At 67.6% G+C, this 43,983-nt stretch carries 31 protein-coding genes; 17 read left to right on the top strand and 14 right to left on the bottom strand.

What is annotated here, in order from left to right; translation table 11 throughout:
* Positions 1-175: 175 nt before the first annotated feature.
* On the top strand, positions 176-1,411 hold the full coding sequence (locus LzC2_RS05920) for a PQQ-dependent sugar dehydrogenase (protein WP_171184757.1): 1,236 nt from the start codon (positions 176-178) through the stop codon (positions 1,409-1,411).
* Between the two features lie 41 nt (positions 1,412-1,452).
* Here the strand turns inward: LzC2_RS05920 and LzC2_RS05915 are convergent, their stop codons facing one another.
* The 3 genes from LzC2_RS05915 to LzC2_RS05905 form a co-directional block, all read right to left on the bottom strand.
* Positions 1,453-3,846 (bottom strand): DUF1592 domain-containing protein, encoded by a 2,394-nt coding sequence (locus LzC2_RS05915; protein ID WP_206678578.1) that lies wholly within the window; start codon positions 3,844-3,846, stop codon positions 1,453-1,455.
* Entirely contained in the window at positions 3,843-5,063 is a 1,221-nt protein-coding gene (locus LzC2_RS05910; protein WP_171184769.1) for a DUF1552 domain-containing protein, read from the bottom strand. Before LzC2_RS05910 ends, LzC2_RS05915 begins: the two co-directional genes overlap by 4 nt.
* Before the next feature lie 198 nt (positions 5,064-5,261).
* Complete coding sequence (locus LzC2_RS05905) at positions 5,262-6,440, bottom strand: AI-2E family transporter (RefSeq protein WP_171184755.1); 1,179 nt, start codon at positions 6,438-6,440, stop codon at positions 5,262-5,264.
* A gap of 169 nt (positions 6,441-6,609) precedes the next feature.
* Between LzC2_RS05905 and LzC2_RS05900 the strand changes: the two genes are divergently transcribed.
* The 4 genes from LzC2_RS05900 (at position 6,610) to LzC2_RS05885 (ending at position 13,065) form a co-directional block, all read left to right on the top strand.
* Complete coding sequence (locus tag LzC2_RS05900; RefSeq protein ID WP_194362336.1) at positions 6,610-7,425, top strand: SDR family oxidoreductase; 816 nt, start codon at positions 6,610-6,612, stop codon at positions 7,423-7,425.
* 114 nt (positions 7,426-7,539) lie between these two features.
* Positions 7,540-8,070 (top strand): hypothetical protein, encoded by a 531-nt coding sequence (locus LzC2_RS05895; protein ID WP_171184753.1) that lies wholly within the window; start codon positions 7,540-7,542, stop codon positions 8,068-8,070.
* A gap of 314 nt (positions 8,071-8,384) precedes the next feature.
* Positions 8,385-9,986, top strand: coding sequence for a TrkH family potassium uptake protein (locus tag LzC2_RS05890; RefSeq protein WP_171184751.1), 1,602 nt, complete (start codon positions 8,385-8,387; stop codon positions 9,984-9,986).
* A 139-nt stretch (positions 9,987-10,125) separates the two neighbouring features.
* Entirely contained in the window at positions 10,126-13,065 is a 2,940-nt protein-coding gene (locus LzC2_RS05885; RefSeq protein ID WP_171184749.1) for a DUF1559 domain-containing protein, read from the top strand.
* A 237-nt stretch (positions 13,066-13,302) separates the two neighbouring features.
* Here the strand turns inward: LzC2_RS05885 and thrC are convergent, their stop codons facing one another.
* The 3 genes from thrC to LzC2_RS05870 all read right to left on the bottom strand — a co-directional run bounded on the left by thrC (position 13,303) and on the right by LzC2_RS05870 (position 16,539).
* On the bottom strand, positions 13,303-14,664 hold the full coding sequence (gene thrC, locus LzC2_RS05880; RefSeq protein WP_246254795.1) for a threonine synthase: 1,362 nt from the start codon (positions 14,662-14,664) through the stop codon (positions 13,303-13,305).
* Between the two features lie 130 nt (positions 14,665-14,794).
* Positions 14,795-16,009: a succinylglutamate desuccinylase/aspartoacylase family protein gene (locus LzC2_RS05875; protein ID WP_206678577.1), complete on the bottom strand. Its 1,215-nt coding sequence runs from the start codon at positions 16,007-16,009 to the stop codon at positions 14,795-14,797.
* 11 nt (positions 16,010-16,020) lie between these two features.
* Positions 16,021-16,539: an ATP-dependent zinc protease family protein gene (locus LzC2_RS05870; protein WP_171184747.1), complete on the bottom strand. Its 519-nt coding sequence runs from the start codon at positions 16,537-16,539 to the stop codon at positions 16,021-16,023.
* A gap of 224 nt (positions 16,540-16,763) precedes the next feature.
* Here LzC2_RS05870 and LzC2_RS05865 point away from each other — a divergent pair, with 224 nt between their 5' ends.
* The 9 genes from LzC2_RS05865 (at position 16,764) to LzC2_RS05825 (ending at position 29,522) form a co-directional block, all read left to right on the top strand.
* Positions 16,764-17,426: a glutathione peroxidase gene (locus LzC2_RS05865; RefSeq protein WP_349771125.1), complete on the top strand. Its 663-nt coding sequence runs from the start codon at positions 16,764-16,766 to the stop codon at positions 17,424-17,426.
* Entirely contained in the window at positions 17,423-17,794 is a 372-nt protein-coding gene (locus LzC2_RS05860; RefSeq protein ID WP_171184745.1) for a tRNA-binding protein, read from the top strand. Before LzC2_RS05865 ends, LzC2_RS05860 begins: the two co-directional genes overlap by 4 nt.
* 354 nt (positions 17,795-18,148) lie before the next feature.
* On the top strand, positions 18,149-19,471 hold the full coding sequence (locus LzC2_RS05855) for a DUF1501 domain-containing protein (RefSeq protein ID WP_171184742.1): 1,323 nt from the start codon (positions 18,149-18,151) through the stop codon (positions 19,469-19,471).
* A gap of 100 nt (positions 19,472-19,571) precedes the next feature.
* Positions 19,572-22,319: a PPC domain-containing protein gene (locus LzC2_RS05850; RefSeq protein ID WP_171184740.1), complete on the top strand. Its 2,748-nt coding sequence runs from the start codon at positions 19,572-19,574 to the stop codon at positions 22,317-22,319.
* Positions 22,319-24,871, top strand: coding sequence for a DUF1549 and DUF1553 domain-containing protein (locus LzC2_RS05845; RefSeq protein WP_171184738.1), 2,553 nt, complete (start codon positions 22,319-22,321; stop codon positions 24,869-24,871). Before LzC2_RS05850 ends, LzC2_RS05845 begins: the two co-directional genes overlap by 1 nt.
* A gap of 109 nt (positions 24,872-24,980) precedes the next feature.
* On the top strand, positions 24,981-27,371 hold the full coding sequence (locus LzC2_RS05840) for a c-type cytochrome domain-containing protein (protein ID WP_171184736.1): 2,391 nt from the start codon (positions 24,981-24,983) through the stop codon (positions 27,369-27,371).
* A gap of 170 nt (positions 27,372-27,541) precedes the next feature.
* Complete coding sequence (locus LzC2_RS05835; RefSeq protein ID WP_171184734.1) at positions 27,542-28,099, top strand: fasciclin domain-containing protein; 558 nt, start codon at positions 27,542-27,544, stop codon at positions 28,097-28,099.
* Between the two features lie 158 nt (positions 28,100-28,257).
* Complete coding sequence (locus LzC2_RS05830) at positions 28,258-28,590, top strand: HEAT repeat domain-containing protein (protein ID WP_171184732.1); 333 nt, start codon at positions 28,258-28,260, stop codon at positions 28,588-28,590.
* An 80-nt stretch (positions 28,591-28,670) separates the two neighbouring features.
* Positions 28,671-29,522 carry an aldo/keto reductase gene (locus tag LzC2_RS05825; RefSeq protein ID WP_171184730.1) on the top strand — a complete coding sequence of 284 codons (852 nt, stop codon included), beginning with the start codon at positions 28,671-28,673 and terminating at the stop codon, positions 29,520-29,522.
* 33 nt (positions 29,523-29,555) lie between these two features.
* Here the strand turns inward: LzC2_RS05825 and LzC2_RS05820 are convergent, their stop codons facing one another.
* Positions 29,556-30,725 (bottom strand): leucine-rich repeat domain-containing protein, encoded by a 1,170-nt coding sequence (locus LzC2_RS05820; RefSeq protein ID WP_171184728.1) that lies wholly within the window; start codon positions 30,723-30,725, stop codon positions 29,556-29,558.
* A 190-nt stretch (positions 30,726-30,915) separates the two neighbouring features.
* On the opposite strand from LzC2_RS05820, the gene LzC2_RS05815 reads away from it, so the two are divergent.
* Positions 30,916-31,560, top strand: a complete 645-nt coding sequence (locus tag LzC2_RS05815; protein ID WP_171184726.1) for a hypothetical protein — start codon at positions 30,916-30,918, stop codon at positions 31,558-31,560.
* A 28-nt stretch (positions 31,561-31,588) separates the two neighbouring features.
* Here the strand turns inward: LzC2_RS05815 and LzC2_RS05810 are convergent, their stop codons facing one another.
* The 3 genes from LzC2_RS05810 to LzC2_RS05800 all read right to left on the bottom strand — a co-directional run bounded on the left by LzC2_RS05810 (position 31,589) and on the right by LzC2_RS05800 (position 34,456).
* A complete protein-coding gene (locus LzC2_RS05810) occupies positions 31,589-32,761 on the bottom strand; it encodes a leucine-rich repeat domain-containing protein (protein WP_171184724.1) in 1,173 nt (390 codons plus the stop codon).
* Between the two features lie 26 nt (positions 32,762-32,787).
* A complete protein-coding gene (locus LzC2_RS22775) occupies positions 32,788-33,924 on the bottom strand; it encodes a VWA domain-containing protein (protein ID WP_171184722.1) in 1,137 nt (378 codons plus the stop codon).
* Positions 33,925-34,075: 151 nt separating this feature from the next.
* Positions 34,076-34,456 (bottom strand): hypothetical protein, encoded by a 381-nt coding sequence (locus tag LzC2_RS05800; protein ID WP_171184721.1) that lies wholly within the window; start codon positions 34,454-34,456, stop codon positions 34,076-34,078.
* 127 nt (positions 34,457-34,583) lie between these two features.
* Here LzC2_RS05800 and LzC2_RS05795 point away from each other — a divergent pair, with 127 nt between their 5' ends.
* The gene (locus LzC2_RS05795) at positions 34,584-35,981 is read left to right on the top strand and encodes an outer membrane protein assembly factor BamB family protein (RefSeq protein ID WP_171184719.1); all 1,398 of its coding nucleotides are present in this window, start codon (positions 34,584-34,586) and stop codon (positions 35,979-35,981) included.
* A gap of 96 nt (positions 35,982-36,077) precedes the next feature.
* Here LzC2_RS05795 and LzC2_RS05790 read toward each other — a convergent pair whose 3' ends face one another.
* The gene (locus LzC2_RS05790) at positions 36,078-39,767 is read right to left on the bottom strand and encodes a hypothetical protein (RefSeq protein ID WP_171184717.1); all 3,690 of its coding nucleotides are present in this window, start codon (positions 39,765-39,767) and stop codon (positions 36,078-36,080) included.
* Positions 39,768-39,814: 47 nt separating this feature from the next.
* Positions 39,815-40,831, bottom strand: a complete 1,017-nt coding sequence (locus LzC2_RS05785; RefSeq protein ID WP_315854549.1) for a KpsF/GutQ family sugar-phosphate isomerase — start codon at positions 40,829-40,831, stop codon at positions 39,815-39,817.
* A 107-nt stretch (positions 40,832-40,938) separates the two neighbouring features.
* On the opposite strand from LzC2_RS05785, the gene LzC2_RS05780 reads away from it, so the two are divergent.
* Entirely contained in the window at positions 40,939-41,613 is a 675-nt protein-coding gene (locus LzC2_RS05780; RefSeq protein WP_171184715.1) for a Uma2 family endonuclease, read from the top strand.
* A 35-nt stretch (positions 41,614-41,648) separates the two neighbouring features.
* Here LzC2_RS05780 and cysS read toward each other — a convergent pair whose 3' ends face one another.
* Together cysS and LzC2_RS05770 are read right to left on the bottom strand one after the other, a co-directional pair.
* Entirely contained in the window at positions 41,649-43,160 is a 1,512-nt protein-coding gene (gene cysS / locus LzC2_RS05775) for a cysteine--tRNA ligase (RefSeq protein ID WP_171184713.1), read from the bottom strand.
* Between the two features lie 50 nt (positions 43,161-43,210).
* Positions 43,211-43,963, bottom strand: coding sequence for a hypothetical protein (locus LzC2_RS05770; RefSeq protein WP_174977604.1), 753 nt, complete (start codon positions 43,961-43,963; stop codon positions 43,211-43,213).
* Positions 43,964-43,983: the final 20 nt, after the last annotated feature.

The raw sequence follows: 43,983 nt of genomic DNA, 5'->3' as shown, positions 1-43,983 counted from the left end.
CGGCGTGGGCGGGGCGGTCGTCACGGCAGCGGGTCAGCGAGGAACAGAGCGGCGACCATGGGCGAACCCTTACAACCGGCAACGGACTGCCGCAGCCTAAACGGCCGGTCGGCGTGCGGCTATGATCGATTCGTTCGTCTCCCGCGTCCGTCGTCGCCCGCCTGAGGATTTCTGCATGTTCGCTCCGTTGATGCTCGCTGCGGCGCTCGCCGCCGGTCCCGATCCCGCCGCGGCGGAACAGGGCGCTCTGCCCGCCCCGCCGACGAACGTCGACGAGACCCCGCTGCCGGTCAAAGCGGTGCGGGCGTTCGAGTTCCTCACCTTCGATCGCCCCATCCTGCTGACCCACCCCGGCGACGGCTCCGACCGGGTGATCGTGGTCACGCAGAAGGGGCCGATCGTCCAGTTCCCCAACGACCCCGACGTGGAGGAGGTCACGCCGTTCGCCGATCTGTCCGACCGCGTCACCTACAAGGACAAGCAGAACGAGGAAGGTCTGCTGGGCCTGGCGTTCCATCCGCAGTTCAAATCCAACGGCCGCGTCTTCGTGTATTACACGACCAACGACGCCCCGCACACCTCCGTCATCAGCGAGTTCAAAGCCGTCGGCGAGGGCCTTGAGCAGCGGCTCGATCTGGACAGCGAGAAGGAGATTTACCGGCTCCAGCAGCCGTACTGGAACCACAACGCGGGCACGATCCTGTTCGGCCCGGACGGCAAGTTCTACGTCGCCTTCGGCGACGGCGGCAGCGGCGGCGACCCGAAGGACAACGGCCAAGACCTCGGCAACGTCTTCGGGGCGATGCTGCGGCTGGACGTCGACGGCAAGCCGGACGACGGCAAAGCGTATCGGGTTCCCGCCGACAACCCGTACGTCGGCGTCGAGGGCGCTCAGCCGGAGATCTACGCCCACGGCTTCCGCAACCCCTGGCGCTTCAGCTTCGATACGGGAACCGAACGGAACCCGGGAACCGGCGAGCTGTGGCTCGCGGACGTCGGTCAGGACAAGTGGGAAGAGATCGACCTCGTCGAGCGCGGCAAGAACTACGGCTGGTCCTTCTACGAAGGCTTCCACGTCTTCGAACCGAAGCAGGATCAGCTGGCGAAAGCCGGCGAGATCGAGGGGCTGGCCTTCCCGATTTGGGAATACGATCACACGGTCGGCAAATCGATCACCGGCGGCGTCGTCTATCGGGGCGAGAAAGTCCCGCAGCTGCAGGGCAAATACCTCTACGGCGATTACGTCACCGGCCTGCTGTGGGCGCTGGAGAAGGGCGAGGACGGCCGCGTGATCAGCAACCGGCCGCTGACCGGCTATAAGCACCCGATGATGAGCTTCGGCGAAGGTCCGGACGGCGAAGCGTATTTCATGACCACCTTCGGTCAGCTGTGGACGTTCGCGGCGGAGTGAGCGGCACGAACGTGCGCCGCTCTCTCCAAGAGAGCGGCGCACTACCGGTTCGTCATCAGGTCGCTGACCGCGATCGCCGTCACGAGGTCCCGCAAGCGGTAGTCGTTCCGCTCCGCGTCGTCCACGATCGCCTCGACGGTCGCGAAGTCGCCCGCGGTCAGCGTCCGCCCCTTGGCGTACTCGGCGATGCGGACCGTCAGGTTTCGGGCGAACGGCCGGGTACGTTCCAGCAGAATGCGTTTGAGCCCTGCCACGTCCTCGAAGTCCCGGCCGAGATACGTTCCGTTCGTCGAGACCGCCTGCGTTTTTGAATACCGCGTGCGGAATCGGCCGATCGGGTCGTAGCTTTCCAGCGCGAACCCCAGCGGGTCGATCTGCCGGTGGCACTCCATGCAGGCGGCGTCGTTGCGGTGCCGTTCGAGCAGGTCGCGGACGGTGAGAGCGCCGTTGAGGTCCGGCGTGATCGCGGGCACTTCCTCGGGCGGCGGGGGCGGGTGGTTTCCGAGCAGGTCGCCCAGCGCCCACACGCCGCGCGTCACCGGCGACGTTTCGACCCCGTTCGAGGTCAGCGAGAGCACGCTGGCATGCCCCAGCAGGCCGCCGCGCGGCACGCCCGGCGGGAAGGTCGCCCGGACGAACCCCTTGTCGTCGGGATCGTTGCCGGCGCCCGGAAAGGGCACGTCGTAGAGTTCGGCCAGGCCGCGGTTGATAAAGGAATAGTCCGAATCGAGGAACTCGCGGACGCTGCGGTTCTCGTCGAACACATGGCGGAAATAGCGGCGGGTCTCCTCCCGCATGGCCGGTTCGAGCCGTTGTCGATAATACACGCGGTAGACCGGGTCCTTGGCGTCCGGCGGCATCTCGCCCAGCGTATCCAGCGACAGCCACTGATCGACGAAGCTGTCGCAGAACCGGGCGTGTCGATCGTCCGCGAGCATCCGCTCGATCTGCGCCCGCAGGACCGCCGGGTCGCGCAACGTGCCGGCCCGCGCCGCCGCGAACAATTCGGCGTCCGGCATCGTGCTCCAGAGGAAATAGGAGAGCCGGTTCGCCAGCGCCATGTCGTCCAGCGGTCCGGACGGCAGATCGAGATAGAGGAAGTCGAGGGAGGCCGTCATCGCCGCAAACGTCTTGATGACGGCTTCGCGCCAATCGTCGCCCGCGGCGCGGCGCCGATTCAGATAGGCGAAGTACGGTCGCAGCTCCTCTGAGGTCACGTCCCGACGAAAGGTCCGAGCGGCAAATCGTTGGACGGCCGCCCGCCGTTCATCGGCGACCGACAGGTCCGGGATCTCCTCGGAGTCGTACGTCGTTTGCAAGGAGACCGGCGGCCACTGGTCGTAAAACGGCCCTTCGATCGTGAACTCGGTGAGTCGCACGCCGGGAAATCGATACGGCGGCTTCATCGCCGATTTCGGAACCGTTCCGCGGCGGATGCCCGCGCGGATCTGCGTGATCGGCTTTCCCGGTCCGTTGACGAACGAGAAATACGGTATGTGGTCCTTATCGATCCACACGTCGAACTGCACCGTGCGTTTCGCGTCGTCCTGCAAATCGAACGTCTTTAATAACCGTCCGCCGCCCGAGACGCTGGCCGGATCGTCCGGGGCGACGCCGAAGCCCAACACGAACGGCTTGTCCGGGGGCAGGAACTCGATCGAGTAGGCGTCCCGGTCGACGCCCGCGGCGGTGGCCGTGATGCGGTAGACGCCGGGGACGCGAATCGTCCGGTTCCCGCTGCCGTCGTAGATGCGGCCCTTTCCGCCCAGGCGGAGGGTCCTCGAGCCCCTGCCGCCGGTGACGTAGCGGCTGCCGCCGACGCCCCGCATCCGTCCGACGTTCACCTCGATCCGCCGCGATTCGGGCTGCGCCGCCTCCGAAATGAACAGGGCGTGCCGCAGGCTTTTCTCCGAGGCGTCCAGATATTCCAGCAGCAGTTCGTTGGAGATGACCAGCGACTGCGCGGCGGTGTCGAACCCTTCGTCGATCTCTTCCTCATAAATCGACGCGCCGGGGTCGTACACGCCGGCGTGTAGGCCGAGGAGGTCCCGAATCGTGTTCGTATATTCCCGTTTATTGAGCCGCCGCAGCCCCGGCGTCGAGTCGGTCGCGTCGCGGTTCGCCAGTCGAAGCGTGTGCTCCATCAGCGTGCGCCGCTCCGCGTCGCTCGGGCGGGGCTCGCCTGCGGGGGGCATCTGCTCGCCGGCGATCTGGTCGTAAATTAGTTCATAATCCCAGCCGTCCAACTCGGCGAGGCGGTCCAACCGCACGTCGCTCTTCTGCGTCTCCGGCCCGTGACATCGCACGCAGTACGCGTGCAACAGCGGTCGCAGGGCGTCCGTCTCCTCGTCCGCCCCGGCCGGGACGGGCGTCGTCAGGCAGGCCGCGAGCAGAGCGATCTTCAAAAGCAGCGGGGACTTGTGCGAAGCGATCACAGAGCGAAGCTCCCCGTGGCGTTGTTGAAGCGGTCGATCTCGACGCCGAAGTTCTGCAACACCGTAGTGAACAGATTGTTCAGCGGGGTCTGTCGGCCGTTCGGCTGCGTGCAGTCGAGGTGGGCGCCGTGTTGGAAGCCGCCGCCGGCGAGCAGCAGCGGCAGGTCGCGGTTCGAATGGCGGGAGGCGTCGCCCAGACCGCTGCCGAAGAACACCGTCGTCTCGTCCAGCAGGGTTCCGTTCCCGGAGGGGGCGTTCTTCAGCTTCGTCAGGAACCGAGCCGTCTGCTCGAGATAAAAGGCGTCGATCTTGCGGAGCTGTCGGAGCCGGTCCGGCAGATTGCCGTGGTGGGTGAGGCCGTGATAGCCGCCCGTGACGCCGTCCAGTTCGATGACATGGTTGTGCATCCCGAAGCCGGCGGTGAAGGCCCGGCTGGAGTCGGAGCGAATCGCCAGATACAGCAGGTCGAACATCAACGGGGAGAGCGTCGGGTAATCCATCGACCCGTGCGGGTTCGCGGAGGCGTTGAAATCGACTTCCGGCTTCGGCACGTCCTGCCAGCGTCGCATGCCTTGGATACGACCCTCCGCCTCGCGGATCGCGGTGAGGTATTCGTCCAGCTTCGCCCGGTCCGGAGCGTTCAGGCGGCCGTCGACGCGCTTCGCCTGCCCCCGCACGAGGTCCAGCACGCTGCCGCGCTCCTCCAGTTCCAGTTGGCGAGCCTTCCTCGCCGCGGCGGAGTCGTTCACGAACAGCTTGCGGAACAGATCCAGCGGATCGGACTCCTCCCGCACCTTGATCCCCGAGGCCGTCCACGAGGCTCCCTGACCGCCGCCCAACGAGATATGAAGCGACGGAAACCGCGTTTCATAACCGACGTGCGACGCCACGACCTGATCGATCGAAACGTTCTCCCCCGGCCCGGCCCGCTTGGCGTCCACCCCGCTCAGCAGGGAGTTCATCGACCCGTGCTTGGTGAAGATATTCGGGTGATCCATATGCGAGAAGACGGTGAAGTCCTCCCGCAAATCCGCCAACGATCGCAACGTCGGCGACAGTTCATAGTTGCGGCCGAACGTCTTCGGGAAGAACGCCTCCGGGTTGATGCCCAGCGCGCTGCTGAGGCAGACCAATCGCTTCGGCTCGGCGCCGTCGGGCGCGGCGGAGGCGGACTTCGTCCCCGCGATCGACTCCAACGCAGGCAGGGCGATCGCCACCCCGGCCGCCTTCAAAAACCGGCGCCTCGGGGGCGAAGGCGGACCGGAAGCGAATGCGGTAGGCACGGCGGATCGACCGAGATTTTAAGGGAGAAGCAAACTGGAGGCTATCCCTCGGAAGCCCCTCGGGCAATGAGGCGTTGCGAACCGCAGGCCCAGCCGAAGGCGACGACCTTCGGACCGACATGCGATCGGCGTTCACGCCGCCTGCATCGCTTCCTCGTGGGCGTCCTCGCAGGGGGGATCGACTTCGTCGTGACCCAGGGCCGTGTTGATCCAATAACGGGTGATGAAGATCATCGCGACCAGTACCAGCGGCGTGGCGAACAACACGCCGAGGGCGCCGAACAAAATGCCGAACACCAACTGGGCCGTAATGACCAACGCCGGCGGCACGCCGGTGCCTTCGCGGATCACGTTGGGGGTGATGACGTAGCTTTCCAACAACTGCACGCCGACGTAGGCGATCAGCACCCACAACGGCGTATATTGACCGACTTCAAACGCCAACAGGAGCGGCGGGACCACGGCCAGCACGGCGCCGATATTGGGAATGAACACCAGCAGAGCCGTCAGCACGCCCAGGGTCGCGGGCATGGGGATGCCCAAGGCCCACAGCGTCAGCCCGGTGAGTACGCCCGTGATGACCATCGCCGTGGCGCGGGCTTTCGTCCATTGCCATAAACCGTCGCCGCAATGCTCCAGCACGTCGGTGAGTTTCGTCCGTTGTCGATCTGGAAACAGACTGACGAGACCGTCTCGATAAACCGCGGGGCTGATCGCCAGAAACAGCCCCGTGAAGAAAATAAACAGGGCGTACACCGTAAAGGTCAGCGGGGCGGTCAAGGCCCGCTGCTGGGCGCTCTGTCCGTCCTTCCCCCCGCCCATCAATCCGCCGACGATTTTCAGCGGGTCCGGCACGGCCCGCACAACGCCGCCCATCCCGTTTTCGGTCAATCGTTTCTCCACGCTCCCGCGGGCGGTGGAGAGGTTCTGCGAAAGCGTGTCGATCCGCCCGCTGACGCGCCACCCCGCAACCGCCAGGGAGCCGAACAGCCCCACCACCAGTAGGGTCACGACAAGCGCCAGTCCGATCCCCGGGGACGCACCGATCGCATTCGCCAGTTTGGCGGCCCCGTGCCTCAGGGACGCGCCGAACCAAACGGCCGCGAAAACCAACAGTGCCGCTTCCGGGGCGTAGCAGAGCACTAAAAACGCCGCGACGACCATCGAAGAGATCGCCGCCACCTTCCAGACGTGTCGCACGAACGGGCTGGGCGACTCGCCGGGCGGGACGGTGTCGTCCAGCGCCTCGTTTTCCACTGGGACCGGCTCGGAATTGCCGGAGGCGTCAACGGTTCGGGAAGCGGGCGGCATGGCGCGGGAACGACTGATGAGCGATGGTAACTTCAGACGATTATTCTGATGAACGCCGTCGCGCCGCGTCACGGGGCCGACCCTGCCCGATCAACCCGGCTTCGCCCGGGTTTCGGCTGCGAAGTCCCGGCGAAACTGTTCGCCCCCCCTCACGGATCACGGACTCCGCATGTCGAACGACGCTCCCCCCGCCGCCCCGCTCGTGTCGTTGGCAAACCGGGCGGCGCTCGTGACCGGCGCCGGCAGCGGGCTGGGCCGGGCGAGCGCCGAACGCCTCGCCGCCGCGGGGGCGTTCGTCGGCCTGCTGGATCTGAAACGCGAGGACGTTGCGGAAGTCGCCGCGGCGATCCGCGGTGCCGGCGGTCGCTGCGAGTGCTTAGAGGCGGACGTGTCCGACAAGGTCTCACTCCGCCCGGTGATCGAGCGATTCGCCAATCAGGCCGGGCGCCTGGACGTGGTCTACGCCAACGCCGGCATCAACGGCGTGTGGGCGCCGATCGCGGATCTCGAACCGGAGGAGTGGGATCACACCTTCGCGGTGAACCTCAAAGGCACGTTCCTCACCGTCAAGTACGCCCTGCCGTGGCTCAAGGAGCGGGGCGGCAGCGTGATCGTCTGTGCCAGCGTGAACGGCACACGCGTGTTCAGCAACACCGGATCGACCGCCTATAGCTGCAGCAAAGCCGGGCAGGTGGCGTTCGTGAAGATGACCGCGTTGGAACTGGCCAGCCATCGCATTCGGGTGAACGCGATCATCCCCGGGGCGATCATGACTCCGATCTTCGATAAGACGGTGGAGCGGAACGTCGATTCGGAAAAGCCCCATGTGGAATACCTCGACGGCCGCATCCCCCTGACCGACGGCGCCCCCGGCGATCCCCGCGACGTGGCCAACGCGGTGCTGTATCTGGCCAGCGACCTGTCGAGCCATGTGACCGGCGCCGAGATCGTCGTCGACGGCGGGGAAAGCTTGATGCAGGGCTGACGGACGACCGGCGCTCCGCATTTGGGGCGGCAGCCGGGATTGACAGCGCTCGGAGGTGAAACCTATCCCCGGAATGCAGACCTTCCCCCAATCGCACCGGCAAGGACGCCCGCGATGTTGCAGCCCGTTCACGCTTTACCGCTGTTCGCCCCGACGGCGGTCCCCGCCAACCGGGTGATGCGCGCGGTGTTGACCGCCTCCCGCCTGGCCCCGGGCGACCGGGCGCTGTTGCACGGCCCCTATGCCGGCACGTGGGAGTCCATCTTGGAATACCTCGGCGTTCAGGTGGAAGTCGTTTCCTCCCCCGCCGAAGCCCGACCGGCGTCCGTGCGCCCCGGCGCCGCGGCGTTTGAAGCGGCGATCTACGTCGGTCCCGCGGAAGGCTCCGACCGGCTGCGGGCCGTCTCCGCCGCCGACTTGGTGCGTCCGGGACGACACAGCCTCGCCGTGGTGCACGGCGACGACCTCTCGGCGCTTCCCCCCGCCGACGGCCTCTGCGTGCCGGACCGTCGCTCCGCATTGCTGGACGCCCTGCGTCCGGCCGGCCCCGGCGGATGGGTGCTGCACACCGCTCCCGGAACCGCCTGCTGGCGGGGCGTGAGGGGCGCCGTGGGAAGTTCGGCGGGAACCGCCCAAGCCGCTTGAGCCGGTCGAACGGCTCCGCCGACGCCTCCGCAAGGGCGTCGGCGTTTCGTCATCCTGCTCAGACGTTATCGTCAACTGGAGACAAGCCCGGTGCGCGAGCATCGGCCGTCGACGCAGCCGGAACGAGACGTCGGATTGAAGGCTCACGTCGGACGACTCACGACCGACGCTCACGCGGCTTGCGCGTCGGCTCGGTCGGGGAACCGCTTCATCGCGCGGCATGAACCGGGCGGCGGGGTTGTGAACGTCGGCCCGCGGGGAGACATTCCCGTCCTCCCCCAGTCGACTCCGCATTCGCTCCGCCCCGTCCCGCGATGAATTGGCCGCTGCTCTGTCGGCTGCTGGGGATGTTGGCGATGCTGGTGGGCGGCAGTATGTCGCTGTCCCTGCCGTGGGCCTTCCCCTTTTTCGGGCAGGTGCAGGAGATCGAAACCCGCGGGGCGCTGGCGTTGGCGGCCTCGATCGCGGTCTCGGTCCTGTTCGGCGGCGGTTTATGGTGGTACGGCCGCAAGACCGGCGGCGACACGATTCTGCGGAAAGAGGCCTTGGCGGTCGTCGGGCTGGGCTGGATCCTCGCCGGCGTTCTCGGCGCCATGCCCTTGTATTTCAGCGGCTCCTACCGGGAGTACTACCCCGAAGATCCGGAGTTCAACGTCCGGGTGACGCTGGTCGATGCGGTGTTTGAAAGCGTCAGCGGCTTCAGCACGACCGGGGCCAGCGTGTTGGACGAACTGGAAGACCCCCGCGCGGTCCCGCGTTGCGTGATGTTCTGGCGGAGCTTCACCCACTGGCTGGGCGGGATGGGCATCATCGTGCTGTTCGTGGCGATCCTCGGCCAATTGGGCGCCGGGGGGAAAGCCTTGATGCGCCGGGAGGTCCCCGGTCCGATCAGCGAAGCGGTCCGCCCCCGCGTGCAGGAGCACGCCCTGACGATGTGGCTGATTTACGTCACGCTGTCGGCGGTCGCGACGCTGGTGTATTCCCTCGAAGGGATGAGCTTATACGACGCGCTCTGCCACAGCTTCGGGACGCTCGCGACCGGAGGGTTCTCCACCTACAACGACAGCGTCGGCCACTTCGGATCGTTGATCCAATGGACCGTCATCCTGTTCATGCTGCTGGCCGGGGTGAACTTCAGCCTCTATTACCTCGTGCTGCGGGGCACGCCGCGATTGGGCGAGGGCAAGGTCTGGGGCCGATTGAAACTGGTGTTCGGCGACCCGGAGTTCCGCGTGTATCTCGCCATCCTGGCGATCGCGACGGGCCTGCTGTTCACCTATCTGCTCACCCGAAAACAATACGACTCCGCCTTCGAGGAGTTCCGGCACGCGGCGTTTATGTCCGTCGCCATCACCACCACGACCGGCTTCGGCACGGAGGATTACACGGAGTGGGGCGAGTCCGCCAAGGGGCTGATCTTCCTGCTGATGTTCTGCGGCGGCTGCTCCGGCAGCACCGCGGGCGGGATTAAAGTCATCCGCTTTATGTTGCTGGCGAAGGTGGTCCGCTTGGAGGTCGAAAAGGCGTTCCGGCCCAACGTCGTCCGCCCGATGAAGCTGTTCGGCCTGCCCGTCGATCGGGATTTGCGACACGACGTGGTCGTCTATTTCGCGCTGGTGCTGACGCTGTTCGTCGGCGGCTGGTATGCGCTCTGTTTATTAGAGCCGGGCGACCAATGGGCCGCCCACGACGACGTGCCCGGCGCTCAGGCGGAGAAGTTGATCGACTGCGCCAGCGCCGTCGCGAGTTGCCTCAATAATATCGGACCGGGACTCGGCAAGCTCGGCCCGGCGGAGAACTACAGCGACTTCGCCCCGCAGAGCAAACTGCTGCTGACCGTGTTAATGCTGCTCGGCCGGCTGGAACTGTTCGCCATCCTCGTCCTGCTGGCCCCGGGCTTCTGGCGGGTGAACTAAACGCCCCCCGCTTCGCCGTCGCCGCCAGGCGGCGCGCTCTGCGGAGGAATGCGGACTGATCAGGTTCTCCCGATTCGGTTGTCGGCGCGGGGGCGGGCGCGACAGGATCGGCGACCCGTTCCCCGACCGGTCCCGCACGATGTCCGCCCAAGCCCCCTCTCCCCCGTCTCGCGATCCGTCCGAAGGCGCTCTCCGCCGAGCCGGCATCGCCGCGGCGCTCGCCCTGCTGGTCGTCGCCGGTCTGTGGGCGACGCGTCCCGCCGCCCAGGCGCAACCGCCGCGCGAGCTACAGGTGGAAACCGCTTTCCCGACGACCGATCTGATCGTGGAAAACGTCGCCGGCCCGCCGATCGAACTGGGCGGCGTCCCCGCCGACGATCGCACCCCGGCCGACCTGCTGCCGGCCGGCGGCGCCGCCGCGTTCGTCACCGTCGCCGGGACCGACGTGCTCGGCCCGGCGCTGGAAGGCACCGCGGCCCACGAGGCGCTGGTCGAAAGCGGCCTGTTCCCCGCGGTCGGCGAGTCCTTCAGTCAGGTTTGGGAGGAGGCGCTCGAACAGGCTCAGGACGCCTTCAATCAGGCGACCGGCGCACCGATGTTTATTGAGGAGACGGAGCCGGTCGAGATCGAGATGCAGTTTGAGGAGATCAACGAAGGAGCCGTCGAGGAGTTCGACGAGGATGCGGTTCAGGAAATTGAGGTGGAGGAGTTCGACCAGGAAGCGTTCGATGAGTTCCAGCAGCCGGCCGAATTCGAAGAGCTTCAAGTCCTCGAAGAGGATCTCGACGCCTTCGATGCGGAGACGATGGAGGAGGAGATCCCGACCGAACGCGCCGAAGCCCTCGCGGCGTTGCAAGCGTTGGGGGATGCGGTGAAGAACGGCGGGGTGGCGCTGTCGATTCATCTGCCCGAAGGCCCGCCGTTCCCGGCGCTGTGCGTCGTGCTGCCGGGCGCCGCGGACGAGGTCGAAGCGGTTCTCTCGCAGACCACGCAGGAGGAGCGCGACATGCTGCAATTGCGTCAGGTCGAGATGAACGGCGTGACCGTCACCGCGGGCAATATTCCGGGGGCGCCGCCCTTTTATAACTTCGGTCTGTGGCGGGTCGGCGAACATCTCGTCGCCGCGGCCGGCCCCGGCGCCGTCGAAGCCGCCTCCGCCGTCAGCGCCGGCGACGGAGAGGCGCTCAGCACGCTCCCCCTCGCCGAAAGCACTCCGGACGACGCATTGGTCGCCGGGTGGCTCGATTTCGCGGCGGTGGCCGATCGCTTCGGCGAATTTCCCGCTTACGAGGCCGACTGGCGTGACGAAGGACAGGTGACGGTCAACGAAGTGTTGACGTCGCTGGGCCTGGACGCGCTCGCCGGCTTCCGCGGCTCGCTCTCCGTGGACGGCAAGGCGCTGCGGAGCGACGCCGAATGGACGCTGCGGGGCGCCCCCCGCGGGTTGCTCGCGGCACTCGATCCCTCGCCGATCACGATGGACGACCTCCCGCCGATGCCGGCGGAGGTCGGGGCGTTCGCGGCGGGTTCGGTCGACTTCGACCGGATCTACGACGGCGTCGTCGAGGCGCTCGCCGAACTCGCCAAGCTCCAGCGGCCCGAGAGCCAGGAGCGGGCGCTCATGGAGAACCCCTCCACGATGCTCAACGACCTCGCCTGGTTCGACGTGCGGGCCTCCCTGCTGGAACCGCTGGGGAACGTCGCCGCGGTCTACAGCGACCCGGCCGACGGCGGGCTGTTCGGCTTGGGCGGCGTGGTCGCGGTCTCCGTGGACGACGCCGCGGCGCTGCGGGCCGGCCTGCAACGCTTCAACGACCGGATCCTCCGCGAGTTGCCGCCGGGGGCCAGCGAAGGCGGTTCGATCAACGTCATCCGGCAGGCCGGGGCGGAGATCACCACGATCTCCATCGGCGGGTTCTTCCGGCCGAGCGTCGTCGTGACGGACGACTGGGTCGTGTTCGCCCCGACGCCGCAGGCGGTCGCGGCGTTCCTGTACCGCGTCGACGGCACGCTGCCCCGTTGGGAGCCGACCGGCCGCTGGGCGCCGCAGTTCGAACGCGTGCCGGACGAGTTCACCTCGCTGGCCGCCAGCGATCCCCGACCCGCCGCGGCGTTCCTCAATAACTTGATCGGTACGTTGCTGCCGCCGATTAACGAGTTCGCCGACGGGCCGACCGATATCGCCCTGCCGCCGACCGAACTGGTCACCGGGCCGTTGTTCCCGAACGTGTCCTGGGCGGTGAATACCGGCGAGGGCGTGCGGGGCACGGGGTACGCCTCGCTGCCGGTCCCGGCGTTCGCCGGCGGCGGCGGTGCGGGCTCCTCGATGCTGGCCCTGCCGATGGTCGCGGGCGGGATCGGTCTGCTGCTGCCCGCCGTGCAGGCCGCCCGCGAAGCGGCCCGGCGGACGCAGTCGGCGAATAACATCAAACAGATGGGCCTCGCCGCTCATAATTATTACGACACCTTCAAGACCCTGCCCCGCGGCACGGTCGAGGGAACGGACCTACCGGTGAAGCAACGACTCAGCTTTATGGTCGCCCTGCTGCCGTTCATGGAGCAGCAGGCGCTCGCCGAAGCGCTCGACCCGAAGCAGGCATGGAACGCCGGGCCGAACGGCCGCGTCGCCCGCAGCGTGATCCCCTCCCTTGTGAACCCCAGTATCCCCAGCGGACCGACGACCGACGAGGGCTACGCCGTCACCCACTACGTCGGCATCGCCGGCGTCGGGGCGAAAGCGGCGACCGCCCCGGCGCGCACGGTGAAGACGGGCGTGTTCGGCTACGACCGGGCCACCAAGTTCCGCGACATCACGGACGGCCTGTCCAACACGTTGATGTACGGCTCCGTCCATGAAAACGTCGGTCCGTGGGCGCAGGGCGGGCCGTCGACGATTCGGGCGTTTACGCAGAAGCCGTATATCAACGGCCCCGACGGCTTCGGCGGGCACCCCGGCGGCACGCAGTTCGGCTTCGCCGACGGCAGCGTGCAGTTCATCTCGGAGAACGTCGACCCGTCGGTGCTCGAAGCCCTGTCCACCACCAGCGGCGCCGAACCCGTCGGGGCAGGCGATTACTGAGTGAACGTCGGCGAGCCGTCGCCTGACTCCCACTCTTCTCCCCTCTCCCCTTTTTGGGGGAGAGGAGTCGGGGGTGAGGGGGCATTCCCCGATCGATTGCTGTTCACGGCCCCGTCGCTCGCTCGTCGAATTTGCGCACGCCGCCCTTCGAGCGCCTGCGCACGAAGGCTCGCACACCCTCACCCCCAGCCCCTCTCCCTCGAGGGAGAGGGGAGCAGAGCGGTCGCGGCTCGCCGGTTACGTCAGTCCTTCCAACGCCTTCAGGATCGCCGCGGCGTCGTTCGCCACGGGGATCGGGGCATTGGAAAACTCTCTTTTCGCGGACGCCCCGTCGCCGCGGTGATAGTTCACCGTGGCGTCGGGGTCTTTTAATTCGTGGCCGGTGAGGATGCCGACGACGCGGTCGCTGGGGGCGATGATCCCTTCGGCCCGCAGCGCTTTAATCCCCGCGACGCTGGCGGCACTGGCCGGCTCGCAGCCGAACCCGCCGGCGCCGACTTGGGCCTTGGCGTCGAGGATCTCCGGGTCGTGCGCCTCCCGGACGACGCCGTCGGTCGCGTCGAGCGCTCGCAGACATTTATAGAGGTTGACCGGTCGATTGATCTGAATGGCGCTGGCGAGGGTGTTCGCCCGGCGGTTCTCGGCGTCCATCTCGCCGTAGAAGCGGCCGACCAGTTCCTCGTCCGGCTCGCCGTCGTTCCAGCGCAGGCCGTCGTGTTCGTAGAGGCGGAACAGAGTGTTCGCCCCGCCGGCGTTGATAATCGCCAACCGCGGGAGGCGGTCGATCAGGTTGAGCTTCTTGAGTTCGATCAATGCTTTGCCGAACGCGCTGCTGTTGCCCAGGTTCCCGCCGGGCACGACGATCCAGTCGGGAACCTCCCAGTTCATCCCTTCGAGGATGCGATAGATAATCGTCTTCTGCCCCTCCAGCCGGAAGGGGTTGACGGAGTTGCACAGGTAGATGTTCGCTTCGTCGCAGACCTCGCGAACCCGCATGAGGGCGTCGTCGAAGTCGCCTTCGATTTGCAGCGTGACCGCGCCGTAGTCGAGCGCCTGCGAGAGCTTGCCGAAGGCGATCTTGCCGCTGCCGACGAACACCACGCAGCGAAAGTGGCCGCTCGCCCCGGCATATAACGCGAGGCTGGCGCTGGTGTTGCCGGTGCTCGCGCAGGCTGCCAGCTTCGCCCCGACCATGCGGGCGTGCGTGCTGGCGGCGGTCATGCCGTTATCTTTGAAGCTGCCGCTGGGGTTCAGCCCTTCATATTGAAGGTGCAGGCAACCGGCGTTGAGACCGCAATATTTGGCGACGCGATCGCTGCGACGCAGCATCGTCTGGCCTTCGCCGACGGTGACGATCATGTCGTCCGGGGCGAACGGCAGCAGTTCGCGGAAGCGCCACACGCCGGAGAAGTCCAACGGGTTACGACGGGTGCTCCAGCGCTTCTCGAACCAGGAGAGCGAATCCGGCACCTCCACGCGGTCCCAGTCGTATTCGATATCCAGCAGCCCGCCGAGCGGTTTGCAGGTCGGCAGCACCTCCGACAGATCGAATTCGCTGGCGTCGGCGGGGGCGGCGGGCGTCTGGTAGGCGACTGTCAATTTCGGATGTGGGATGGCGGATGTGGGATGTGACGCACAGGCGATCGGCGGAACGTCACCTTACGCCATCACGCCCTCGATTCGGGAGCCGACCGCTCCACATCCCCAATCCGAGATCCCACATCCGACCTCATTCCACCCGCCCCAGATGCACCACGCCGTCGCCGCGGTGCACGAGGGGATTGTTGGCGCGGGCGATGACGACGCCGTCGAAGGGCGCCTTCAAGGCGCTGCGATTGCGGCCGAAGGCGTCCGCGATGCCGCCCAGCCGGTCGCCCTTGGAAACGTGCACGCCGAGGTTCGCGGTCGGCCGAAAGATCCCGCTTCGCTTCGCCCGCACCCAGGTAGAGGAGGGCACGCGGACCGACGGCGGCGGGTCGGGATGCTTCGCCTTGGAGGCGGCGCTGCGGGGCGGCAGCATGTCCAGGGCCCGCAGCACGCTCAGCACGCCGCGGACGCCGACTTCGATGCTCTCCCCGTTGAACCGCTGCGGCTCTCCGGCTTCATACAGCAGCACCGGCTTGCCCAACGCCGTCGCGGCCCCGCGGAGACTGCCGTCTCGCACGCCGGAGTGCATCGTGACCGGGGCGTGAAACGCTTCCGCGAGCCGCAGCGTCTCCGCATCTTCGAGGTTCGCACGGATCTGCGGCAGGTTGAAGCGATGGTCGCTGCCGGTGTGCAGATCGAGACCGACGTCCGCGTGGGCGACGACCTCCGTCATCAACAGATGGGCGAGTTGCGATGCGGACGACCCGCTCGCGGAGCCGGGGAAGGACCGATTGAGGTCGCGACGGTCCGGCAGATAACGGCTACGGGCGTTGAAGCCGAAGACGTTGACGATCGGCACGGCCAGCAGCGTGCCCCGCAGCTTCTCGCAGGTGACCTTCGCCAGCACGCGACGGATCACCTCCACCCCGTTGAGTTCGTCCCCGTGAATCGCGGCGGTCAGCCAGACGGTCGGACCGGGCCGCTCGCCGCGGACGATCTCGACGGGGACGTTCAGCCAGGTCTCGGTCGGCAAGCGGCCGACGGGCAGTTCGACGTGCGTCCGAGCGCCGGCCGGGCAAACCGTCCCGCCGACGGTGAGAGGCCGAATCGCGGCGCCGTCTTGCGAAGGAACGGGAACGTCCGTCCGCGGCGTGAGGTCCGGCGGCTCGGGGTCGGCCGGCATCGTGTCGGTCTCGGCGCTGGCGTCCTCGGCGTCGTCGTCGATTCCCGCGTTTGGCTCTCCGTTGGGGAGATCGCCGGGGATCTCCTCAGAGGGGTCGATCGTCGGGCCGGCCAGCGGCTCGAGGTCGTTCTCGGCCAATTCATCCTTGGCCAAATCAGACGAATCGTCGTTCACCGAAGGGTCGTTCACCGCTTGGACTTGGGAGGACGTCCGCCGAGATAACTGGCGGCCGGATCGACGAGGAATCGCCCCCGCAGCGCCTCGCGGCCCAAAAGCATGCGGAAGCCCATCGCATCGCGGTTGGCGAGTGTTAGTTCCAAGGGGAACCGCTTCCCGCAAACCACCGCATGCGTGAGGATCACCGGCCGCGCCTGCACCACGCCGTTGCTGCTCTTCACGTCCCGAACGCCCAGCAGTTCGGCTTCGCAGGCCACCGCCTTCTTCCCGGACTTCTGACGCGGGTGAAGCGTGAAGCGAACGAGGTCCACGCCGTCGCGTTCAAACGTCTCCACGTCGAAGGCGTGCACGCTGCTGGTGCGGGCGCCGGTATCCACCTTCGCTTTGAGGTGAGGGCCGGCGGGCGTCCCCGGGGGCGTGGCCGCCACCACGCGAACGACGGCGGAATGAGCGCCGGGATCGGACGCCGAAGTCGCCGGGGCGGGCTGGGGCGTCCCCGGAGCGGCGGATCGGTTGGAGTCGGTCATACCGCCCCACAGCGTACCTTGGACGGCAGGTGATTGTCGCGGGCGGGGGACAGTGACTACGATAGCCGAACCCGCCGGTGCATGCCGATCCGTTGAGCGCCCCTCTTGAGGCCGTTCGCCGATCCGCGTTCGCCTCGCATGCGGCACGGACGTCGCTCCCGCCCCCTTTTTTTCGCTGCGCGTTCCCCAACGCCATCGCGAGATTCCACCCGAAGGCGCCTCCCGTGCTCTGCTGTCCCGCCGCCCGCCGTTCCCTGTTCGCCGGTCTCGTTTGCGCCGTCGGCCTGACGGCCGCGGGCGCCGTCTTCGTGCAGTCGGCCCCCGCCGCCGACCCGCAGCATACCGATCAAAAACTCGATACCGTCCTGGATCATACGGTTCAAAACCTCGACGGAGCCGAGGTCGATCTGGCGCAATATCGCGGCAAGGTGGTGCTGATCGTGAACGTCGCCAGCCAGTGCGGCTTCACGAAACAATACAAGCCGCTGCAGAAGGTGCACGAGCGATATAGCGACGAAGGCCTCGTGATCCTCGGCTTCCCCTGCAATCAATTCGGCGGCCAGGAGCCCGGCGCCCCGGCGGAGATCGCCGCGTTCTGCGAGAAGAACTACGGCGTCGAGTTCCCGCTGATGGGCAAGATCGAGGTCAAAGGCGACGGCGCCTCCCCGCTGTATGAAGAACTGACCGCGGAAGGCACCACCGATGACGCCGGCCCCGTGAAGTGGAACTTCGAAAAGTTCCTCGTCGGCCGGGACGGCAAAGTGATCGGCCGCTTCCGGTCGCAGGTCTCCCCGGACAGCAAGCAGATGCTCACCGCCATCAGGCAGGCTCTCAAAGAGAAGGCTCCCGCCGCGGACGCCGACACCGAGACGGCCTCCGCCGAGTGACGACGGAACGCGCGACGACCGCGGAACCGCCCGCGAAGGCCGAGGCCTCGGTCGAGCAATTCGCCGCGCTGGATCTGCGAGTCGGCACGATCCTGTCCGCGTCGCCGAACCCGAAGGCTCGTCAGCCGGCCTATGTGTTGCGGATCGATTTCGGGCCGCTGGGAGAACGACTCTCGTCCGCCCAGATCACCGATCGATACAATGCGGAGGCGCTGGTCGGCCGCCAGGTCGCGGCGGTCGTCAACTTCCCGCCGAAGCGGATCGCGGGGATCAAAAGCGAGGTGTTGGTTCTGGGCGCGGTTCCGGAGGGCGGCGTGATGCTGCTCGGCCTGGAACGACGGGTGCCGGACGGAACGGCGATCGCGTAGCGCCCGGGTCTGCAAAGATTCGCAAAGAGACGGGTTCCAAGCCTACGGAGAGGCGGGGAACACGGCGCCGCGGAGGCGGTTTTCGTCCCGCAGCATTTTGTGACGAACGTTTCTTCTGCCCGGCGTGTAAATACACCGGTCTTCGGCAGACTTCGCGGGGTTGCGCTTGACAACCGCACAACGCGACGTTCTGCTGAATAGAACAGCGATTGGCGATGCGTTCCCCCTGCCTGGGGCATCCAGCCCGGTTCAGGGTCGTCGTCATGGCCGTCGTCGGTCAATCTTCGCTTCCCGCCTCCACTACCGCGGTCGTGCACTTCGCCGGCCCGGTCCCGCCCCCGACGGAGTAACCACATGACTTCTCCTCGTGCACGCCGGTGCGCCGGTCCGTCTCGCCGCGACTTCCTGCAAGTCGGCGCCATTGGAGGTCTCGGGCTCACGCTTCCCGGATTCCTCGGGATGCAGCAGGCGGCTCGCGCCGATCAGGCGTTCTTCGAGACCGTCGAGGGCCCCGCGAAGGGCGTCATTTATATCTACCTGCCCGGCGGCATGGCCCAGCAGGAAAGCTGGGATCCGAAGCCCCTGGCCCCCGCGGAGTACCGCGGCCCGCTGGGCACCGTGAAGACCAAGCTGCCCGGCGTCGAGTTCGGGGCGACCTTCCCCAAAACCGCCGCGATCGCCGACAAGTGCGTCGTGATGCGGGGCTTCACCCATGGCGAAGCCGCTCACGAGCGCGGCACGCACAACATGTTCACCGGGTATCGGCCCAGCCCGGCGCTGAAGTTCCCCTCGATGGGCAGCGTGGTCGCCCACGAGTTCGAGCCGAAGAACAACCTGCCGCAGTACATCTGCGTGCCCGGCCAGCCGAACGAGTTCGCCGGCACCGGCTACCTCTCCAGCAGCTACGCCCCCTTTACCGTCGGCGGCGACCCGGCTCAGAACGGCTTCAAGGTCCGCGACCTGAGCCTGCCGAACGGCGTGGACGACGCCCGGTTCACCCGGCGCCGTCGCCTGCTGGACGCCGTCAACGACCACTTCGCCTCCACCGAGAGCGACGATAGCCTCGACGCCGTCGGCAGCTTCTACGACCGGGCCTACGGGCTGATCGGCAACCCGAAGGCCCGCGAAGCGTTCGACCTGGAGAAGGAAGACTCCAAGACCCGCGACCGCTACGGCCGCAACCAGGCCGGCGCCCGGATGTTGCTGGCCCGTCGGTTGGTCGAAGCCGGCAGCAAGTTCGTGACCCTCACCTACGGCGGGTGGGATATGCACGACAAGATCGCGGACGGCTTCAAGCGGAGCGGCCCGGATCTGGACCAGGCGCTGTCCACGTTGATCTCCGATCTCGACGAACGCGGCCTGCTGGACAGCACGCTGGTGTGCGTCGGCTCCGAGTTCGGCCGGACTCCGAAGATCAACAACACCGCCGGCCGCGACCACTGGGCGAAGGTGTTCAGCGTGCTGATGGCGGGCGGCGGCCTGAAACGGGGCGTCGTCTACGGCAGCAGCGACGCGACCGCGTCCGAGCCGGACACCGATCCGGTCACCGTGATGGACTGGGCCGCCACCGTGTACGACCGGCTCGGCATTCGGGCCAGCAAGGAACTGATGTCCCCCGGCGGTCGCCCGATCGAGATCGTCGACGGCGGCACGCCCATCGAAGCGCTGCTCGCCTAGTTCTCGCGTCGCGATCCTCTGTTTCGTGCGTTAGCCGTCCTCTTCAAGAGGACGGCTAACGATCCCCTTTTGTTTCTCCCCCAAGCCCGGGAGCCGCCCCGTGCGTGCCCGCTCCGCAGCGCTGCTGGCGTTGTCCGTGACCTTGCTGGTCGCCGACGCCAACCCCTTCACCGCCGGTACGGCCGCAGCCGCCGACCCGGAACTCTCCGTCATTCTGCCTCGCGGTGCCCGACAGGGGGCCGAGGTGACCTTCGCCTTCGAGGGCAATCGCCTGCAGGACGCGGCTGAGGTTCTGTTCTACGAGCCCAGCGCCTTCGAGGTGACGGCCATCGAGCCGGACGAGAAGCGCGGCGACCGCAAGGTCAACGTCACGGTGAAGATCGCCCCGGACGCCCGCCTCGGGGAGCACGTGGTGCAACTGCGGTGCGCCAACGGACTCACGGCGTTCCATACGATCTATATCGGCGCTCTGCCGGAAGTGGATGAGGTCGATCCGGAGGACGCCCCCAACAGCGATCCGGAGACCCCGCAACCGCTGACGGCCGACCTCTTTGAAGAGGCCGGCGGCGTGACGGTGTTGGGCAGAATCGACAACGAAGACCTGGACCATTTCCTGCTCGATCTGGACGCCGGTCAAACGTTGAACGTCGAGGTCGAGGGGATGCGGTTGGCGAACGTCGAGAACAACAACTGGGATCCCGCGATCGAGTTGCTGGACATGGAGGGCCGCGAGCTGGCCGCCTCCGACGACACGCCGCTGACCGAAGCCGACCCGGTGTTGCGATTCGCCGCGGAGGAAAAAGGTTCCTACCTGCTGCGGATCCGTGATGCGGAGTTCAAGGGCAACGGCCGGGCCTACTACCGGATGCACGTCGGCGTGCGGTCGGACGCGTTCCCCCGCCCCTATGCCGTGTACCCCGCGGGCGGGCCGGTCGGCGAGCCGACGAAAGTCACCTTCCTCGGCGATCCCGCCGGGCCGTTTGAACAGACCGTCACCCCGGTCGCCGGGCAGACCAGCGACCAGACCGGGCAGGTCTACGCGGAGCGAGCCGGCGCGAAGAGCCCCTCGGCCCTGCCGTTCCGGGCGTCGCCGTTCCCGAACGTGCTGGAAGTCGAACCGAACGACAACCGGAATACCGGCACCGCGCATCCCGCCGTCGCGACGTACCTCGCTGCGGTCGAAGCCGCGAAGGAGAAAGCGAAGGCCGACGGCGGCGATGAAAGCGCCGTCAAGAAGGCCGCCGAAGCCGTCAAGCCGGACGCGTTCGAGGGCGTCGCTTTCAACGGCATCCTGGAAGAGCCGGGCGACGAGGACTGGTTCGTCTTCGCCGGCCGGAAAGGCCAGTCGCTGCGATTCACGATCTTCGGGACGCGGCTCGGCTCCCCGATCGACCCGGAACTCGCCCTCTATCAGCAGTGGGACGGGAAGTACCTGAAAGGCGGCAGCGATCGCGTCGGACTGGATCCGCAGGAAGACTTCAGCCTGCCCGAAGACGGGACGTACGCCGTGCGGGTCCGCGATCACCTGGAGCAGGGCGGACCGCGGTTCGTGTACCGGTTCGAGATCAGCTCCCCCGTCCGCACGCCGACGCTCTCGATCCCCCGCTACGGGCGGTACGGACAGGGCCGGCAGCGCGTCGTGATTCCCCGCGGCGGCCACTTCGCCACCCGGGTGACGGTCTCCCGCGACGGGCTGGGCGGCGAGTTGGCCGTCAACGCCGCCGAGTTGCCCGAGGGCGTGACGATCACCTCCCCGACGGTGCCGGCGAACCAGTCCACCTGGCCGGTGCTGTTCACCGCCGCCGAGGACGCCCCGCTGGGCGGCACGCTCAGCGAGCTCCGCGCCTTCGCCGCCGACAAGCCGGAGATGGTCTCCGCCGGCCCCGACCAACGGGCCGCGTACGCCTCCTCGCTGATCGAAGCGGACCTCGTCCGCTACAACAATCAAGGCTCCCTGTGGGTCGTCGAGGCCCCCAAGGTGGCCGTCGCGGTGACGGAGAAGCTGCCGTTCTCCATCGAGGTTCTCCCGCCGGCCGCCCCGCTGGTGCGCAACGGCAAACTCGACTTGCAGATCAAGGTGCATCGCGACGACGGCTTCGACGGGGAGATCAAGATGGAGTTCCCCCAGCGGACCGCCGGCATCGGCTGCGATTACCAACGCACCGTCAAGAAGGGCGAGGACACCGCCACCTATCCCCTGAACGCCAACAGCAACGCGGCGCTGGGCGAGTTCCCGTTCTACGTGCTGGCCTTCGCCGCTTTGCCGAACGAACTCAACGGCGTGACCTACGGCGGCGGAACCGGGCTGTGCTCCAGCGAACTGGTGGACATCGAGGTCGCCGAGACCCCGTTCACCCTGAAGCTCGCCAAGGGCGCCGTGCAGCTGACGCAGTCGACCGCGATCACGGCCGAACTGGAGAACGCGGACTTCCAAGGCACGGCGACCGTCACGCTGATGGGTCTGCCGGAGGGCTTGAACTGCGAGCCGGTTCAGGTGACCTCCGACATGGAATCGTTCGTGTTCGAGATCAGCGCCGCCGAGAACGCCCCCCGCGGCACCCGAAAGGGACTTGTCGCCGAGGTCGTGCTGCCGAACGTTGACGAGGACGGCAAGGCGATCGCCGAGGACCAGCCGGGCGCCGGCGCCCGGGTCTTCACCGCGGGGACCACCGACCTGCGGGTCGACGAGGCCCCCAAGAAGCCGGAGCCCAAGAAAGAGACCAAGGAAGAGCCCAAAGTGGCGGAAGCCCCCGCCAAACCCAAACCGTTGAGCCGACTGGAACGCCTCCGCCGTGAGGCCGCCGGCCTGCCGACCGACACTGACTCCGCCGACGGAGACACCAACTGATGACCCCTCTGCTCCTCGCTGCCGCTCTCCTGACCAGCGGACCGGTCGCGGCCGGACCCGATGCCGAGGCCTCGGCGCCGAATCCGAACGCCGCGCCGACCGCGGTCGCGTTGAACGTGTACCCGCCCGCGGTGCACCTCTCGACCGCCCGCGATCGCCAGAGCGTGATCGCCGTCCTGACGCTGTCGGACGGCACGACGCGCGACGTCACCGCCGACGCGAAGTTCGTCGCCGCCGACGATCGCTTCGCGAAAGCCAGCGTCGGCGAGGACGGCGGGTTCACCTATCACCCCGCCGCCGACGGCGTCACCTCCGTGACGGTGACGTACGAAGACCAGAAGGTCGAAGTGCCGCTGACGGTGGTCGAGTCCGGCGTCACCCCGCCGGTCGGCTTCCGCAACGACGTGATGCCGGTGTTCGCCCGCTCCGCGTGCAACAACGGCTCCTGCCACGGGGCGGCCCGCGGAAAAGACGGCTTCCGCCTGAGCCTGTTCGGCTTCGATCCGGCGGGCGATCACTTCCGCCTGACCCGTGAGCAGAGCGGACGTCGGCTGAACCTGGGCGTGCCCGAACGCAGCCTGATATTCGAGAAGAGCACCGGCGCCGTCTCCCACACCGGCGGCAAACTGTTCGAGCCGGACAGTGAATACGCGGACCTGATCCTCAGCTGGATCGCCGACGGCGCCAAGGACGACGGGGCCGACCCGGCGACCGCCCCGCCGGCCTGCGTCTCCCTGGATCTGTACCCGCCGGAATTCGCCCTCACGGGCGAAGGTACGACCCAGCGGATGGTCGCCGTGGCCACTTACGCCGACGGCACCGACCGCGACGTGACGCACCTCGTCGCCTTTAACACGGACAACCCGATCACCGCCCCGATCGACGACGCCGGCGTCGTCACCGCCGGTCCGGTGACCGGCACCGGGGGCGCGGAAGCGTTCATCACGGCCCGGTTCGACGTGCATACCGTCGGCGTGCCCAGCATCATTTTGCCGAAGAACGTGCAGTTTGAATGGCCGGAGGACAAAACTCCCGCCAACTACATCGACGAGGCGATCTATTCGAAGCTCGCCACGCTGCGGATCAAGCCCAGCGAGCTTTGCACCGACGCGGAGTTCGTTCGCCGGGCCTATCTGGATCTCGTCGGCGTGGTTCCGCCGGCCGACGCCACCCGGGAGTTCCTCGAAAACACCGATCCCTCCAAGCGTCAGGCCTTGGTCGACGAATTGCTGGAGAAGCCGGCGTTCGCGGACATCTGGGTGATGAAGTGGGCCGAACTGCTGACGATCCGCACGGACAACAACGTCCTGACCGGCAAGGAAGCGGTGCTGTATCACCGTTGGCTCAAGGAGCAGATCGACGGCAACGTGCCGGTCGATCAGATGGTTCGCGAACTGCTCGCCAGCAGCGGCGGAACGTTCGACACCCCGGCCACCAACTACTACCGGACCGAACGCGACACGCTGAAGACCGCGGAGAACGTCGCCCAGGTGTTCATGGGCATGCGGATTCAGTGCGCCCAATGTCACAACCACCCGTTCGACCGGTGGACGATGGACGACTACTACGGGTTCGCCTCGTTCTTCGCTCAGGTGAGCACGAAGAACTCCGACGATCCCCGCGAGCGGATCGTTTACAACCGCAACAGCGGCTCCGTGAAGCACCCGGTCACGAACAAGGATGTGGATCCGAAGTTCCTGGGCGGCGAGCAGCCGGACTTCGCCAACGACGAACGCTTCAAGGGACGCGACCGCCGCGAAGTGCTGGCGGAGTGGCTGACCTCCGAGGAGAACCCGTACTTCGCCCGGAATATCGTCAACCTGGTCTGGGCGCACTTCACCGGCCGCGGAATCGTGGAGCCGGTGGACGACGTGCGGATCTCCAACCCGCCCGCCAACGAGGCGCTGCTGGACGCGCTCGCCCAGCGGTTTATCGAAAGCGGCTACGACCTGAAGGGGCTCGTGCGGGACATCTGCGCCAGTCGCACCTATCAACTGGCGACCCGGACGAATCCGACGAACGTCGCGGACACCGCCAACTTCGCCTCCGCGAAGCTGCGTCGGATGCGGGCCGAAGTGATGCTCGACAGCATCAATGCGGTCACGGATACCTCCGAGAAGTTTCGCGGTCTGCCGCTGGGCAGCCGGGCGGTGGAGATCGCCGACGGCAACACCAGCACCTATTTCCTGGACACCTTCGGCCGCGCCAAACGGGAAACCGTGTGCAGCTGCGAAGTGCGGACCGATCCGAACCTCGCCCAGGCGTTGCACCTGCTCAACGGCAGCACGGTGCACGACAAGGTTCAACGTGGGAAGGTCGTCGAATCGCTGTTGAAAGGCGAGAAGGGCCAGGACGGCGCCGAGGACATTCCGCCGATGGAACCCGCCGAAGTGCTGGCGGAAATCACCGCCCGCTGTCTCTCCCGCGAGCCGACGGATGCGGAGAAGAAAGCGTTGGAAGAGGCTCTCGCGGAGGGCGAAGAACCCAAAGCCGTGCTGGAAGACTACTTCTGGGCGGTGTTGAACAGCCGCGAGTTCCTGTTCAACCACTGATCAGTCCCGCCCGTAACGCCGAGGCTCCGCGGAGCCTCGGCGTTACGTCATAGATGCCGTTGACGCCGAGATTGTCCAACAGATTTCCGAGTCCCCGACGATTCGCCCCATGTCGCTCCGCCTCGCCCCGCTCGCCGTACTGCTGGTTTGCCCTCTCTCGCTCTGGACGTCGCCGGCGTGCGGCGCAGAAGGCGAAGAGGAAAAGCCGCTGACCTATGACGACCACGTGCTGCCCATTCTGCGGGCGAAGTGCGTGGGCTGTCATAACGCCGACAAGCAGGAGGGCGGCTTGAATATGTCCCAGTTCGCCGCGTTGATGCAGGGCGGCGGCAGCGGCGAGGTCGTCAGCCCCGGGGACGGCGAGTACAGCTACCTCTATATGCTCGCCGCCCACGAGGCCGAGCCGGTGATGCCGCCCAACGGGGCGAAGATGGCCGACGCGGATCTGGCGACGCTGAAGAAATGGATCGACACCGGCGCCCGCGAGAACGCCGGCTCCAAGGTGAAGATGAAGCCGAAGGAGGATCTGTCGCTGGGCGCCGCCCCGATCGGCCGTCCCGACGGCCCGCCGCCGATGCCGCCCAACCCGTACGACGCGGCCTCTTATGACGCCGATCCGAAGCCGCTGTCCGTCGAGGCGATCCCCGTCGAAGGCCGCGTGGGCGATCGTGCGGACGCCGTCGTCGCGATGGCCGCCAGCCAGTGGGCGCCGCTGATCGCGATCGGGGGCGACGGCCAAGTGCTGCTGTTCCACGCCGATTCGCTTCAGCCCTGGGGCGTGCTGCCCTTCCCGGAAGGCCGGCCGCAGTCGTTGAAGTTCAGCACGAACGGTCGCCTGCTGATCGCCGGCGGCGGTCGCGGGGCGTATCGCGGGTTGGCGGTCGTCTGGGACGTCACCACCGGCGCTCGCGTGATGGAGATCGGCGAGGAGCCGGATGCCGTGCTCGCCGCGGATATCTCCCCGGATCAATCGCTCGTCGCGATCGGCACCACCTCCAAGAAGGTGAAGGTCTACGCCGTCGCCTCCGGCGAGATGGTTTATATGATCGAGAAACCCACCGACTGGGCGACGGCGGTCGCGTTCAGCCCGGACGGCGTGCTGCTGGCGATCGGCGACCGCGGCGGCAACCTCAGCATGTGGGAAGCCGCCAGCGGTCTGCTTTACGCCGACCTCCGCGGCCATCGGGACGCGATCACGGGCCTCAGCTGGCGGGCCGACTCAAACCTGCTGGCCTCCTCCAGCCTGGACGACACGGTTCATCTCTGGAACCCGGAGGACGGGGCACTGGTCCGCAAAGTGGACTTGAGGGTCAGCGGGGCGGAGTCCGTCGCGTTCGCCGCGGACGGCACCTTCGCCGTCGCCGGCCGCAACGGCGGCAGCTCGACATGGGGCATCGACGGTAAGCAGCTCAAAGACTTCCCCAAGCGGCCGGACTTCGCGCTGTCCGTCGCCTGTGCCGATGAAGCCGTCGCCGCCGCCGACGGGAAGCGGAGTCCGCGGGTCTTCGTCGGGGACTGGACCGGTCAGGTCGCCGCGTTCGATCCCGCTACCGGCGAACTGGCCGCGGAGTTCTCCCCGGTTCCGCCGCCGATGCCGGAGCGGATTGCCGCCGCCGAAACCAAATTGAAGGAGCTGACCGCCGCCGCCGAGGGCGTCGCCAAACGCCGGGCGGACGCCGCCGCCGCGGTGCAGCAGGCTCAGGAAGCGAAGAAGGCGACCGCCGAGCGCGTCGCCGCGGTCGCCAAGGAGAAAGAGGCCGCGGAGAAGTCCCGGAAGGAACTTGCCGAGGCCGCCTCGAAGGCCAAGCAAGCGACGTCCAAGGCGGAGCAGGCCGCCAAACAGGCCGCCGAGGCCGCGAAGAAGTCGGCCGAAGCCGCGAAGGTGGCCGAGGCGAACGCCGCTGAGGCGACCAAGGCCGTCGAGAGCGCCCGGTCGCAACAAACCGAGGCCGCCAAGGAGGCCGCCGATGCGGTCGAAACCGCCGAGGGCCAAGCCGCGGAAGCGACGAAGGCCGCCGAGAGCGCCGAGGGCGATGCGGCCGACGCCGCCAAGCAGGCCGCGGAAGCTGCCCAGAAAGAGCTTGCCGAGGCGAAGAAGGCGGCTGAGGACGCCAAAAAAGCGGCGGACGAAGCCCTCAAGGCCGCCGAACAGGCGGCGGCGAAGGCGATGGAAGAGTCGGCGAAAGCCGTGGAGGCCTCGCAGCAGGCCGCGAAAGAGGCGCAGATCGCAAAGGACGCTCAGAACGCGGCCGAAGCCGAATCGAAGCGAATCGCCGCGGAGCTTGCCGTCGCGGAGGCTGCGGTCAAGCAGCTGCCGAAGGATCTGGACGCCGCTAAGAAGGCCGCCGAGGCTGCCGAGAAAGCGATCGGTCCCGCGGAGGAGAAGAAGAAGGAAGCGGACGCCTTGCCGGATCCCGCCGCCGAACGCGACGCCGTCGCCGCTCGTCTGGCCGGTCTCAAGCTGGCGGCGGAGCGCCTGAAGCCCGCGGACGAGAGCTAACGCCGGTCGATTCCCGCGTCAGCGGGTGGGGGCGGCACCGCCTTGAACGTTTTTTCGTTCATCACCCCCTCGCCCGCTGACCGCAGGGGTCTAGGAAGTGTGTGAGGTCGAACGTCGCGGCTTGCGAACGTCGGCCCCGGCCACTCCTCTCCCTCACTGAATCGACCCCCATGCGTTCGCTCACCAACGTTCTCTCCACCGCTGCCGCCTTCGGCTGCATCGGCCTGCTGACCGCCGCCGCTCCCGCCCCGGCCCCCCTCGATCACCACGAGGAGACGGCCACGAAAAACATCGTGGAGACCGCCAAGGCCGCGGGCAGCTTCAACACCCTGCTGACGGCGGCGACCGAAGCCGGCCTCGTCGACGCCCTGACCGCCAAGGACGCCGAACTGACGATCTTCGCCCCGACGGACGAAGCCTTCGCCAAGCTGCCCGAGGGGGCGGTCGAAGGTCTGCTGAAGGACAAGGAAAAGCTCAAGGCCGTGCTGCTCTACCACGTCGTCAAAGGCAAGGTGATGGCCGAGGACGTCGTCAAGCTGGACGGCAAGCGGGTCGAAACGCTGAACGGCAAGAAGGTTCGCGTGACGGTCAAAGACGGTTCCGTGATGCTCAACAAGGCCAAGGTGACCGCCACGGACGTGAAGGCCTCCAACGGCGTCATCCACGTGATCGACACCGTTCTGATGCCCCCGAAGGCCATGACCAAGCGCAACGCGACCGAAGAGTAGTCACTCCTGAACGGTCCGCTTCGCGGACGCTTTGACGAACCTGACGCCCCGCGGGGCCGGTTCCTCCCCTCGCGGGCGGAACCGGCCCCGCGGTCTTTGGTAGAATGCCCAGGCCGATCGAACGACCGAATTCGCTTCACCGTCCCTCCCGCTCCGCCGTGCCCGACTCGACTCCCGTCTCCGACCCGGACGCCACGCCGGACGCGCTCGCCGAGGCGCTGACGGACGACGCCCAAGCCATCGACGCCGCACAGCGGCTGGGCGAATTGGGGTCCGCCGCGAGGCCGCAGGTGCCGGCGCTCGCCGCGGCGCTGCACGAATCGCGTCCCAAAGACGTCCGCATCGCCGTGGCGAAGGCGCTGGGCGCGTTGCAATCCGAAGCGAAAGCGGCGTACGTCGCCCTCGAGCGGGCCAGCGCCGACGACGATTCCGAGGTCGCCGGCGCCGCCCGTTCCGCCCTCACGGCCATCGGCGGCGGCGAATACACCTGAGCGCCCGCCCGCTTCTCTCCCGGGGCACCCCCGTCGCCGTGCAGGCGTCTCCCGGCTCGCATGATTCAACGAACGTCGAGATGAACGCTCCCGCGACGATCCCGTCCCTCTCCCTCAACGACGGTCGATCAATCCCGCAGTTGGGATTCGGAACCTGGCAGGTCGAACAACCGGACGCCGCCCGCATCGTCGGCGAGGCGCTGGAGGCCGGTTATCGCCACATCGACACCGCTCAGATGTACGGCAACGAGCGGGGCGTGGGCGACGCGATCCGCAGCAGCGGGCTGGCTCGCGAGGAGATCTTCCTCACCAGCAAGTTGAACAACGACGCGCACGAACCGGACGACGCCCGCCGGGCGTTTGATCAGAGCCTCGCGAATCTGCAAACGGATTACGTCGACCTCTTCCTCATTCATTGGCCGCTGCCGACGCGGTACGACGGCGATTTCGTTTCGACGTGGAAGACGCTGGAGGAGTTCCAGAAGGAGGGCCGGGCGAAATCGATCGGGGTCTCGAACTTCCGCCCGCAGGACTTGGATCAGCTGACCGCGGGGAGCGAGGTTCAACCCGCGGTGAACCAGATCGAAGCCCACCCCTACTTCACGAACGACGCGGTGCGGATCGACAACCTCAAGCGCGGCCTGCTGATCGAGGCGTGGAGCCCGCTGGCCCGCGCCGGCGATCTGATCGAGGACCCGGCGGTGACGACCGTCGCCGCGGCCGTCGATCGCACGCCGGCCCAGGTCGTGCTCCGCTGGCACATCCAGCGCGGGGACGTGATCTTCCCCAAGTCCTCCGATGCCGGACGGATGCGGGAGAACCTGCAAGTGTTCGACTTCGCGCTGAGCGACGACCAGATGGCGACGCTGACGGCCCTCGACCGCGGCGAACCCGGCCGCGTCGGTCCGAACCCGGACACCTTCGCCGGCTAAACCGTCGATGCCGACGGCTCCCGCGGGCGGCTCCTATCCGGCCGTGCATTCGATGACGCCCGATGCGGCGATCGCGGTGCAGCCGTGTCGTTCCGCGGCCTCGGCCAGGCCGGCGTCGGTCACGTTCGTCTCGGACAGATCCAGCGCCGAGAGTTTCGGGAGATGGACGAGCGCCGCCAGCCCTTCGTCCGAGACAGCGGTGCCGCTGAGCGTGAGGGCGTCGAGGTTCGGACAGTTCTGCACCAGCGACCACAGGCCGGCGTCGGTCACGTTCGTGCCGGAGAGATCCAGCGCGGACAATTGCGGGTGCGAACCCATCGACGCCACGCCCCAATCGCTGACGTTCGTGTGGGCCAGCGACAGACTGATCAACCCCGTCGCGGCGCCGTCCATCATCGCGAGGCCTTCGTCGGTGACGTTCGTTCGATCCAGTTGCAGGGAGGCGATCGAAGGACAGTGAACGAGCGCGGCGAAGCTGGCGTCGTTCAGATCCGAGCCGGCGGCCCGCGTCTCCGACAGCGCCGGGTGCCCGGCCAACGCGGCGAGTCCCCCGCTCACCCCGACGCTGCCGCTCAGATCGAGACTGATCAGTCCGGCGGCGTCCGCCAGCGGCGCCAGTTCCTCGGGCGGCAGCAAGCAGTGCGTGAGGCGAACGCGATGCAAATTCGTCTTGGAGGTGAAGGGCCGGAGGCCGCCCCACGCGATGGAGCAATGTCGCAGATCGAGCGTCGCGTGGCGATGACGGGCCGCGGCTCGGGCGCTCTGCTCCGCGGAGAGCGTCGCCCGATTGAACGCGACGCGGGCGACATGGGGCATGCCGTCCAGCCGGTCCAGGAACTCGTTCACCGTGCCGGAATGCGGGGCGTCTCGCTGGTAGGTCGCCGCGACCGGCGTGAGCCAGAACAGCGAGTCCGTCGGCAGCGGGGCGATGCGGCGGAGATCCCGATCCAGGTACTGACCGAACTGGACCGGATGCCCCTGATAGCGAACGACATGCCCGTTCCAGGCGGCCGAGGCGTGCGGATACGTCGCCGCTCCCAACGTCAGCGACAGTCCCAACCCGAACGTCGCGACGCGTGGATGGCGCCGCGCCCATCGCTCGACCCGCCCCGGCGTGGGAATCCGCGACGCCGCCCAACGCACGGGACGACCGTAGCGGGTCAGCAGGGATTCGGAACGGTCGGCGGGGGGCAGATCGTACATGGCGACGACGATACGTCGCCGAACGCCCCGCGGTTCACACGAGTCCGAGGTTTTTTCGAATCCAATCCTCGGCCCGATTGGTCCCCGTTCGGCGACGGTTCGGCGACGGGCTCGCTGGTCGCCCGCTCCGGCGAAAGTCACGATCATCGGCCTGCTGCAATGCGCTCACTCTCCGCAGGGATCGAACCCGATGGCCGGTTACTTCATCTATTCGCTCGACGGCGACGCGTTCACGCAACTCGTCACCGAGCCGACCGACGCCCAGGCCCGGGCGCTGGCAGAGCATTTATTGAGCGAAGATTACCGAGACGACACGGCGAAGGTCGGTTGGCCGACGGAACTCGCCCCGCTTGCCGATCTCGTCAAAACCCGTCTCGCCAAGGCCGATTGGTACGGCGACCTGACCGAGGGGCAGGCGGACGTCTGGGACAACTTGGTCCACTCCTTTGCCCATGAGCCGGGCGAGGCGTGCGGGCTGGACTTCGAGTGCACGGACTACGAGAGCATTTATTGGGACTGCGCCGAGTTCGCCGCGGCGAACGGGGCGCCGTTGATGGAGGAGAAGACGTTCGGCTGCTCCGGCTTCCGCTGCCCGCCGGAGAAGCGCTCGCAATTGGAGCGTTATTACCACCTGATGACGCCCGCCGAGACGCGCACGCTACACGAGCAATTAAAGGCGGTCGAGCCGCACGCCGCGGCCCTGCCGGGCTTCAACCCGAAGGCGATGGACGACGACGACGAATCCGTCGCCACGCAGTTCTTCCTGGGTCTCTACAACCCCGTCGCCGACATCGCCGCCCGCGGCCGGGCGTTGTACGTGCAGTTGGATACGTGAGCGATTCGGCAGAGTCGCGGCAGGAGCGTTATTCCGGCGGGTCTTCAAACTGGAAGGTCGGTCCCCCGCGGCGCCTCGATTCCCGTCCCCAGACGAGCGCCGTCGCGTCTCCCTCAATGAGCGAGACGGGTAGACTTAAATCCTCCAGCGCCGGCCAGTCAAACGCCGGGTCCGCCGCCGCGGCCGTGACGCGCGTCCCGGCGAGGTTCAGGTATTGAAGCGACGTGAGCCGGGCGAGGTGCGGCAGGGCGTCGTCGGTGACCTGTGTGCCGGAGAGATCCAACCAATACAGGTTCGGGCAACGTTCGGCGAGCCGGCGAACGGTCGCGTCAGTGACGGGCGTGTTCGCCAATCTCAGTATGGTGAGAGACGGCAGTTCGGGGAGTTCGGCGAACCCGGCGTCCGTCACGGCGGTCTCCTCGAGGTGAAGCCGGGACATCTGCTCGCAGCGGACGACCGCGCGCAAGTCGGCGTCGTTGAAGTCCGTCCGGTCGGCTAGAACGCCCACCAGTTTCGGGTGATCGGCAAACGCCGCGAACTGCCCGCCGACCCGCTCGATATCTGAGACACGCAGCTGAAAGAGCGTTTGATTTTTCGCCAGTTGAGCCAGTTCGCCAGGCGGGAGCGTGCAATGAGACAGATCCACGAAACCGTACCCGCCTCGTTTCGCGATCTCAGTGACGGCGCCCGGAGCGAAGTCGCACTGGTAGAACAATAAGAACTCCGCTTCGTGAATCGCTGAGAACCGCTCTGCGTCCGTCAGGCTGACGGCGCAGCCGTAAACTCTCAGATCGTTCACGCTCGGCATGTTCTCGACGCGATCGAGGGCGTCGGAGAACGTTTCGGGATGATCCCGCCGACCGTCCTCATCCACGTCCCCGTCGTCCACGTCATAGTTGATAAAAACGCAGACCGGCGTCTTCCACACGGCGGCGTCCGTCGATAACGGCGCCCACCAGCGAATCTCTTCGGAGAGATAGTGGTCCCATTCCACGTCGTGCCCCCGCCGCTCCGCCAGCAGGCCGGCGATCTGAGCGGACAGATGCGGCCACGCGGCCCAGCCCAGCAACGCCGTGACCAGTCCGGCGAACGCGATCGTCCGTTTCCAACGCTTCAGAAACAGCACGAACCGCCGGCGCCACGGCGGGGGCGGCGGATCGCTCGGGACGCGGCGGAAGCGGAGGGCGAGGGCGCGGAACACGGCGCCCACCATACGCCGCCGGCGCCTCACATCGCCCGCTTTTTCTTGCGGCCCTGTTGGAAGCTTTCGACGACCATGTTGCCGAGGTCGTCCGCGTTGCAGTACGCCGCGACGCCGCCGGTGACCTGGGCCATCTTCTGCACGAAGTTCACCAGGCCGAGATAGAAGTAATCCTCGACCAGGGCGAACGAGGAGATATGAATGCCCTCGTTCGCGCAACGCTTGGCCTCCTTCAGCGTCGCCGCGGCGCTGCGGGGGCTGGGGGGATAGATCAGCTTGATGCTGCGATCCTCGATGTGCGCGGTCGGCTCGCCGTCGGTGATGACGATGATCTGGCGGTTCGCCGCGGGCTGTTTCTTCAAGATACGGCGGGCGAACTGCAAGCCGGCATGGATATTCGTGAAGTGCTCCGGCACGAAGCCGGGCGGGCGATCCAACGGGATCGTCAGTCGCACCTGCGGATCGTAGATGCTGACCTGCTTGGGCGCGCTATAGAGCAGTTCCTTCTCGCTCAGCGGGCTGGCGTAGGTGTAGAAGCCGACGGTCTTGAGGAAGTCGCCCTGATACTTGCCTCGCACCAATCCCTGCAACGCCATCGCGACCTTCTTGGCCTGGCCGTACTTGCCGTAGCGGCTCATCGAGCCGCTCATATCGAGCAGCACGACGGTGGCGCAGGCGGTTTGATATTCGCTGTCGTGGACGACGAAGTCCCCCTCCGCGATCTCCACCGGCGTGCCGCCGCCGGTGCGGACCATCGCGTTCTTCATCGTCTCGTGCAGGTTCAGATTCGAGACGGGATCGCCGTATTCGTAGGCTTTCGTCTCCTCATGCACCGTCTGCCCGGCGCCGCGGTGGCGGGTCTCGTGTTTGCCCAGCTTGTCCTTCCCGCGGGCGTCGAACAGCGCCTCCAACGCTTTAGACTCGACCCGTTTGATGCCCTTGGGAGTGACGCGATATTTGCCCTCGCCGTCTTTCTCGACCAGGCCGCGTTTGACGAGGGCGTCGACGAGATCCGGGTTCTCCTCCTCCCAACGTTCGAGGTTGTCCAGCACGTCCTCGCCGAAGTCGGTGAGGTACTCCGACAGCTGATCGAAGACCGCATCCGCGGATTGCGGGGTGAACTCTTCGGACCCGTCGAACGGGCGATATTCGTAGTTCGGCACGGCGTTATGCAGGAGCGGGGCGGAGTGAGGCAGAACTAGCCCGAAGCGTCAGCGAGGGAATTGAGGTTCGCCCTCTGGTCCGCCCTCGCTGACGCTTCGGGTTGGTGAAGCGGGCGGACGCGTCGGGTTGGCGGGGCGAGAGCGGCGATCGTCATCTCCCGTCGTCGTAGCCGGCCGGCGGACGCTCCGCTCCGCCGCGGAGCGAATCGCGGGCGAGAGCGGCGGCGCCGGACAGACCGCCCAGCAGCGCCCCGCCGAAGACGCACCAGCCGGTGTAGCGAGCGGCCTGGGCGTGCCAGTTCTCGGCGCCGGGCCGTTCCGGTTCGCCGGGAGCGGGGCGTTCAATGTTCACGCCGGTGTTCACCCCCGCATCGCCAGCCGCGAGGTTCATCGCCCCGAAGGCGCCGCCCAACGCCCCGCCGATCATCAGGCCGCGGACGATGACCCGTTTGTTCGGCGCGGTGACGGGAGGACCGGGCGGAGTCGCCGCGTCGGCAGAGGTCGGCGAATCGTCGGGGGCGGCTTTGGGCATCGGTCTGCATTGTAGGAGCGCCGCAGCGGGCGGACAGACATGCGCACGCCCGCGGCGATTCAGTTGCCCCCGTCGACCCGCGCCGCATGATGCGAGGCCCGTTCAAACCACATTCCCCGAGGCCGCCGTGCGTTCGCCCTTCTCCCTGCCGACGTTCGCCCCGTCGGCGATCGTCCTGTGTCTGGCGAGCGCCGCGGTCGCCTCCGCCGACGACTGGCCGCAGTGGCTCGGCCCGCAGCGGGACGGCGTCTATCGGGAAACGGGCGTGACGACGGACTTCTCGAAGACGCCGCCGAAGGAGCTGTGGCGGGTGAAGATCGGCGGCGGCTACGCCGGCCCGGCGGTCGCCGGCGGACGGGTGTTCGTCGCAGACTGGGTGATCGACGACCCCGACGCCTTCCCCGACAACCAGTTCTCCAACCCCGACCTTTCCGGCAAGGAACGGGTGCTGTGCCTCGATGCGAAAACCGGCGACGCCGTGTGGGAGTACGCCCCGCAGGTCACCTATCGCATTCAATACCCCGCCGGCCCGCGGGTCACGCCGACGGTGGAGATCGAACCCGGCGGTCTCGGCGGCCCCGGCGGACGGGTGTATTTCCTCGGGGCGATGGGCGATTTGGTTTGTCTGGACGCTCGGACCGGAGCGAAGGTGTGGGGCTATAACGTCGTCGAGAAGTTCGGTTCGACGGTCCCGATCTGGGGCTTCGCCTCGCACCCGCTGATCGACGGCGAGAACCTGTACGTGATCGCCGGTCCGACGGACGGGGCGCTGCTGTGCGTGAACAAAACGTCCGGCGAACTGAAGTGGAAGGCCTGCCGGGCGGAGGATGAAGTCGGCTACGCTCCGCCGGCGCTGTATGAGGTGAACGGCAAGGAGTTCCTCGCCGCGTGGACCGCGGAGAGCCTCAACGCCGTCGACCCGGCCACCGGCGAGGTGCATTGGAGCGTGGGATTGGCCCCGCAATATAATATGTCGATCGCGCACCCGGTGCTGGTCGAGGACGGGGACGACCGCCTGCTGTTCTGCATGGCCGAGGACTCCTCGCAGTGCGCGATGGTCAAGCTCGCCGTCGACCCGACGGACGAGCCGCAGATCCTCTGGCGCGGCGACGCCCGCACGGGGATGAACGGCGTCATGAACACGCCGGTCGTCGCCCCCGGCATGGGCGAGAACGGGGCGATCTTCAGCCCCGATAAAAGCGGCGTCTATATCGTCGCGGACATGCGGTCCGGCGACCGCCTCGCCCAAGACCGGGAATTCTTCGACAGCCGCATGAATTGGGGCACGATCTTCACGACCCCGATCCGCGACACGAACGCCGCCTACTTCGCCGTGGAGACCGGCGAACTGCAAAGCGGCACGCTCTCCCCCGAGGGCGCGACGATCTCCGGCTCTAAGACGTTATTGAAGCCCACCCAGATCGCCGGCGGCCGCCGGGTCGTCTGGGTCCAGCCGGCCTACGCGATGAAGAGCGTGTTCTGGCGGAACGACAACGAGCTGGTGCGAGCCGATTTATCGGAGTAGAGGCGGGGCGGGGCGGGGCGGCGACTCATTCCTGTTTTCCCCCTCCCTCAAGGGAGGGGGAGAAACCGTCCGTCCCCTGCTTGATCTCTCCGCCCGTCACGGCAAGCCGTCGAGATCCTGGACGCCCTTCACGTCGACTTTATTCGTCTCGGGGAAGTAGACGATCGTACGGCTGGTCGCGAGGGTCCGCGGGCCGGTTTCGGTGGCGGCGCGATACAACTGCACGAGGCCGTCGGCGTTGCCGTTGAGCTGCAAACGGTCCTTCGCTTCGTTGTACGTCGCCTGCGGGGCGTTGGCCCAGTACCAGGCGCCGGGCTTGCCGTCGTTGGATTCGCCGTGGCCCTCGATCTCCACGTTGACGCTGGCGAACAGCTCGCGGGTCTTGGGTTCGTCCGCATTGGCGGCGGCGACGTGTCGCAGTTCGAGTCGACGCGACTTCATCCGCGAAGCGCCCGCCGGCAGGGAGACCGCCGGGCCGGTCAGCAGCGGCACGCCGAAGTCCCGCACGGGGCCGTGGGTCACTTCCACGTCGCCGTCGGCATTCGGGTGGAAGATCGCATCCGGGCCGTTCAGGTTGCCGCGGACGTCCCGCTTGAAGACGACGTGAATTAATTCGCAGGGGAGGGCGATGCTCCGCTGGCGACCGGCGTTCGGCCGGACCGTGGCGTTCCCGGCGGGGGCGGGGGCGGTCTTGTCGTCGCGGCGCCAGACCTTCATATCGCCCTCGCCCTGGGCGGTGAAGTCGCCGGTCTTCCACAGCACTTCCAACTGGGCGAAGGAGGCCTCGACCCGCTGGGCCTCGCGCGGGACCAGTCGTTCCTTGGGATTGGCCTGACGCGGGTCCGGGGCGTCCTGCCGACCGCGGACGTTCACCCGGCCGTGGCAGGTGATGAGTTTGATCTCGGCTTCGTTCGCCTTCTTATCCCCCGGCCCCCGTTCGCTGGGAGACCGCTCGGCGCCGGGCAGGGAGGAGCCGAAGACGACCTTCTCCGTGAGGGTGACGGTCATCAATTTGCAATACAGGCTGACGGTGTCCTCCGTATATTGCGGCGAACCGACCTCGCCCTCGATGCCGTGGAACAAGGTGCGGGCGCCGCCGTAGAACGTCGCAACGCTGCCGTCGAACGTCATCGATTCGCGCCAGTCCACCCGCACCGATTTGCGGGAGGGGAGGTCCGGGTCCTCCTCGTCCGCGGAGAGCTGTGCGGCCGGGTCCGGTTCGGAGGCGCCGGCGAACCCCGGCATGCCCCCGCCTTTGACGGGCAGGTTGAGCCAGCCGGCGCCGACGACGACGGCGGTGTTCTTCTGGGGATCGAAGCGGATCTCCGGCCCGGTGAGGTCGGAGCCGCTGCCCTCGAGTTCCGCGGGGATCGCGGGGGAGTCCTCGGTCGCTTCCTTGCCGAACATCGTCAGCAATTGCTCGCCGGGGCCGGCGCCGGTGACGACCATTCTGGAAGCTTTGGCATAGCGCCGATCGCGTCCCTTCCCGCCGGGTTCGGTCGGCGGGGCCGCGTCCTGGAAGAGGCCGACCTGACCGGTGGCGACGCCGTGGGAGACGTAGCCTTCCTGCACCTCGACGCCCCGTTCGTCGGTCCGGGCCCGGACCAGCGTGGCGACGATGTCGTCCGCGTAGAACTTGGAGAGCGGGCCGGGTTGCTTCGGCTCTTCCTTCTCCGGCTCCGGCGTCGGTTCCGCGGGCGTGGCGGCGCCCGGTCCGCCCGCTCCGCCGGCGTCGGCGACCGCGTCGCCCGGCGGTTTGGGGGGCAGGGGCGGGGGATCGACGAAGTCGACATGCACGCTCTTCGCCCCGGCGAGCAGCTCCGGCCCCTTCATGCGGACGGAGCCGGTCGCGATCGCCTTCGCCGGTCGCATCTTCCCGCCCATCGGGTCCGCTCCGGCCAGGGCGCCGTCGTTCTCCGGCGGGGCGCTGCCGTTCGCGTCGGACGGCGGCTGATTGTCGGCGTCCGGGTTCTTCTCCAACTCCAGGACGATGTGATCCGCCGCGAGGTCGGAGCCTTCCGCGAAGGTCTGCACGATCACCTGATCGGCCAGCGCCGTGTGCCCGTTCGCATCCCGCTGGGGCCGCTTCGGGCCGGTGAGAATGACGACGTCCCGCCCGTTCCCGGCGTCGCGCTGGGTTGTGAGCGTGCCCGGCCATTTGACCAGCGCAGCGGGTTCGCCGGTTTCCGGGTCCGTCCGCCGCAGCGTCCCGGGGCCGAGCGCATTGATCCGCCGGGGGGCGTCGACGGATTTCGGGTCGACGCCCGCCGGGATCTCCGGCGGCATCACCACGAGTCGCGGACAATCGATGACGGAGTCCGGCAGCATCACCCGCACGACGTCGCCCAGTTCCGGGCGGAGTCGGGCCGCCTGTCGGAACACCGCGGGCTGCACGCCGGTGGCCGGTTGCGGGCGGTCGCCGTCGGTGCGGCCGATCAGGGTGAGGACGTCCTTGCGAACGTCGTGTTCCAAGCGGGCGGAGGTCGTCTGAACCTGCCGGGCCGGCGAGTTCACCCGGACCGGGGCGCCGTTGGCGATGACGGCGGTCGCTTCGAGATCGTCGTCGGCGGCGTAGAACCCCCGGTCGTCCCAGTTGCGGTTCTCGCGGGCGGCCCGCATCGCCGCGGCTTCCTCGCGAGCTTCCGGCGTCGCGGGGGAGAACATGACCAGCAGGTCGTCGGCGATCAGCTCGTCCGGTCCCGCCCGATCCGGCGAGGGCGGCACGGTGCCGGCCGGTTGGTCCCGCCAGGCGCGGACGCCCTCCGGTTCGATCGCGGTGAACAGAGCCGTGTTGGCGTGCGGATCGAACACCAGCCGCCCGGTCGCGGTGATGTGTACCGGCTGACGCGGTTCGTCCTGATTCACGTCCTCGACCGCTTCGGCGTCGGCGTCGGCCAGCGGGCCGCCGGCGGCATCGAGACCGGGCAGGCCGCTGCCGCTTTGCAGGGTGAGCGCGACCGGACCGCGCACGGCGACCTCGGCGAGGCCGTCGGCGGCGATGTTGTCGTAGGACCCGGGGGTGCGGGTGCGGAACAGCTTCACCTCCACGCCCTTGCCGTGGCCCTCATGCCCGCGGGCGATCCGCTCCCCGTCGCCGTCGATATGGTTCGAGCCGCCGTGGCGGAAGTCGACGGGATAGTCGCTTAACAGAATGGAGAACTTGTTCGTCGGGTCGCCCTCCCAGTATTGAAAATTGGAGCCGACGATCTGCAACCCGCCTTCGCCGTCGACCCGCACGGCACCTTGAAAGACGCCGTTGACGACCCGTCCGGGGCTGGAGACCATCTCCTCGGAGATGTTCGATTCAAACCGCAGCAGGGCTTTGCCCGCCGTGACGGTCGTGGGCGGCTTGCCGCCGGTTTCGGGATCGAGGCCGGCGTCGTCCACGACGACCATCGCGAACGGGGAGACCTGCAAGGCGCTCTTCTCGCCCCGCTCCACGATCTCCCACTCGTTCCAATACATCATGCTGTTGCCGGAGCCGATCTGATATTTCGCCTCCTCGGCGAACGGCGCATGCGGCAGGTAGCGTTGGGCGAGTTCCTTGTTGGACTTCGGAGCGAGGATCCCCTTCTCGCGGCCCTCGGCTTCGGTGTCCGCCTTCATCCGGGCGGATTCGAGCAGCGGCGTGACCGTCGCCGCATACGCCAGATACAGCCCCGTCAGCCCCGCCGCGGCGCCGGTCGTCAGCGCCGCCCGACGGGTGACGGACGTCGGCCCGTACCGCGGTCCGATCGCCGGAGCGCCGGGGCCGGGAGCGGTGCGGCGGGAATCGGGATTCGACACGGCGGCGTTTGTGAGAAGCGGATCGGTCCCGGTTCAAACCAAGCGGTTCAAACCAAGCCGATCAAGTCGGTGATGTCCACCAGCCCGATCGGGCGCCCGGCGGCGTCGACGACCGGCAACTCGCTGAGCTTCCGACGTTTCAACAGGCTGACGGCCTCCCCGACGGAGCCGTCCGGCGAGACGGTGATCGGCTCGCGGGTCATCACGGCGCGGATGGGACGGTCGAGTTCGTGTTCCCCCCGCCGGGCCAGCAGTCGGGCGAGATCGCTGTCGGTGAACAGGCCGGTCAGCCGGCCGGCGGGGTCGGTCAGCATCACGGCGCCGGTGCGGCGTTCGCCCTGCGACGTCTCCAGCACCTTACGCACCGGTTGATCGTCCGTGAACACCCGCAACGCGTCGCCGGTGCGCATCACCTCATCGACCCGGGCCAGTTTGCGACCCAGCGAGCCGGCCGGGTGGAAGGCGGCGAAGCGGTCCGGGGTGAAGCCGGCGCGTTCGCTCAGCAGCACGGCGAGGGCGTCGCCCAGCGCCATCATCGCACAGGTGCTGACCGTGGGGGCGAGGTTATGGGCGTCCGCTTCCCGCAGCTTGCCCATCGCCACGACCACCGCCGCCGCCCGGCCCAGCGTGCTGGTTTCCTTGGCCGTGACCGCGACCACCGGCACGCCGCGGCGGCTCAGCGAGGCGAGAATCTGGGTGACCTCCGCCGTCTCCCCGCTGTGCGACAGGGCGAGGACGGTCGCATCGTCGCGAACCATGCCGAGATCCCCGTGCACCGCTTCGCCCGGGTGCAGCACGCAGGCCGGCGTGCCGAGGCTCGCCAGCGTCGCGGCGATCTTGCGTCCGACCAACCCCGCCTTGCCCATCCCCGTGACGACCACGCCCCCGCCGCGGGATTCGATCAGATCCGCCGCCTCCATCAGCCCCGCCGGCGGCGCCTTGGCCAGAGCGAACAGTGCGTCGGCCTCCGCGCGCAGCACCTCCGCGGCCCGATTCGCCGCGGCGAATCGGTCGAAGGGAACGAGGTCCTGAGCAACATCGGCTTGAACGGCGGGCAGACCCACGGGGCGGGATCTCCAAGCGGAGCGGGGAACCCCACCGTTATAGTGCGACCGCGGGGCCGGGGTGAAGAGCGAGTCGCGCGGGGCGGCCGCCGTGGTAAACTCAATTCATGTCCGCCGTGATCGATTCGCCCATCCAAGCGCCCCGTGCCCCGGCTTCGTCGCCGGGGCTAACGCTGGCCGACCTGCTGGATCGCTTCGGCCCCATTCCCGGCTCGCGGGTCGTCCGCGACCCCGCCCCCGGCACGGCGACCGAGGAGGACCACGCCCGCATCAACGCCCGCGGCGTCGGCGTGTTCGAGTTAATCGACGGAACCCTGATCGAGAAAGCCGTGAGCGACCTTTCGTCTTGGCTCGGCGGCGAGTTCGTCCGGCTGTTGGGCAACTTTGTCGAACCCGGCAAGCTCGGCTGGGTTCACCCGGCGGACGGGTTCTTCCACTTCATTGACGGATTGCGGGCGCCGGACGCCTCCTTCACCCCGCGGGCCGCCCGGCCGGACGGACTCCGGCGGCAGGGCTATTCCGACGTGCCGCCGGCGCTAGTCGTCGAGGTGCTCTCGCCCGGCAACACCCGCCGGGAGATGGAGCGAAAACGGTCCATCTACTTCGCCGCGGGCGTGGTGCGGGTCTGGGAGGTCGACCCCGAGGCCCGCACCGCCGTCATCTGGGCCGGCCCGGACGACGACCGCCCGCTCGGCCCCGGCGACGCTCTCGTCGGCGACCCGGTTCTGCCCGGCTTCCGCATCGAGTTGAACGAACTGTTCGCCGCTGCGGACCTCAGCTGAGCCGCGGGCGGCCTCGTGACAGGAGCCCCCCCCGCTCAGGCCAGTTCCTTCACCGCGACGGTGCCGCTGGGGTCGTTGCGGACTTCGTAGCCGGCGGCTTTGAGTTCGTCGCGGGCGGCGTCGGCGGCGGGCCAGTCCTTGGCGGCGCGGGCCTCGTCGATCTGTTTGCACAGCGCCGTCGGGTCGAAGCCGCCGGTCGATTCGCCATCCGCCGGGTCGGCGGACGGGTCGGTGCAGAGGACGGAGTCGATGATCTCGAACGCCGCCAGGCTCTCCGCGGGGTCCGGGTGCGAACCGCCGACCCAAGGGAACAGCACGCCCAGGGCGCCGCTCATGTTGAGGTCGTCGCCCAGCGCCGCGAGGAAGCCGCTGACGGCGGGGTGGCTATTGTCGACCTCGGCGGTCGCGTCGCCGGCTTCGGCCTTCAACCTGGCTTTGAACTCGATCAGCTTGCGGACCGCCGCGGCGCTGTCCTGCAAGCCCTTCACGGTGAAGTTCATATTGGCCCGGTAGTGGCTCTTCGTCAGTTCATACCGGAGCACGCCGGGGTGCACGTCGCGGCCGGTGACCTTCCCGCCGAGCACGTCGCGAACCGTATAGAAGTTGCCCTTCGACTTGCTCATCTTCGCCCCCTCGACCATCAGGAAGCGGGCGTGCATCCAGAAGCTGGCGAAGCGATCCTCCCCCGTGGCGCCGCGGGTTTGGGCGATCTCGCATTCGTGGTGCGGGAAGATCAGGTCTTCGCCGCCGGTGTGGATGTCGATCGTGTCGCCCAACAATCGACGGGCCATCACCGAACATTCGATATGCCAGCCGGGGTAGCCGGTGCCCAAGTCGGAATCCCACTTCATGATGTGGGAGGTGTCGGGCTTCCATAATAAGAAGTCGGCCGGGTGCCGTTTGCCGGCGATCTCGTCTTCGGAGACCCGCCCGCCCTGGCCGGCGACGAGCTGATCGAGCGTATTGCCGCTGAGCTTGCCGTATTCCGGGAAGCTTTCGACGCTGTAATAGATTACCCCGCCCTCGCTTTTATAAGCGTGGCCGGACGCGAGCAGTTCGTGAATCATGGCGAGCATCCCCTCGACGTTCTCCGTCGCGCGGGGGATGTTCTCCGGCTCGTTCGCCAGCCGCATGCCGAGGGTCAGCGCGTCCTGCAGGAAGGCGTCTTCGTAGAACCGGGCGATCTGATACGGGTCGGACGGGTCTTCGACCTGGCCCTCTTCGACGGTGCCGGATTTTTTGTCAGCCTTCTTTTTCTCCGCCAGTTTTTTGGCGGCCTGGGCCATTTTGTCCTCGCCGGTGTCCTCGGTCATATGACCCACGTCCGTGATGTTCATCACGTGTCGCACCTCGGCGCCGGTCGCTTCGAGGAACCGGCGGATCAGGTCCGCGAACAGGAACGACCGGAAGTTGCCGATGTGGGCGTAGTCGTAGACGGTCGGCCCGCAGCTATAAATCGTGACCGGGCGATCCGCCGGCAGGGCGAACGGCTCCAGGCCGTGGCTCAGTGAGTTATAGAACTGGATCGAGGGGGCGGCGGTCGTCATGACGTGGGGAAGCGGGGGCGGTCCGTCGGCGGCGAGGTGAGCGCGGCAGTCTAAGCCGACCGCTCCCGACCGGAAACGTCGCTTGCCGGCTCGTCGTCGGCGGCGAGGGGAACTCGCCGCGGGGCCGCTCCCGGCGTGGCGTCGACGCACAGCGCCCGCAGGGCGAAGTGGGTGGGCACGAACACCAGCGCCGGCAGGCCGATCAGCAGCCCGCCGAACCAGACCAGCGGGGGAACCATCGTCTGCGGTTCCTTCTCCGAGGTGCCGAACACGTAGTTCACGTTCTGCGGCGTGAACCGGTCGGGCGCCTCACCGGGCCCGGGCAGCAGGAAGTAGCCGATCAGCATCGCCGCCCAAGCGATCACGGTCCACACGACCAGCCCCCGCCGGTCGTAGCCGAGTTTCCACACGATATAGCCCAGCAGGAAGGGCAGCCAGAAGTGGAAGAAGCTCAGCCCCCGCAGGAACAGTTCCTCGCGGTTGTCGAAGTCGAACATATAGTCCGTCATGCCGAGCAACTCTCCGCCGGCCATCGTCACGAAGAAGTCCGCCACCCAGACCGCCTGCGGAATCAGGATGCCCACCGCCGCGGCGCTCGCCCACAGCGACCGCTGCGTCCAGACGGAGATCAGCGCTAGAAACAGCGCCAGGTCGCAGAAGTAGAGGAAGTTCGTCGGCCCATAATAATGCCAATACACCGGCACGAGCACGGCGAGAAACGCCGTATAGATCGCCGCCGCCGGCCACGGCACGCGCCGGGGCGGAGCGGACTGATCGGCGGGGGAGGGCGTGTCGGCGGTCATCGGGCGGCGGCGATCTATAC

The organism is Alienimonas chondri, from assembly GCF_013036045.1.
Taxonomy (GTDB): Bacteria; Planctomycetota; Planctomycetia; order Planctomycetales; family Planctomycetaceae; genus Alienimonas; species Alienimonas chondri.
Note: the sequence above shows the minus strand (reverse complement) of the source record. Positions and strands in the feature narration are given on the sequence as shown.

What these genes read in the sequence shown, in the direction of transcription:
- LzC2_RS05920 (WP_171184757.1), top strand. Translation starts at nt 176, where the DNA reads ATGTTCGCTCCGTTGATGCTCGCTGCGGCGCTCGCCGCCGGTCCCGAT.
- LzC2_RS05905 (WP_171184755.1), bottom strand. Translation starts at nt 6,440, where the DNA reads ATGCCGCCCGCTTCCCGAACCGTTGACGCCTCCGGCAATTCCGAGCCG.
- LzC2_RS05900 (WP_194362336.1), top strand. Translation starts at nt 6,610, where the DNA reads ATGTCGAACGACGCTCCCCCCGCCGCCCCGCTCGTGTCGTTGGCAAAC.
- LzC2_RS05895 (WP_171184753.1), top strand. Translation starts at nt 7,540, where the DNA reads ATGTTGCAGCCCGTTCACGCTTTACCGCTGTTCGCCCCGACGGCGGTC.
- LzC2_RS05890 (WP_171184751.1), top strand. Translation starts at nt 8,385, where the DNA reads ATGAATTGGCCGCTGCTCTGTCGGCTGCTGGGGATGTTGGCGATGCTG.
- LzC2_RS05885 (WP_171184749.1), top strand. Translation starts at nt 10,126, where the DNA reads ATGTCCGCCCAAGCCCCCTCTCCCCCGTCTCGCGATCCGTCCGAAGGC.
- LzC2_RS05870 (WP_171184747.1), bottom strand. Translation starts at nt 16,539, where the DNA reads ATGACCGACTCCAACCGATCCGCCGCTCCGGGGACGCCCCAGCCCGCC.
- LzC2_RS05855 (WP_171184742.1), top strand. Translation starts at nt 18,149, where the DNA reads ATGACTTCTCCTCGTGCACGCCGGTGCGCCGGTCCGTCTCGCCGCGAC.
- LzC2_RS05845 (WP_171184738.1), top strand. Translation starts at nt 22,319, where the DNA reads ATGACCCCTCTGCTCCTCGCTGCCGCTCTCCTGACCAGCGGACCGGTC.
- LzC2_RS05840 (WP_171184736.1), top strand. Translation starts at nt 24,981, where the DNA reads ATGTCGCTCCGCCTCGCCCCGCTCGCCGTACTGCTGGTTTGCCCTCTC.
- LzC2_RS05835 (WP_171184734.1), top strand. Translation starts at nt 27,542, where the DNA reads ATGCGTTCGCTCACCAACGTTCTCTCCACCGCTGCCGCCTTCGGCTGC.
- LzC2_RS05825 (WP_171184730.1), top strand. Translation starts at nt 28,671, where the DNA reads ATGAACGCTCCCGCGACGATCCCGTCCCTCTCCCTCAACGACGGTCGA.
- LzC2_RS05820 (WP_171184728.1), bottom strand. Translation starts at nt 30,725, where the DNA reads ATGTACGATCTGCCCCCCGCCGACCGTTCCGAATCCCTGCTGACCCGC.
- LzC2_RS05815 (WP_171184726.1), top strand. Translation starts at nt 30,916, where the DNA reads ATGGCCGGTTACTTCATCTATTCGCTCGACGGCGACGCGTTCACGCAA.
- LzC2_RS05800 (WP_171184721.1), bottom strand. Translation starts at nt 34,456, where the DNA reads ATGCCCAAAGCCGCCCCCGACGATTCGCCGACCTCTGCCGACGCGGCG.
- LzC2_RS05780 (WP_171184715.1), top strand. Translation starts at nt 40,939, where the DNA reads ATGTCCGCCGTGATCGATTCGCCCATCCAAGCGCCCCGTGCCCCGGCT.
- cysS (WP_171184713.1), bottom strand. Translation starts at nt 43,160, where the DNA reads ATGACGACCGCCGCCCCCTCGATCCAGTTCTATAACTCACTGAGCCAC.
- LzC2_RS05770 (WP_174977604.1), bottom strand. Translation starts at nt 43,963, where the DNA reads ATGACCGCCGACACGCCCTCCCCCGCCGATCAGTCCGCTCCGCCCCGG.